The organism is Mycobacterium sp. IDUB_39 (assembly GCF_055419205.1).
This window is the reverse complement of the sequence record NZ_JBVAXF010000004.1, coordinates 1-57,464: the sequence shown is the minus strand read 5'-3', so window position 1 is coordinate 57,464 and position 57,464 is coordinate 1. Positions and strand designations below refer to the sequence as shown.

49 protein-coding genes (1 of these 49 running past the window's edge) are annotated in these 57,464 nt (G+C 67.5%); 19 read left to right on the top strand and 30 right to left on the bottom strand.

All coding sequences use genetic code 11. The features are described 5' to 3' along the window. Positions 1-205 carry the 5' end (the start) of an L-lysine 6-transaminase gene (lat, locus tag ACZY0X_RS15610; RefSeq protein ID WP_463771692.1) on the bottom strand. Its footprint begins 1,142 nt before the window's first position, so only the first 205 of its 1,347 coding nucleotides appear in the window; its start codon is at positions 203-205; its stop codon lies beyond the left edge, outside the window. Between the two features lie 52 nt (positions 206-257). Continuing rightward, positions 258-719: an Lrp/AsnC family transcriptional regulator gene (locus ACZY0X_RS15605; protein WP_463771690.1), complete on the bottom strand. Its 462-nt coding sequence runs from the start codon at positions 717-719 to the stop codon at positions 258-260. 42 nt (positions 720-761) lie between these two features. Between ACZY0X_RS15605 and amaB the strand changes: the two genes are divergently transcribed. After that, positions 762-2,315, top strand: coding sequence for an L-piperidine-6-carboxylate dehydrogenase (gene amaB / locus ACZY0X_RS15600; protein ID WP_463771688.1), 1,554 nt, complete (start codon positions 762-764; stop codon positions 2,313-2,315). On the opposite strand, the gene ACZY0X_RS15595 is transcribed toward amaB, so the two are convergent. The 8 genes from ACZY0X_RS15595 to ACZY0X_RS15560 are packed head-to-tail and all read right to left on the bottom strand — an operon-like array spanning position 2,217 to position 12,541. After that, on the bottom strand, positions 2,217-3,437 hold the full coding sequence (locus ACZY0X_RS15595; protein WP_463771687.1) for a CaiB/BaiF CoA transferase family protein: 1,221 nt from the start codon (positions 3,435-3,437) through the stop codon (positions 2,217-2,219). The genes amaB and ACZY0X_RS15595 overlap by 99 nt on opposite strands. Then, positions 3,430-4,401 (bottom strand): SDR family NAD(P)-dependent oxidoreductase, encoded by a 972-nt coding sequence (locus ACZY0X_RS15590; RefSeq protein WP_463771685.1) that lies wholly within the window; start codon positions 4,399-4,401, stop codon positions 3,430-3,432. Before ACZY0X_RS15590 ends, ACZY0X_RS15595 begins: the two co-directional genes overlap by 8 nt. A gap of 1 nt (position 4,402) precedes the next feature. Then, positions 4,403-5,233, bottom strand: coding sequence for a TauD/TfdA dioxygenase family protein (locus ACZY0X_RS15585; RefSeq protein WP_463771683.1), 831 nt, complete (start codon positions 5,231-5,233; stop codon positions 4,403-4,405). Next, positions 5,230-7,119, bottom strand: a complete 1,890-nt coding sequence (locus ACZY0X_RS15580) for a flavin-containing monooxygenase (RefSeq protein ID WP_463771681.1) — start codon at positions 7,117-7,119, stop codon at positions 5,230-5,232. Before ACZY0X_RS15580 ends, ACZY0X_RS15585 begins: the two co-directional genes overlap by 4 nt. Further along, entirely contained in the window at positions 7,116-8,504 is a 1,389-nt protein-coding gene (locus ACZY0X_RS15575) for an aromatic ring-hydroxylating oxygenase subunit alpha (RefSeq protein WP_463771680.1), read from the bottom strand. Before ACZY0X_RS15575 ends, ACZY0X_RS15580 begins: the two co-directional genes overlap by 4 nt. Positions 8,505-8,517: 13 nt before the next feature. Beyond that, a complete protein-coding gene (locus tag ACZY0X_RS15570) occupies positions 8,518-9,375 on the bottom strand; it encodes an SDR family NAD(P)-dependent oxidoreductase (protein ID WP_463771678.1) in 858 nt (285 codons plus the stop codon). Beyond that, on the bottom strand, positions 9,375-10,829 hold the full coding sequence (locus ACZY0X_RS15565) for an aldehyde dehydrogenase family protein (RefSeq protein WP_463771677.1): 1,455 nt from the start codon (positions 10,827-10,829) through the stop codon (positions 9,375-9,377). The genes ACZY0X_RS15570 and ACZY0X_RS15565 overlap by 1 nt, the downstream gene beginning before the upstream one ends. Then, positions 10,829-12,541 carry a thiamine pyrophosphate-binding protein gene (locus tag ACZY0X_RS15560; protein WP_463771675.1) on the bottom strand — a complete coding sequence of 571 codons (1,713 nt, stop codon included), beginning with the start codon at positions 12,539-12,541 and terminating at the stop codon, positions 10,829-10,831. The genes ACZY0X_RS15565 and ACZY0X_RS15560 overlap by 1 nt, the downstream gene beginning before the upstream one ends. Before the next feature lie 149 nt (positions 12,542-12,690). Here ACZY0X_RS15560 and ACZY0X_RS15555 point away from each other — a divergent pair, with 149 nt between their 5' ends. The 5 genes from ACZY0X_RS15555 (at position 12,691) to ACZY0X_RS15535 (ending at position 19,034) form a co-directional block, all read left to right on the top strand. Beyond that, positions 12,691-14,343 carry an SMP-30/gluconolactonase/LRE family protein gene (locus tag ACZY0X_RS15555; RefSeq protein WP_463771674.1) on the top strand — a complete coding sequence of 551 codons (1,653 nt, stop codon included), beginning with the start codon at positions 12,691-12,693 and terminating at the stop codon, positions 14,341-14,343. A gap of 66 nt (positions 14,344-14,409) precedes the next feature. Then, positions 14,410-15,156, top strand: coding sequence for a GntR family transcriptional regulator (locus ACZY0X_RS15550; protein ID WP_463771672.1), 747 nt, complete (start codon positions 14,410-14,412; stop codon positions 15,154-15,156). 44 nt (positions 15,157-15,200) lie between these two features. After that, positions 15,201-16,775 (top strand): AMP-binding protein, encoded by a 1,575-nt coding sequence (locus tag ACZY0X_RS15545; RefSeq protein ID WP_463772446.1) that lies wholly within the window; start codon positions 15,201-15,203, stop codon positions 16,773-16,775. A 4-nt stretch (positions 16,776-16,779) separates the two neighbouring features. Next, complete coding sequence (locus ACZY0X_RS15540) at positions 16,780-17,553, top strand: SDR family NAD(P)-dependent oxidoreductase (RefSeq protein ID WP_463771671.1); 774 nt, start codon at positions 16,780-16,782, stop codon at positions 17,551-17,553. Continuing rightward, a complete protein-coding gene (locus tag ACZY0X_RS15535; RefSeq protein ID WP_463771669.1) occupies positions 17,550-19,034 on the top strand; it encodes an acyl-CoA synthetase in 1,485 nt (494 codons plus the stop codon). The genes ACZY0X_RS15540 and ACZY0X_RS15535 overlap by 4 nt, the downstream gene beginning before the upstream one ends. Here the strand turns inward: ACZY0X_RS15535 and ACZY0X_RS15530 are convergent, their stop codons facing one another. The 8 genes from ACZY0X_RS15530 to ACZY0X_RS15495 form a co-directional block, all read right to left on the bottom strand. Continuing rightward, positions 19,035-22,052, bottom strand: a complete 3,018-nt coding sequence (locus ACZY0X_RS15530) for an FAD-dependent oxidoreductase (protein WP_463771667.1) — start codon at positions 22,050-22,052, stop codon at positions 19,035-19,037. A 31-nt stretch (positions 22,053-22,083) separates the two neighbouring features. Continuing rightward, positions 22,084-22,488 carry an SCP-2 sterol transfer family protein gene (locus tag ACZY0X_RS15525; RefSeq protein WP_463771665.1) on the bottom strand — a complete coding sequence of 135 codons (405 nt, stop codon included), beginning with the start codon at positions 22,486-22,488 and terminating at the stop codon, positions 22,084-22,086. Further along, positions 22,481-23,503 (bottom strand): hypothetical protein, encoded by a 1,023-nt coding sequence (locus ACZY0X_RS15520; protein ID WP_463771664.1) that lies wholly within the window; start codon positions 23,501-23,503, stop codon positions 22,481-22,483. Before ACZY0X_RS15520 ends, ACZY0X_RS15525 begins: the two co-directional genes overlap by 8 nt. Then, a complete protein-coding gene (locus ACZY0X_RS15515; protein ID WP_463771663.1) occupies positions 23,500-23,793 on the bottom strand; it encodes a hypothetical protein in 294 nt (97 codons plus the stop codon). Before ACZY0X_RS15515 ends, ACZY0X_RS15520 begins: the two co-directional genes overlap by 4 nt. Next, positions 23,790-24,248, bottom strand: coding sequence for a hypothetical protein (locus ACZY0X_RS15510; protein ID WP_463771661.1), 459 nt, complete (start codon positions 24,246-24,248; stop codon positions 23,790-23,792). Before ACZY0X_RS15510 ends, ACZY0X_RS15515 begins: the two co-directional genes overlap by 4 nt. Beyond that, the gene (locus ACZY0X_RS15505) at positions 24,245-25,429 is read right to left on the bottom strand and encodes a polyprenyl synthetase family protein (RefSeq protein WP_463771660.1); all 1,185 of its coding nucleotides are present in this window, start codon (positions 25,427-25,429) and stop codon (positions 24,245-24,247) included. The genes ACZY0X_RS15510 and ACZY0X_RS15505 overlap by 4 nt, the downstream gene beginning before the upstream one ends. Then, positions 25,429-26,214 carry a hypothetical protein gene (locus ACZY0X_RS15500; RefSeq protein ID WP_463771658.1) on the bottom strand — a complete coding sequence of 262 codons (786 nt, stop codon included), beginning with the start codon at positions 26,212-26,214 and terminating at the stop codon, positions 25,429-25,431. Before ACZY0X_RS15500 ends, ACZY0X_RS15505 begins: the two co-directional genes overlap by 1 nt. 108 nt (positions 26,215-26,322) lie before the next feature. Continuing rightward, positions 26,323-30,627 carry an AAA family ATPase gene (locus ACZY0X_RS15495; RefSeq protein ID WP_463771657.1) on the bottom strand — a complete coding sequence of 1,435 codons (4,305 nt, stop codon included), beginning with the start codon at positions 30,625-30,627 and terminating at the stop codon, positions 26,323-26,325. Between the two features lie 119 nt (positions 30,628-30,746). Between ACZY0X_RS15495 and ACZY0X_RS15490 the strand changes: the two genes are divergently transcribed. Continuing rightward, positions 30,747-31,550: an SDR family oxidoreductase gene (locus ACZY0X_RS15490; protein WP_463771656.1), complete on the top strand. Its 804-nt coding sequence runs from the start codon at positions 30,747-30,749 to the stop codon at positions 31,548-31,550. 34 nt (positions 31,551-31,584) lie between these two features. On the opposite strand, the gene ACZY0X_RS15485 is transcribed toward ACZY0X_RS15490, so the two are convergent. Further along, positions 31,585-31,944, bottom strand: a complete 360-nt coding sequence (locus tag ACZY0X_RS15485; protein ID WP_463771655.1) for a VOC family protein — start codon at positions 31,942-31,944, stop codon at positions 31,585-31,587. A 107-nt stretch (positions 31,945-32,051) separates the two neighbouring features. Here ACZY0X_RS15485 and ACZY0X_RS15480 point away from each other — a divergent pair, with 107 nt between their 5' ends. The 5 genes from ACZY0X_RS15480 to nei2 all read left to right on the top strand — a co-directional run bounded on the left by ACZY0X_RS15480 (position 32,052) and on the right by nei2 (position 39,681). Next, complete coding sequence (locus tag ACZY0X_RS15480; protein WP_463771654.1) at positions 32,052-32,717, top strand: TetR/AcrR family transcriptional regulator; 666 nt, start codon at positions 32,052-32,054, stop codon at positions 32,715-32,717. Between the two features lie 113 nt (positions 32,718-32,830). Next, positions 32,831-37,336, top strand: coding sequence for an ATP-dependent helicase (locus tag ACZY0X_RS15475; RefSeq protein WP_463772445.1), 4,506 nt, complete (start codon positions 32,831-32,833; stop codon positions 37,334-37,336). 56 nt (positions 37,337-37,392) lie between these two features. Beyond that, a complete protein-coding gene (locus ACZY0X_RS15470; RefSeq protein ID WP_463771653.1) occupies positions 37,393-37,884 on the top strand; it encodes a DUF2834 domain-containing protein in 492 nt (163 codons plus the stop codon). A 42-nt stretch (positions 37,885-37,926) separates the two neighbouring features. Then, positions 37,927-38,895 (top strand): NAD(P)H-dependent flavin oxidoreductase, encoded by a 969-nt coding sequence (locus ACZY0X_RS15465; RefSeq protein ID WP_463771651.1) that lies wholly within the window; start codon positions 37,927-37,929, stop codon positions 38,893-38,895. Between the two features lie 18 nt (positions 38,896-38,913). After that, positions 38,914-39,681, top strand: coding sequence for an endonuclease VIII Nei2 (nei2, locus tag ACZY0X_RS15460; protein ID WP_463771650.1), 768 nt, complete (start codon positions 38,914-38,916; stop codon positions 39,679-39,681). Positions 39,682-39,751: 70 nt separating this feature from the next. Here the strand turns inward: nei2 and ACZY0X_RS15455 are convergent, their stop codons facing one another. Continuing rightward, positions 39,752-40,789: a fatty acid desaturase family protein gene (locus tag ACZY0X_RS15455; RefSeq protein ID WP_463772443.1), complete on the bottom strand. Its 1,038-nt coding sequence runs from the start codon at positions 40,787-40,789 to the stop codon at positions 39,752-39,754. A gap of 158 nt (positions 40,790-40,947) precedes the next feature. Beyond that, positions 40,948-42,033, bottom strand: a complete 1,086-nt coding sequence (locus tag ACZY0X_RS15450) for a ferredoxin reductase (protein ID WP_463771648.1) — start codon at positions 42,031-42,033, stop codon at positions 40,948-40,950. 71 nt (positions 42,034-42,104) lie between these two features. Between ACZY0X_RS15450 and ACZY0X_RS15445 the strand changes: the two genes are divergently transcribed. From ACZY0X_RS15445 to ACZY0X_RS15435, 3 genes are read left to right on the top strand one after another with little or no spacing between them, the layout of a single operon-like run. Beyond that, positions 42,105-42,770, top strand: a complete 666-nt coding sequence (locus tag ACZY0X_RS15445) for a TetR family transcriptional regulator (protein ID WP_463771647.1) — start codon at positions 42,105-42,107, stop codon at positions 42,768-42,770. 36 nt (positions 42,771-42,806) lie between these two features. Beyond that, positions 42,807-43,589 carry an enoyl-CoA hydratase/isomerase family protein gene (locus tag ACZY0X_RS15440; RefSeq protein ID WP_463771645.1) on the top strand — a complete coding sequence of 261 codons (783 nt, stop codon included), beginning with the start codon at positions 42,807-42,809 and terminating at the stop codon, positions 43,587-43,589. A 6-nt stretch (positions 43,590-43,595) separates the two neighbouring features. Further along, on the top strand, positions 43,596-44,681 hold the full coding sequence (locus ACZY0X_RS15435; RefSeq protein WP_463771643.1) for a threonine aldolase family protein: 1,086 nt from the start codon (positions 43,596-43,598) through the stop codon (positions 44,679-44,681). Here the strand turns inward: ACZY0X_RS15435 and ACZY0X_RS15430 are convergent. The 5 genes from ACZY0X_RS15430 to ACZY0X_RS15410 form a co-directional block, all read right to left on the bottom strand. After that, positions 44,678-45,448, bottom strand: coding sequence for an SDR family NAD(P)-dependent oxidoreductase (locus tag ACZY0X_RS15430; protein ID WP_463771641.1), 771 nt, complete (start codon positions 45,446-45,448; stop codon positions 44,678-44,680). The genes ACZY0X_RS15435 and ACZY0X_RS15430 overlap by 4 nt on opposite strands. A gap of 52 nt (positions 45,449-45,500) precedes the next feature. Further along, a complete protein-coding gene (locus ACZY0X_RS15425; RefSeq protein WP_463771640.1) occupies positions 45,501-45,884 on the bottom strand; it encodes a DUF1330 domain-containing protein in 384 nt (127 codons plus the stop codon). 164 nt (positions 45,885-46,048) lie between these two features. After that, positions 46,049-46,927: a pseudouridine synthase gene (locus ACZY0X_RS15420; protein WP_463771639.1), complete on the bottom strand. Its 879-nt coding sequence runs from the start codon at positions 46,925-46,927 to the stop codon at positions 46,049-46,051. Beyond that, the gene (locus tag ACZY0X_RS15415) at positions 46,924-48,669 is read right to left on the bottom strand and encodes a glycerol-3-phosphate dehydrogenase/oxidase (RefSeq protein ID WP_463772442.1); all 1,746 of its coding nucleotides are present in this window, start codon (positions 48,667-48,669) and stop codon (positions 46,924-46,926) included. Before ACZY0X_RS15415 ends, ACZY0X_RS15420 begins: the two co-directional genes overlap by 4 nt. Positions 48,670-48,747: 78 nt before the next feature. Beyond that, a complete protein-coding gene (locus ACZY0X_RS15410; protein ID WP_463771638.1) occupies positions 48,748-50,163 on the bottom strand; it encodes an NAD(P)H-quinone dehydrogenase in 1,416 nt (471 codons plus the stop codon). Between the two features lie 92 nt (positions 50,164-50,255). Between ACZY0X_RS15410 and ACZY0X_RS15405 the strand changes: the two genes are divergently transcribed. Beyond that, on the top strand, positions 50,256-50,729 hold the full coding sequence (locus ACZY0X_RS15405; RefSeq protein WP_241400534.1) for a gamma-glutamylcyclotransferase: 474 nt from the start codon (positions 50,256-50,258) through the stop codon (positions 50,727-50,729). On the opposite strand, the gene ACZY0X_RS15400 is transcribed toward ACZY0X_RS15405, so the two are convergent. After that, a complete protein-coding gene (locus ACZY0X_RS15400) occupies positions 50,726-51,901 on the bottom strand; it encodes an amidohydrolase (RefSeq protein WP_463771636.1) in 1,176 nt (391 codons plus the stop codon). The two genes, ACZY0X_RS15405 and ACZY0X_RS15400, sit on opposite strands and share 4 nt — an antisense overlap. After that, positions 51,898-53,082, bottom strand: coding sequence for a M20 family metallopeptidase (locus tag ACZY0X_RS15395; RefSeq protein ID WP_463771634.1), 1,185 nt, complete (start codon positions 53,080-53,082; stop codon positions 51,898-51,900). Before ACZY0X_RS15395 ends, ACZY0X_RS15400 begins: the two co-directional genes overlap by 4 nt. Here ACZY0X_RS15395 and ACZY0X_RS15390 point away from each other — a divergent pair. Further along, positions 53,081-53,926 carry a purine-nucleoside phosphorylase gene (locus ACZY0X_RS15390; protein WP_463771633.1) on the top strand — a complete coding sequence of 282 codons (846 nt, stop codon included), beginning with the start codon at positions 53,081-53,083 and terminating at the stop codon, positions 53,924-53,926. The two genes, ACZY0X_RS15395 and ACZY0X_RS15390, sit on opposite strands and share 2 nt — an antisense overlap. Here ACZY0X_RS15390 and ACZY0X_RS15385 read toward each other — a convergent pair. After that, positions 53,872-54,981, bottom strand: a complete 1,110-nt coding sequence (locus ACZY0X_RS15385) for an AbrB family transcriptional regulator (protein WP_463771631.1) — start codon at positions 54,979-54,981, stop codon at positions 53,872-53,874. The two genes, ACZY0X_RS15390 and ACZY0X_RS15385, sit on opposite strands and share 55 nt — an antisense overlap. 77 nt (positions 54,982-55,058) lie before the next feature. Here ACZY0X_RS15385 and ACZY0X_RS15380 point away from each other — a divergent pair, with 77 nt between their 5' ends. Next, positions 55,059-55,520, top strand: coding sequence for a MarR family winged helix-turn-helix transcriptional regulator (locus tag ACZY0X_RS15380; RefSeq protein WP_463771630.1), 462 nt, complete (start codon positions 55,059-55,061; stop codon positions 55,518-55,520). A gap of 5 nt (positions 55,521-55,525) precedes the next feature. Next, positions 55,526-57,046 (top strand): phospho-sugar mutase, encoded by a 1,521-nt coding sequence (locus ACZY0X_RS15375; protein ID WP_463771629.1) that lies wholly within the window; start codon positions 55,526-55,528, stop codon positions 57,044-57,046. 93 nt (positions 57,047-57,139) lie between these two features. Here the strand turns inward: ACZY0X_RS15375 and ACZY0X_RS15370 are convergent. After that, a partial coding sequence (locus tag ACZY0X_RS15370; RefSeq protein WP_463771627.1) for an ISL3 family transposase occupies positions 57,140-57,464 on the bottom strand: 325 nt, incomplete at its 5' end.

Here is a 57,464-nt window from a genome sequence, read left to right as displayed (position 1 = left end):
CCGACGACGCGAAGAACGTGAACATGTCGAGGAAACGCGCACCCGTGCGCGCGTCGACCAACTGCGATCCCGACGAACGTTCGACGTCGAGCACGAAGTCGAGGCCGTCGGTCAGGATGCTGCGGCGAAGCACCTCGTGCACATCGTCGGGGCCGATGGCCGAGCCGGATGTGTGATCGGAACGGAACGGGAGGACGGCGGTCATGGCCAGATCTTAGCGCATTCTTTACGGCTACTCCGTGCAATGACAGGACTATTTACGGTACATAGTCGCGACCATCGTAAAATGTTTGTAGGATGATGGTGCTTCGGGTGCGAACGTTGGCCGCGGTTCGAATCTGCTGCAGTAGGTCTTCCAGCGCTCGCGCGGTGGCGACGCGGACCAGGAGGACATAGCTCTCCTCCCCCGCCACCGAGTGACACGACTCGATCTCACGAATGTGTTCGAGCCGTGACGGCGCATCATCGGGTTGAGACGGATCGAGAGGTGAGATGGCCACGAACGCCGACAGCATGTTGCCGATGGCCTCCGGGTTGATCCTCGCCCGATACCCCGTGACCACGCCACGCGATTCCAGGCGCCGCACCCGCGACTGCACCGCGGACACCGACAGGCCGGCTACCGATGCCAACTGCGCCAGCGTGGCCCGCCCGTCGGCCACGAGTGCACGCGCCAGGATCCGGTCGATCTCATCGAGTTCCTCACCCGTGTCCGTCATGGCCGGAGACTATCGCGACACCCCCTACGAGAAAGCGGCATCATGACCACCATGGCTACCTCCACGCCCGCTGCGGCCCTGCCCACCGCCGACGAGTTGCGCGACAGGGTTCGCACAGCGCTGGGCGCGATCGGCGCACGGTGCGACCTCCGCGAACCGGGCACCTCTGGCCTACCCGCCCGTACGCCCATCACCGACGACATGCTGTTCTCCATTGACGAGACCACCGCGGCGCAGGCGCAGGAGGCCATCACCGCCGCAGCCTTGGCATTCGCCGACTGGCGCGTCACCCCCGCACCCGTGCGGGGAGCACTGGTGGCCCGGCTCGGTGAACTCCTGATCGAGCACAAGAGCGATCTCGCCACGCTCGTCACCGTCGAGGCGGGCAAGATCACCTCCGAGGCACTGGGCGAGGTGCAGGAGATGATCGACGTCTGCCAGTTCGCCGTTGGCCTCTCGCGTCAGCTCTACGGCAAGACCATCGCATCCGAGCGGCCCGGCCACCGGCTGATGGAGACGTGGCATCCGCTCGGCATCGTCGGCGTCATCACCGCGTTCAACTTCCCGGTCGCGGTCTGGGCGTGGAACACCGCCGTCGCGCTGGTGTGTGGAAACACCGTGGTGTGGAAGCCTTCTGAACTCACCCCGCTCACCGCGATCGCGTGCCAGGCCCTGATCGAGCGTGCCGCAGACGACGTGGGTGCACCCAGTGACGTCAGCCGACTTGTCCTGGGCGCCCGCGAGATCGGCGAACTACTGGTCGACGACGCCCGGGTGGCGCTGCTGAGCGCGACGGGCTCGGTGCGGATGGGCCGGGAGGTCGGGCCGCGGGTGGCGCAGCGCTTCGGCAAGGCACTTCTGGAACTGGGCGGCAACAACGCGGCGATCGTCGCCCCCTCGGCCGACCTCGATCTGGCGGTGCGTGGCATCGTGTTCGCCGCGGCGGGCACCGCGGGCCAACGCTGCACCAGCATGCGCCGCGTGATCGCCCACACGTCGGTGGTGGACACCCTGGTCGAGCGTATCGAGCAGGCATACCGCAGCCTGCCGGTCGGAGATCCGGCCGCTGAGGGCACCTTGGTCGGACCGCTGATCCACGAGCGTGCCTACCGCGATATGGTCGGCGCGCTCGAGCAGGCCAGGGCCGATGGCGGCGACGTCATCGGCGGTGAGCATGTCGAGGTGGGCGACGGCGGCTTCTACGTGCGGCCCGCCCTGGTCCGGATGCCTGCGCAGACCGCGGTCGTGCACGACGAGACGTTCGCGCCGATCCTGTACGTGCTGACCTACGACGATCTCGACGAGGCAATCGCACTGAACAACGCGGTACCGCAGGGGCTTTCGTCGGCGATCTTCACCACCGACATTCGTGAGGCCGAACGTTTCATGGCCGCCGACGGATCGGACTGCGGGATCGCCAACGTCAACATCGGCACCTCGGGCGCGGAGATCGGCGGGGCGTTCGGCGGCGAGAAGCAGACCGGCGGTGGCCGCGAGTCAGGGTCCGACTCGTGGAAGGCCTACATGCGACGCGCCACCAACACCGTCAACTACAGCTCCGAGTTGCCGCTGGCTCAGGGCGTCCAGTTCGGCTAGCACCTCCCGCGTGTCAGCGCCCAGCTCGGGTGCATAGCCGGCCACCCGCCCCGGTGTGCGCGAGAACCACGTCGGCACACCGGGAATGCGCACCGGGCCGTGTTGCGTCTGCACCGTCTCGAACAGACCGACGGCATTAAGGTGCGGATCGTCGAACAGCGCGTCGGGGGTCTGAATCGGCGCGGCCGGGATCTCCAACTCCCTGAACAGCGCCAGCCACTCGGCGGTGGTGCGCTCCAACAACGTCTCGGCGATCAGGCCGTAGACCACGTCGATCTGCTTGGCGCGCCGTTCCAGCGTGGCGTAGAGCTCACTGGTCCAAGCGGGCTGGACCGCGGCGATGAACGCGTTCCAGTGCTTGTCGTTGTAGATCAGCGCCGCGATCTGACCGTCCTTGGTCTGATACGGCCGCCGGTTCGGTGCGACCGTGCGCGGATACACCGCCGGCCCCAGTGGAGGGTCGAACATGGCGCCGTTGGCATGTTCGACCAACATGAAGGATGCCATGGTCTCGAACATGGCGACCTCGACCTCCTGTCCCTCCCCGGTGCGCTCACGGTGAAACAGCGCCATCATCGTGGCGTACAGCGCGGTCAGCCCGGCGACCTTGTCCGCCATGATGGTTCCGACGTAGTTCGCCTCGCCGGTGAGTTGTTCCTGCACGGCGGGCAGGCCGCACTCGGCCTGAATGGTGTCGTCGTAGGCCGGCCGGTCCGCCTCGGGACCTCGGCGGCCGTAGCCGTAGCAGTTCGTGTACACGATGTCGGGGTTGATGGCGGCGACGTCGTCATAGCCGAAGCCGAGTTTGACGATCGCCTTCGACCGCATCGAGTGGATGAACACATCAGCACTCGCGATCAGCGAGCGAAGGGCCGCCGCGCCCTCCTCAGTGCGCAGATCCAGGACCACGCTGCGCTTTCCGCGGTTGACGTTGACGAACACGCCGCTCATTCCTGGCGCGGGACCAACCGAGATGAAGCGGGTGTTGTCACCGGCCGGCGGCTCGACCTTGACGACGTCAGCACCCATGTCGGCCATGATCTGTGTGCAGTAGGGGCCCATCACCATCGCGGTCAGATCGACCACACGGATACCGTGCAGCGGGCCCTTCGGTTCAGTCATGCTCGGCTTCTCTCGCGTGCGCAGAACCCTCATCGCTCCTCGCGTGCGCAGCGCCGAAGCTGTACCGGATGTGGTCGGTGTGCCCGTCTGGAACCGCCGGGAACACCAGCGGTGAGGTGTCGTCGCGGATCGCGGTGATGTTCTCGGCGACGTCCTCGACGGTCCACGACGGCCGGTACACGCCCGGGGTTTCGGCGATGAAGGCCCGAGCCACGCGGCCCGCGATCGCCACGAAGTACTCGCCCGTGACGGTGCAGTCCTCGTGCGCCAGCCAGCCGACGGTCGGTGCCACCAGAGCCGGGTCCATCGGCGGGTAAGCCGACGTGTCCAACCCCTCGGCCATTCTGGTGACAGCACCCGGGATGATCGCGTTGCAGCGCACGCCATCAGCGGCACCCTCGAGTGCCACGACGTTGGTCAGCCCGAGGACGCCAGCCTTGGCCGCGGCGTAGTTGGCGACGCCGTGGTTGCCGTACAGCCCACCGATCGACGATGTCAGCACGATCCGGCCGTAGCCTGCCGCGCACATCACCGGGAACGCGGGCCGCACCACGTGGAACGCACCGCGCAGGTGCACGTCGAGGACGGCGTCGAAATCCTTGTAGGACATCTGAGTGAGTGGCGCGCGGCGCACGTTACCCGCGTTGTGGATCAGGGCGTCGATGCGACCGTAGTGGTCGAGCGCGGTGGCGATGATCGACTCGCCGCCCGCGGCGGTGGCCACCGAATCGGTGCTGGCGACGGCATCGCCTCCGGCAGCGCGGATCTCGGCGGCGACCTGATGCGCCGGGCCCTCATCGCCACCCTCACCGGTCAGGCTGCCGCCGATGTCGTTGACGACGACCCGCGCGCCGCGGGAGGCGAGCAGCAGGGCGTATTCGCGGCCAAGGCCCCGCCCGCCACCGGTGACGACGGCGACGCGTCCGTCGAATCGCAGGTCGGATCGCTCAGTGAATTCACTCATGTCAGGCGAACGGCTCCTCACCTGCGAGCTTCGTGCGTTGGAGCAGCCGGCCCGACGTCGGGTCGTACGGCGTGGCACGGTGCATGGTGCCGGTGTTGTCCCAGATCACCAGATCGCCCACCGACCACTTGTGGCGGTAGACGAAGCGCGGCGCGGTGGCCCAGTCCCGAAGGCGTACCAGCAGTTCCGCGCTCCTGCGGTAGTCCATGTCCACGACGTGATGGGCGGTGGCGCCGAGCACCAGGGACTTGCGGCCCGAGCTGTGTGTCCACACCAGTGGCAGCTCGCGGTCGCCGATCGCCTGCATCTGCCTCAGCGTCCGGATGTCGGGTTCCGGTTCGTAGTAGAACAGCGTGTTCCACGCCGAGTGCATCACGGTGAGACCCTCGAGATCGGCCTTGTCCTCATCCGAGAGTGCGTCATAGGCCGCGTAGGTGTTGCAGAACTCGGTGTCACCCTCGTCCGGGTTGCCCAGTGCGACGCTCTGCAGAAGCGACGCCAGGATCGGGACCTCGTTCATCGTGCCGTCGAGATGCCAGTACAGCGAGCCCTTGAGGTAGTCGGCCTGCTTGTTGACGTCGGTGTCCAGCGACACCTTGTACAGCTTCCCGCCGGTGTGCTCCGCGGCGAAGGTGCCGAGCGTCTCGGTGAACGCGATCTGCTCCTCGTCGCTGAAGCCGAGCTTCGGAAAGACGAGCACACCACGACTCTGCAGCAGATCGCGGATCGTGCCAGCGTGCTCGCCGGACAGCAGTGCTGTCTTCTCCGCGATGATCTCGGTGCCTATCTGCTCGTGGATGTCCCTGGTGGACAACGCGACCGAGGCCGTCACTTGGTCGAACCCCCGTCGCTGCGCTCGCCGTGGCCCAGTTCCAGTCCGTCGAGGTCACCCTTGGCGCGCCACGCGGCCAGCAGATCGTCGAACTCGTAGAAGCCCGGCGAGTAGAAGTCGCCAAGGAACGCACCGTTGGCCTCGCCACCACCGCGACCCTCGTTGTTGTAATAGCCAGGAGTGCAGGACAGTTCGAAGGCCGAGTTGTCGATCGAGAGATCCCGAACGGTCTTCACCCAGGTGTCCTGGCCCTCCTGACTCGGTTCGACGGTCGTGGCCCCACGATTGATGGCCTCGGAGATGATGTAGGCGATGTGCTTGGCCTGCTGCTCGAACATCGCGGTGGTGTTGGCCGAGACGCCGCCCTGTATGAAGCCGGTGAAGAACTGGTTGGGGAAGCCGCGAGCGGTGATGCCGTGCAGCGTCTGGTAGCTGTCCTGCCAGTAGTCGAACAGTGACAGTCCGTCGCGACCCTCGACGACATCCATCGCATAACGCCGGCTGATCTCGGTGGAGATCTCGAAACCGCTCGCGAAGATCACGCAATCGACCTCGTACTCAACGCCATTGGCGACGATTCCGCGCTCCGTCAGCCGGTCCACGCCCTTGGACTCCGCGACGTCGACCAGTGTCACGTTGGGCCGGTTGAACGTCGCGAGGTACTCCTCGCTCGAGCACGGTCGCTTGCACATGAACCGGTAGTACGGTTTGAGCGCCTCGGCGGTGTCGGAGTCGGCGACGACGCCACCGATCCGGCGCCGCAGCCGCTCCATGATCTTGTAATCCTCCTCCTCTCGGATCGCCATGATCTGCTCGATGCCCAGAGCTGCGGGGTCCTCGCTCGCCGCGATGCGTGCGGACATGTTGCGCCCCAGCTCGGTCCAGAAGTCGCAGACCAGGTCCGGCGCTCCGAACACCACACCCACGAACGGTGACCAGTTGTGGAAGTTGCGCTTGCGCTCCTCCTGCCAGCCCGGCTGAAGCGATTTCACCCACTCCGGATCGGTCGGGGTGTTGTCACGATCGTCGACTGATGACGGCGTGCGCTGGAACACATAGACGTGCTTGGCATCTCGGCCGAGGTGGGGCACCAGCTGAACGCCCGTCGCGCCGGTGCCGACGAGCGCGACGCGCTTGTCGCGCAGCTTGTCCAGGCCGCCATTGGCGTCGCCCCCGGTGTAGTCGTAGTCCCAGCGGGCGGAGTGGAAGGTGTGGCCTCCGGCATTCACGTAGTCCAGGATCCCGGGGATACCGGGCAGCTTCGGACGGTTGTAGGAACCCTGCGCCATGACCACGAAGCGCGCGCGGATGTCGTCACCGCGGTTGGTGGTCAACTGCCATCGGTCGATCGTCTCGTCCCAGCGCACCGTACGGACCTGCGTGGAGAACAGCGCGCCGTCGTACAGCCCGAAGTGCTTGGCGATACGCCTGCAGTGCTCGAAGATCTCGGCCCCGTCGGCGAACTTCTTGGACGGCACGAAGTCGAGTTCCTCGAGCAGCGGGACATAGCAGTACGCGTCGTTATCGCATTGGATTCCGGGAAAGCGGTTCCAGTACCAGACCCCGCCGACGTCACCGCCCATCTCGATGATGCGAACGTCCTCCACGCCGGCCTTCTTCAGGTACGAGCCGGCCAGCAGCCCCGCGATACCGCCACCGAGCACCACCACCTCGACGTCCTCGGCGATCGGCGCGCGTGGTGTCACCGGGGTGTGCGGATCGACCTCGGCGAACTCCGCGAACTCACCCTTCAGCTCCTGGTACTGCTTCGCCCCCTCGGGACGTATCCGCTTCTCCCGCTCGACGCGGTACTTCTCACGCAGTGCGGGGATGTCGACGTCGACGGGCGTATCGGTGGGCCCGCACGAGTTTTCGACGGTGGTCATCGATCTCCTTCTGCAAGTTCCTGCGGGGCACCGGTGCCCATGTACTTCGACAGTTGGTAGTGCAGGTTGACGGTGCTGCGTTCCCGATACGGGTTGGGTTGAGTGCCGGGGAAGCCGAGTGACTTCATGCCCTGCTGGACGGCCGCCATGTTCGAGAAGTCCTGCGGCAGGACGGAAAGCCAGTTGGGATCACCGACCGGCGTGTACGCCCACTCCGTCGCGGGCTCCGCGCCCCTGGGGTACAGCTCGAACACCGACACCTCGAAGATGCACTTGTTCGGGTCATAGCTCGGGTCGGGTCGGGCGCTGTAGCACAGTGCGCTGGTAAGCCCTTGGCCCACTTGGAAGTTCGGGAAGATCTGCCAGGCCGTCCCGCTCTGCCCGAGGATGTCGGCGGGAATGGTCGGCCACACCACACCGCGCGCCTCGTCGTCGCGGCGCGCCGAGGCCAGCCAGTGCTGCAGTACCTCGTCGGCTGGCGTGCCCTCCGGCAGCTCGTCGACGAGGCGCTTCGCCGCGTTGACCAGCGTGTTGGTCGTGGTGGCGTTGGTCTCCTCCATGGTGTAGATCTGCATCTCCGCGGTCGAGATGCGCGGATCCCCAGTGCCGAGCCGGATCTTGGACTTCGTCTCGTCCATACCCTTGGGCGCGTCATAGCCGATGTTGGAGTGCTTGCCCTGCGCCTTGGCCCAGCCCTTGAACTCGCCGAACTTGTTGAACTCCGGGTGGGTGGTGAAGACGTGGTAGGTCTCGTTGAACGCCTCCAGCGCGACCTTCCAGTTGCAGTCGAAGTTCAACCATTTGCGCCACTTGTAGCGCATGTTCTCCAACCCGAACGGGTCGAGGATCTTCGCGGCAGGAAACAGGTAGTCCGCCAGTGGTTCACAGTCGGGGTCCATGTTGATGAAGACCCAGCCGCCCCACGTGTCGACCCGGACAGAACGCAGGTGGGTGCGTTCAGGTGTCAGCGCACCCTTCCAGTCGTCCTGTTCGCGGATGTGCGTGCAGGTGCCATCCAGCCCGTAGGTCCAGCCGTGGAAACCGCAGACGAACGACTTGCGCGCCTTGCCCACCGCGTTCTTGCCACCTGGCGGGGTGTCCACCAGTTTGCGCCCGCGGTGCATGCAGACGTTGTGGTGCGCCGCGAAGGCGTCGCCCGAGTTTCCGTCGCCGGTGCGGACCACGATGATGGAGTCATCGAGGATGTCGTAGGTCAGGTAGCTGCCGACCTCGGGAATGTCCTCGATGCGCCCGGCCTGCTGCCAGACCTTGCGCCACAACCGGTCCCGCTCGTTGCGCGCGTACTCCGGCGAGATGTAGGCCTCCACGCCGATGGTCACCGGCTCCGCGAGTTCCTCGGTCGGCGCGGACTGCGTATCGGTCACTTACATCATCTCCTCATGGCCGCTTGATGGAGTTGCGGAAGGACTCGTCCTTCAGAAACAGCGAGGTGTTGTCCGCACCGAGGTGCGTCCACTTCAGGTTCAGACCGCCGTCGACCAGCAGAGTCTGACCGGTCACGTAGCCCGACAGATCCGAGAGCAGGAACAGGATGGCTCCGGCCTGCTCCTCGGGAGTGCCGCGCCTGCCCATCGCGATCGCCGTGCGGTCGCGCTCTGGATCGTCGTCGACGTAGGTCGCCGACGCCGCGGTCTGCGTGACACCGGGTGCGACGGCGTTCACCCGTATCCCGTCGAGCGCGAGTTCGACGGCCATGGTGCGTGTCATGGCGACGATCGCGGCCTTGGCAGTGCCGTAGGCAATGTGGAACGGTGCCGTGTTGATGCCGCTGATCGACGATATCGACACGATGGATCCGGGCGATGAGTTCGCCCGAAGTTCGGCTGCCACAGCCTGACTCATGAAGAACGCGGTCTCGAGGTTGGCGGCGAACAGGGCCCGCCAGTCGTCACGGGTCACCCGCGTCGCGGGCATCCACGTCGCGGGGGCGGCGCCGCCCGCCACGTTGACCAGCCCGTACAGCCGCGCCTCGGTGGTCTCGGCAATGTGGCGCACGGCGTCGAGCACCGTCTCGATGCCCTCGTCGGTCGCCGCGTCGGCCGACACCGGGATGACCGACAGACCCTGCTGCGCGAGCGGAGCCACGTGGGTGTCGAGGTTGCTCTTGGACCTGCTGGCGGCGACCACGGTGGCCCCGGCCTCGGCAGCCATGCGCGTCACCGTGGTGCCGATGCCTCCACCGCCGGCGCCCGACACCACCACGATGCGGTCGCTGAGGTCGAGCAGATCGCCCACTAGTTCGCCCCTTGCACTTTCCCCGTCGCTTCGCTCGCCCCGAAGCCCAGAATCGACTTGGTCTCCAGGTACTCGTGGAATCCGATGTCACCCCACTCGCGCCCGTTGCCGCTGCGCTTGTAACCGCCGAACGCGGAGTTGAAGTCGAAGGCGCTGTTGATGGCCACCCAGCCCGCACGGATACGACTCGCGACGCCACGCGCCGTGGCCAGGTCCTCCCCCGACACGTAGCCGGCCAGCCCGTACTCGGTGTCGTTGGCGATCGCGACAGCGTCATCGAGATCGTCATAGCCGATCACCACGAGCACCGGACCGAAGATCTCCTCGCGGGCGATGGTCATGTCATTGGTGACGTCGGCGAACACCGTCGGCTTGACGTAGTACCCGGTCGGCAGACCGTCGGGCCTGCCGGTACCGCCGGCGACCAGGGTGGCACCCTCATCGATGCCCTTGGCGATCAATGCCTGGATCTTCTCGTACTGCGTGCCCGACACGACGGGGCCGACAGTGGCGCCGCTGTTCGGGTCGCCGACCTTCACGGAAGCCGCAGCGGCGGCGGCGATCTCCTTCGCCTCCGCCATTCGGGCGGCCGGCACCAGCATGCGCGAGGGGGCGCTGCAGGTCTGGCCCGAGTTGCCCATCATCGTGACGACTCCGGATGACACGCTGTCGGCGAACGCGGCGTCGTCGAGCACGATGTTCGGGCTCTTGCCGCCGAGTTCCTGAGCCACCCGCTTGACGGTCGGGGCGGCATTGCGCGCCACCTCGACGCCGGCCCGGGTGGACCCGGTGAAGGACACCATGTCGATGTCGGGGTGGCTGGCCAGCGCCACGCCCACCCCCGGACCGTCACCCTGAATCAGGTTGAACACACCGGCGGGAACACCTGCCGTGTGCAGGATCTCGGCGAAGATCTGCGCCGAGAACGGGGCCACCTCGGACGGTTTGAGCACAGATGTGCAGCCGGTCGCGAGCGCCGGGAAGACCTTGACCGAGATCTGGTTGAGCGGCCAGTTCCAGGGTGTGATGAGCCCGCACACGCCGATCGGCTCCTTGACGATGGTCGTGTCACCACGTTGCTCGGTGAAACTGAAGTTCTTCAGTGACTCGATGGCCGTGGTGAGATGACCGAGACCGAGACCGACCTGCGGGCCGGACGCGAGCCCCGCGGGCGCGCCCATCTCCTCGGTCACCGCTTCGGCAAGATCGCCTGCGCGGCGCTGGTATTCGGCCAGGATGGCACCAAGCACCTCGAGCCGCTCCTCAACCGTGGTCGCCGACCAGGTCGCGAAGGCCCGTCGCGCGGCCTTCACCGCTTTGTCCACGTCGGCGGCCGACCCGATCGAGATGCGTCCCGCGACCTGTTCGGTCGCGGGATTCTCGATATCGGCCGTCCTCGGCTCGACCGGATCGACCCACTGGCCGTCGATGTAGAACTTCAGGTACTCACGCATCACTGTGTCCCCTCCGCGTACCAGGTCCGGAACTCGTCATAGCTCGGCATCTCCTCCGAGTTCACCTTCGGGTCGATCGGCACGTGAATCACGGTGACCTTGCCACTGGCGTAAGCCCGCTCGATCGCGGGGCCGAGATCCTCGGCCTTGTCGACGTACTCGCCGCGACAGCCGAAACCCTCGGCGATCTTGTCGAATCGCACGTCCTTGCTCCAGTGCACGCCGGTCTCCAGCGAGCCCTGGCCGAATGTCCGCTTGTAGACCCCGACCTCCAGGCCCCACTGGTTGTCGACACCGACGACACAGACCAGCGGAAGGTTCAGCCGTGCAGCGGTTTCCAGCTCGGCGATCGCGAACATGAACGACGAGTCGCTGGTGAGCAGCATGACCGGCTTCTTGCGGCCATCGGCGACGGATGCGCCGACCGCGTAGGGCAGGCCGGTGCCGATGTGGCCGAAGTTCTGATTCCACACCACGTCATGCGGCTTGGCCTGTGAGTACGTCCACTGGAAGATCACGGTGGCGCCGCCGTCGCGGACCATGATGCCGTCTTGAGGCAATGCTGCAAAAGCGCGAGTCGCCTCAACCACGAAACGCGCGGTGTGCAGCGGTGTTCCGCCGGGCGCACTCTCGGCGAGCCCGGCGATCCGGGTCGCGTCGTCGGCGATCCAGCCCGCGAGTTCGGGCGTGGCCTGACGCGGCGAGTCCTTCAGCGCGTCGACGAGCTGCGGCACGATCGCGCGCAGGTCACCGACGAGCGGAACGTCGATGCGCCGGTTGACGCCGATGGCCGTGGGATCGAGTTCAACGCTGATCCACTTGCGGTTGGCCTCATTCTCCAGCCAGTGCCTGCCCTTGCCGTAGTGCACGGGCTCACCGAGTTCGGTGCCGATGGCGAGCACCAGGTCCGAGCGCACCACGGCGTCGACGGCCGAAGGCGAGAAGCCATATGGGAAGGTGCGATCCTCCAGACCCTTGATGAACGACGTGCCGCCGGAGGTCTGAATCACCGGACAGTTCATCAGCTTCGCCAGCGCCTCAACGGATTCGCCGGCGCGGTTGGTGTGCACGGCGTGACCGACGAGCAGGATGGGCTGCTCCGCCTTGCGGATGAGTTCGGTCGCCCGCTCGATCATCTGCGCGCTGGCACCCTGGTTCACCAGGCGGTAGGCCTCGGGTGGCAGCGGCTCGGGAACATCGAGTTCTTCGAGGATGACGTGGCTGGGGTACTCGATGTAGGCCGGCCCCGGGGTGCCGGTCTGCGCGATGCGCAGCGCGTTGCGCACGATCTCGTCGGTCTGATCGGCGTACTCGATGCTCGCCGAGTACTTCACCGACGGCGCCAGCAGCGGCGCCTGGGAGACGAACTGGATGCGGCCGCGGCGGACTCGCTGCTCGGTGATGCGGGCGCGCTGCCCGCCCAGGAAGATGACCGGCGAGTTCTCGACCTTGGCGCACATGATGGCGCCCGCGAGGTTGGCCAGGCCAGGTCCGAGTGTGCCGATAGCCAGCCCGGGCTTGCCCGTCATGCGGGAGACGGCCTCGGCCATGAAGCCGGCGTTCTCCTCGTGGTGTGGCGCCACAACCGTCCAGCCACGTTCCTCGGCGGCGTGGAACATGTGCACGAAGTTGGGGTCGGGGATGCCGAAGAGCGTGTTGATGCCCTCAGCCTCGAACAGCTGCAGAATTCGCTCGTAAACCTTCACGGCCACAGTCGTTGTTCTCCTAATTGTCCGGACAAGATAGTGGTGTGCACCATTTGGAGAGCATGATTCTCTCTAAGCTAGCTGCACGTCAAGGCCCATACGACAATCTGCGAAACTTATTGTCTGGACTAAGCAGGCTTGCTATCGTCCGAGCGATGACGACCGGAACTCCTGTCTCGCAGACCCCGAGCCGCTACCTCGGCGCCTGCCAGCCGGACGTCGCGGTGGGCTGGCGGCTGGAACGTCTCACCGCGCCGAGCAGGCTGTTCGGCGCCAACGGTCTGCGCACCGGACCCGACGGCCGCATCTACATCGCCCAGGTCACGGGTAGCCAGATCAGCGCCCTGGACATCACCACCGGTGACGTCGAGACCATCAGCGCCAAGGGCGGTGACATCGTCGCGCCCGATGACGTCGCGTTCGATGCGCACGGCAACCTCGTCGCCACCGAGGTGATGAACGGTCGCGTCAGCCTGCGCGACACCTCCGGTCGGACGCGCGTGCTGCGCGATGACGTGCCGTCGGCCAACGGCATCACGTTCCACAACGGGCGACTGTTCATCGGCGAGTGCCGCGAGGGTGGCCGGCTCATGGAGTTCGACGCGGGCGGTGGTCCACCACGGATCCTGCTCGAGAACGTCCCGTCCCCCAACGCCATGGAGGTCGGGCCCGACGGGTTGCTGTACTTCCCCGTCATGGGCGCCAACGAGATCTGGCGCATTGACCCCGACGGTGGCGCGGACGCGAGGAGCAATCGGGCTCTCTGCAGCCAGCCCGAGATCGTGGCGACCGGCCTCGGCGTACCCGACTCGGTCAAGTTCGACGCCGACGGCTTCATCGTCTCGACGCAGGTCGCCAGCGGGCAGGTACTGCGGATCGACCCTCGTACGGGTGACCAGACCATACTGGCCCAACTCAGCCCCGGCCTGGACAACTGCACCCTGGTCGACGGGCGACTGTTCGTCTCGAACTTCACCGGCGAGATCACCGAGATCCTCGCCGGCGGTCAGACCCGAACCACCCTGCCGGGGGCGCTGAACTGGCCGATGGATCTCGCGGTCGGCGGCGACGGCCGGGTCTATGTCGCCGACGGCACGTACTTCTATGCGCTCGGCGCGGACGGTTCCCTGGACACCGTCGGCATGCTGTTCTCACCGGGCTACCCGGGCTTCCTGCGCGGCCTCGTCCCGTCGGGGCCCGGTGAGTTCGTCGTCACCACATCCGGCGGCCAGATCGGCCGCTACCGCCCCGCCCTTGATGAAACTGACTTCCTCGCTGACGGTTTCGATCAACTGTACGGTGTCGCGCTCGCCCCGGGCGGTATCGTCGCCGCCGAACTCGGCACCGGCAACATCGTGTCGGTCGACGGCTCGGGCAATGTCGGCGTGCTCGCATCTGGACTCGCCGATCCTGTCGGCGTCACGGTGACATCGGGCGGCGACGTCCTGGTCTCCGAGTCGGGTGCGGGACGAGTCGTGCGAGTCACCCCGTCGGGCACCGATATCGTGGTCGACGGACTGGTCCGGCCGCAGGGCATCCTGGCCATGACCGGCTCAGTGTTCATCGTCGACGCCGGCCAGAAGGCCGTCATCGAGGTCGACCTCGGCACCGGTGCGCGCACGACGATCGCCGCCGGGCTTCCCGTTGGGCCCCCGCCCGGCGTTGTACCGAAGCCGCTGCTCGGCATGCCGCCGTTCTCGGGGCCGCAGGGCCCGTTCGCGGGTATCGCGGCCGGACCTGATGGCACGCTGTACGTCTCGGCCGATGGCGAGGGCAGTGTGATGGCGCTGCGGCGGGATCGCGTATGAGCACCGAGCGAGAAGCGAAGCGGGATCGCGTATGAGCACCGAGCGAGAAGCGAAGCGGGATCGCGTATGAGCACCGAGATCGGGGTCCCGGCAGACCACCGCTACATGCAGGTGGCGCGGACCCTGCGCAAGGAGATCGTCGACGGGATCTACCCGGTGGGGACGCAGTTGCCCACCGAGCACGAACTGTGCGAGCGGTTCGGCGTGAGTCGATACACCGTCCGCGAGGCACTGCGCAGGCTTCGGGACGACAATCTGGTCGCTTCGCGGCCACGGGCCGGAACCATGGTGGTCGCCCGCGCCGCGTCGAATTCCTATGCCCAGGAAGTGATGTCGATCAACGATCTGCTCGCGTTCGCGGCAGGCGCACGGTTCGCCATCGAGTCCAACGCCATGGTGACCCTCGACGAGGACCTCGCCGCGCACACCGGTCTGCCAGTCGACTCGGAGTGGCTGGTGGTACGCGGCACCAGGCAGTCCGACGACAACCCGGTCCCCATCTGCCGCACCGAGTACTACATCAACCGGTCGTTCGCCGCGGTCGGACGGCTACTCCAACGGCACACCGGGCCGATCTTTCCGCTCGTCGAGGACCTCTTCGGGGTCAGCGTGGTGGAGGTGGCCCAGGAGATCGCCGCCGTGCTGGCATCACCGGGCCTTGCCGAGGAACTGCAGGTCGACGAGGGCACCGCCGCACTCGAGATGCGCCGCACGTACACGACTTCCGACGGCGAGATCGCCCAGGTCACGGTGAACACGCATCCCTCATCACGGTTCCGGTACTCGATGACGATGCGGCGAGTGAAGGGTTAGGCGCGTCGGTGAGCAACGGCCGCAAAGAGGTTGGCGGACGGTCGATCCGGTGGAATGACGAACGAGCCGCGCAGGCCTACGATGCCGGTCTCTGGATTCGGGGCACACTCGCGGACGCGGTACAGCTGGCCGCCCGCGACACCCCCGAGCGCGTGGTGCTGGTCGACGGCGATGTGGAACTCGACTGCCGCGAGCTCTACCGACGCTCTGCCGCGCTGGCGGCGGCGCTCGCCGACCGGATGCCTACCGGCAGTGTGCTGTCCTTCATGCTGCCCAACTGGCATGAGGCCGCCGTGGTGTACCTGGGCGCCACGCTGGCCGGCATGGTGGTGAATCCGATCCTTCCGTCGCTGCGCGATCACGAACTGCGCTTCATCCTCGATGACGCCGACAGCCGGATGATCTTCGTCCCATCGCGGTTTCGCGGTTTCGACTACGCGGCAATGCTGACTCGCGTGACGGGCACATTGCAGTGCCCACCCGAAGTGGTCGTGGTGCGCGGCGATTCGGACGAGCACACCAGGTTCGACAACTTGCTCTCCGACTCCCGGCCAGCGCCGGTCGTCGAACTCGATCCCGACGCCGTCCGGATGATCATGTACACCTCGGGTACCACGGGTCGTCCCAAGGGTGTTCTGCACAGCCATAACTCGATCCATGCGCTGATCACCCAGATTCGACGGCACTGGTCGATCGAACCGGGCGACAAGTTCCTGGTCCCCTCCCCCGTCGCGCACATCGGCGGCTCCATCTACGCCTTCGAGTGCCCCCTGCTGGCCGGTTCCACGGCAGTGCTGATGGAGCGCTGGGACGCCGATGACGCGGTCGGGCTTCTGGTGGCGCAGCGCTGCACACACATGGCCGGAGCCACACCGTTCCTGGAGCAGATTCTCGCCGCGGCCGAGCGCGCGGGCACCGACCTGCCCGATCTGAAGGTCTTCATCTGCGGCGGCGCGTCAGTACCGCCATCGCTGATCCGCAGGGCCACAGAGTATTTCGCGCGGGCGTTGGTGACCAGGGTGTACGGCTCCACCGAGGTGCCGGTGACGACTGTGGGCTCACCGCACGACGCCGACCGGGCGGCGGACACCGACGGCGCTCCGGGTATCGCGCAGGTCGTGCTGACAGCTGACGACTCGGCCACCACAGGTGAGATCGTGGCCCGCGGTGCGCAGATGCTGGTCGGCTACCTGCATGCCGAGGACGAGATCGGCGCCTTCGACGTCGACGGCTACTACCGCACCGGTGATCTCGGACGCTGGGACGGTGACTGCCTGGTGGTGACGGGCCGGGCGAAGGACATCATCATCCGCAACGGCGAGAACATCTCCCCCAAGGAGGTCGAGGACATTCTCGTCGGACACCTCGACATCGCCGAGATAGCCGTGGTCGGGCTTCCCGATACGCGCACCGGTGAGCGCGCGTGCGCGGTGGTCGTTCCCGCGAATGGCACCCCTGGGCCCGCGGTGGCCGACCTGCGACAGTTCCTCGGAGCACGGGGTGTCGCGACGTTCAAAGTGCCCGAGCAGGTGGCGATCTGGGAGGCCCTGCCCAGGAACGATGCGGGCAAGGTGTTGAAGCATCAGATCCGAGCGACGCTGACTAACGAAGGTGGATGAGCACATGCAGGTAGCGATCGTCACGGGTGCCAGCAGCGGGATCGGCTTCGGCACAGCCGTCAAACTGGCCGAGTCCGGTATCGCGGTGCTTGGCACCGGGCGCGACGAGGCCCGCCTGGCCGATCTCGCCTCGGCAATCGGCGATCCCGAGCGCGTCGCCACACTCGCCGTCGACCTGACCGCCGATGACGGTCCCGCCCGGGTCGTGGACGCTGCGGTGACGCGGTGGGGCCGCATCGACTTCCTGGTGAACAACGCAGGAGTCGGCAGCCCCAAGCCGCTGCACGAGACCGACGACGAGTCCCTGGACTACTTCCTCGGTCTGATGCTGCGGGCACCGTTCCGGTTGGCACGCGACGTGATACCGCACATGGCGTCGGGTTCGGCGATCATCAACGTGACGTCCACCTTCGCCGTCGTCGGCGGCCTACGTGGGGGTGCGTACTCGGCAGCCAAGGGCGGCCTGACGGCGCTGACCACACACATCGCGTGCCAGTACGGGCCGCAGGGCATCCGCTGCAACGCGGTGGCACCCGGCGTCACGGTCACCCCCATGGTGGAACACCGACTGGAGGACGAGCGCTTCCGCAAGATCAACACCGAGATGACCCCGTACCCACGGCTGGGCCGGGTGGAGGATCTGGCGAGCACCATCGCGTTCCTGTGCTCTCCCGGAGGGAGTTTCATCAACGGGCAGACGATCGTCGTCGACGGCGGCTGGTCATCGACGAAGTATCTGTCGGACTTCGCGTTGTCCTCGGAGTGGGTGGCCAGGTGAATCTGTTCAGCATTCTGGACCTGACCGCCACGCGCCACGGTGACCGCGGCGCGATATTCCTCGGGACGAGGCAACTACACACCTGGCGGGAGCTGCGTGACCGCGCGCTGCGGCTCGCCGCATCGCTTCGCCAAGTGTTCCCGGCGGGCACGCGCATCGCCGTCGCGACCGAGAACCGTCCGGAGATCGTGGAACTGATGTTCGCGGTCTGGGCGGCGGAGTGCGTCGTCGTTCCCGTCAACTACAAGCTGCACGCGCTCGAGATGGTGCAGATCCTCGAGGACGCCGACGCGGCAATGGTGTTCGCGTCACCCAAGATCGCGCAGGGCCTGACACCGGCCACCGCGATAGCGGTCGAGTCGCTCGACGGCGCGGCGTACACCGCCCGATTCACCGTCGAACCGGCGGCGGCACCGCGCGATACCGATCCCGCTGCCCTGGCGTGGCTGTTCTACACCAGCGGAACCACCGGCCGATCGAAGGGCGCCATGCTCTCGCATCGCAACCTGATGGCAATGGCGGTCTCGCACCTGGCCGACTTCGACAATCCCGACGAGAACTGCAGCCTGCTGCACGGGGCCCCGATGTCGCACGGATCCGGGATGTACATCCTCCCCTACGTGCTGCGCGGCGCGCGGCAGGTGGTGCCGGAGTCCGCCGCCTTCGAGCCCGACGAGTTCCTCGACCTGTGCGGGCATCACCCCAGCACCAGCAGCTTTCTGGCCCCCACCATGGTGGCGCGCCTTGTCGCGACGGGACGCCCGCGCCCCGCCAACCTGAACACGGTGATCTACGGCGGCGGCCCGATGTACGTGGAGAGCCTGAAGAGGGCGATGGCGGCGTTCGGTCCGATATTCGAGCAGCTCTACGGTCAGGGTGAGGCACCCATGACGATCACCGGGCTGCGCCAGCGCGATCACATCACCAGCAATGGATTGGCCGACGACGCGACGCTGGGGTCGGTCGGCTACCCGCGCTCCGGCGTCGATGTCGCCGTGCTGACTGAGGAGGGCACACTCGCGGGCGTTGGCGAGATCGGCGAAATCGTCTGCCGCGGTGACGTCGTCATGTCGGGCTACTGGAACAACCCCGACGCCACCGCCGCCACACTGCAGAACGGTTGGCTGCGCACCGGCGATATGGGCTCGTTCGACGAACGTGGCTACCTGACGCTGCGCGATCGCAGCAAGGACGTGGTGATCAGCGGGGGAAGCAACATCTACCCTCGCGAGGTGGAGGAGGTGCTCGTCACCCACCCCGATGTCGTCGAGGCGTGCGTGGTCGGCGCGCCCGATGAGGACTGGGGCGAAGTGGTGGTGGCGTTCATCGTCGGCACCGCCGAGCCGGCCGCGCTGGACACGCACCTGTTGGAGCGCATCGCCCGGTTCAAGCGGCCCAAGCGCTACGTGTTCGTCGACGAACTGCCCAAGAACAGCTACGGCAAGGTCCTCAAGCGCGAACTGCGGGAGCGCCTCGGCTGACTACTGGATGCCCCGGAAGTCCAGGGGGCGCACCTCCACGTGCACGCCCTCACCTCGGGGCGGCGCGATGATCTCGTTCCTGGCCATCAACGACGCCCCTGGTAACTGCCCCTCTGCCCGCACCTCGGGCGTATCACTCGATGGCAGTCGCAGGGCGGCCGGGCGCTCGTAGCCGGGTCCGCGCACCTGCGGCGAGTGCGCGGTCTCGGATGCCAACCGGAAGAGGCTGGTGGGCACCTGGCTTCCACCCTCGGTGGCCGGCGCGACGATCTGCACATCCGGCGGAAACTTGGTCCCGGACTGACTACCCGCGGTCCGCGCCAACGACTCTCCGCGGGGAGGCGGCACGGCCTGCTCGCCCGAACCACCCACGGGTGTGGTCGGTCCACCGCCGCCATCGGGCCGGGCATATCCTTGCGGGCCACCGAAAGATGGAGCCGATGGCGGGGATGTCGTCGGATACGTGGCCGCTGGTTGTGGGGGCATTAACGTCGCGCCCGGCACCCGCTCGAGATACTGCCGCCAGGCTTGAAGGTAGCCGAACAGCTGCTGCGCGTAGTCGGTCGGCGACGGCGGCACGGTCGGCATGGGAGCGCCTGGGACCATCGGTGGTGCGACCGGCGCGAACGGCATCCCGGCCGGCATGCCCGGTATCGCACCGGACATGACGGATGGTCCACCCAGCATGGCCATCGTCTTCTCCAGAAGCTGTTGCCAGACCGCAAGATAGGCGAGCAACTGCTCGTTGTGATCGGCCGGGGGCGGTGTAACTCCGGTCATGGGTATACCTCCGGTGGAAGAGGGGACAGGACTGTCCAGTGGATGGGGCAGCGACCGCTGGCAGTACTGCGAGTCCAGCGCCCGCAGAGCGCGTGTGTCGGCCGGCTCCCGGTTCTCGATGTCGAAGACATAGCAGTAGTCACCGGCCGGCGTCGGCATCCGAATCGGGCTCGAGAACCCCTGATCGATGAAGCCGAAGGGAAACTGCCAATTCAGAATGGTCTTCTCCCGGCGGTCAAGGCCCCCCGACCCGACCCAGATGTAGTGGTCGAGAATGGCGTTCACGGCATGGCGCGCCGACTCACCCGCCGCCTCCATCGATGTCATCCGGGTGAAGGTCTTGGCCCACGTGCCGGCAAACACCACCGAGTTGTTGTGCACCTGATAGCCGCCGTGCCGAGCCTGCCAGACATTGCGCTGTTCGAGATCCTCGAGCCAGGCGTCCTCGAACGGTCGTGTCCCCCAGGAACTACCGTGCGGGTTCCACGGGTCACCGCCCGGCCGATTCGTCCAGTCCCCGACGATGGGAACCAGGTACGGCGTCTCGTTGCGAATCACCCGACCCGATCCCTGACCGGATCCACCGGCCAGGACCAGGCCGCGGTCCAGCGCGTACCACGCTGGCCACGGCAACAGCGCCTCCGGCACGTTGTCGACCTGGCTCGTCAGGGCGAAGACGATCTGACGCCACACCTCTGCGGCGAGCTCGTCAGCGGTGCAATCGCGCGCGGCCTTGCCGCGCCCGAGCCCGTCGACCAGGTGCCTGGACGGGTTGTTGAAGTCGCCGATGTCGACCGACAGCACCGAGACGTGGCCGTCACGACTCAGGATGGGCCGCCTCTCCCACATACCGTGCTGGTTGATCGACGACAGCCCCCATTCGGTCCCCGAGTAGTACACATGTCCTCGGAGCAGCTGGAATTCGGTGTCGAAGTAGAACTGAATGCCGCCGAGCGTCTGAAACCGATCCCAGGGCACGCGCCCCATCTCGTCCATCGCGTAGGGGTCGCGCCGGCCCTGCGGCCGATCGGCGTCCGGCTCCAGCGGGCCGCTGGACGGTGGAATCGATGTGGTGAAGCCGTTCAACTCAGCGACGGTCCCCCCGGTGCCTGCAGCCCGCAGCGTCTCGGTGATCCGTTCTGCCGCTGGGGCATCGACGGCGACGACCGTGTAGTCCGGTGTCAGCCGCGTACCGTCCTCCAGCGTGATCTGTGCCCGGGGGCGCAGATGAGGTGGCTGACTCGGATCGTCGTCGGGAGCATCGAGGCACTTGGCGGCGCCCCGGACGAAGGTCACCCCGAGGGCGAGGAGGTGGCGGTACCAGTGGTCGAACCACGATTCGGTGGTGGGACCGTTGAGGACCCCGTCAGCCTTATTGTCACGACGATCCATCTGCAGCTGAAGCTGAAGGTAGGTGGTGAGATTCGTCCGAGCGTCGCCCCACCGCGAGTCGAACGCCGCCAGAACCCTCGGCATTTCGAGCAGGTACTCATCGAACCGCGGTGTGTACGAGTACCGCGGGGGCCCCGATGCACTCTCGCGCCCGGTGAAGAAGTCGTAGGCCGACAGGTTCTGCAGTTCACTGGCGCGGCGCAGTGGGCTGGTGACGAGGTATCGCAGCACCCTACTCATGAAGGTCCCCACATCGCCCAGCGTGAACCCGAGACTCTTGAGCTGGCTGAGGATCCCAATGAACTCGGCGGGGCTGCGCGGGGCCTCACGCGGGAAGACCAGCGACGGCTTGCCGTTCACGGTGGTGCCCTGGGTGATTATCCGCCTGACGTTGTCCATGACGGTGCGGGACGTCGGTGTCCAGTCGGCACCGCCGCTCGATGTCTCCACGCGCTGATAGACGGGGATGCGTTGGAACAGGTCCCAGGTGTGCAGGTAATACGCCGGGAAGAAGCGGAAACCGTGCTCACCCGCGACCGCCCGCCCCGGTGTACGTGGCTGGCCCCGCCGCCCGGGGAATGGGCGCAGCTCGGCGCGGCTCCCGTCGTGTGTGCCCACCGTCGAGTACTGGGACGCGGCGAGGCCACCGAGCTTGACGGGCGGATAGGTGCCGGGCAGCGCGCCATCCAAACCGTTGCGCTCGTCCTCGCGCCACTCGTACACGGTGACCTCAAAACCGCGCTCCGCCAGTTCGTGTGCGGCGGTCAGGCCCGCGATACCGGCCCCGAGAACCGCCACAGTGGGGCGCCGCGCGCACGACGCCGGGGTCGTGATCGTCTCACTCATGCGCGATCCGCCTTCGGCTCCTCGCTCGGCCTCACGGGCACCCCTCCCTCAGCTCGGCCAGCAGTCCGGGCTGCGACGGCGCCCGCACTGCGGCGTGGACATAGGCCAGCAGGGTGTCGTGTGCACGCAGGATGTCATCCAGTGAGCCGATGACGCGTACCGAGTCCGCATCGACGGCGTCCTTGAGCCCGACCCGCGCATCCAGGACATCCCGGATCGCAGATCGGGATGTCGTGATCCGGGCGCCTGCCGCACCGGCCTCCCCATCGGACACCTCGAGCCGGCTGCCCCCGCGCAGCGTGAAACGTTCGCCGTCGACGTCGAGGTCGACCTCCAGCGGCCCGAGTTTGTCGAGGATGAGACGGTAGCTGTCGGGAACCTCCGCCTCGAGGTGCCCGACCGAACGCCGCAGCAGCGACGAAACCCGCTCAGCCATGGAGGAACTCGAACACGCCAGCACCGAGGAAGTCGATGCTTCTGCCGTTGATCGACCCACTCACCCGCGCGGTGCCGCTGGTCTCGCACAGCACTGTGGAGCGATCCAGACAGACCTCGCTCGGCTGGGCCAGGCGCGCATACGAAGTCGGGCGAAACTCGGCGAAGACCGTGTCACCCGCCCGGTTCGCCGTGACCTCGACGCGCTCCGGCACCCCTGATGCCTCGCCGTCCAGGAGCAGCCCCATGGGGGCGGGTAGCGTGCAGTCCGCGGCGCGGCGGAGCATTCCGTCGGTGCGGGTCCGCACCGCGGCGTGCCGAAAGATCGCGGCGGGCTTGTCGTGATGCCAGACGTAGAGCGCCTGGGACAACGTGCGCAACCGGCGCCGATCGGTCATCTGCAGGAACACCAGCGACCACGGGTCATCCGGCCCCTGCGGCAGGACCGTGCCCCATGTCCACGCGAAATCGTCGCCCCACCAGAATCGACCCCAGTTGTGGTCGTGGTAGGCGAGGTCGTTGTCGATGTGATGCTCCTGCCCGCCAATGCGCAGCCACCCCTGCGCGCGCAACCGCGGGACGAACAGCCAGCACATCCGGCCCTCTCCCACCGGCTGGTTGTTGACCACGAACGGCCGGCTCACCGACGTGAGGTGAAGCTCGCCCCGAATGTCGTGCCCGGGAAGGTCGATCACCACCCGGTAGCCGTCGGGTTGCACGGTCAGCCGGTTGCCGCCGATCCTCACGTCGCCTAGATCGGCCGACACCTCAAGCTCGGAGTCGTCGAACCGCTCGATGGCTCCGCTCCAACGCTCGTCTCCGACGATCACGATCACTCGAGGCCCGAGCCCGGACTCGCCGGCACGCGACGTCTCGCTGGTGAGGCTGAAATTGATCAGGAGCCGCCGGCCCCGGCCATGAACCACGAAGTGATGCCACTCCTTGAATCCCTCGGCACGTGCCGTCGCCAGGAGCGGAGCGCGCAGGAAGTCACTGGCGCAGAGCACCGCGCTCATCGCAGCCACCTCCTGTTCGCTGAGGCGGGTGCCGGTGTGACGGCTGAGCAGCGCTGCTGTGCTGCGGCGGATTCCGCGAGACGTTCGATCTGCTGCCCGAGGCTCGCGATGCCCAGCAGCGCGTGGACGAAGTCGTCGGCATTCTGGGTGTCGGGGCAAGGTTCGGGGCTGGACCCGCCGTCGCGGGCCGCCAGTGCGCGAACCAGCTGGGCCAGGCCCGCCAGGCCCATCAGGTAGCCGATGAAGCTGCTCTGGTCCGCCAACTCCTCGCGTGGATCGGTGAGTGTCATCCGAACCCCTCGGGTCGCAGACCGGCCAGGATGGAGTCGTCCAGCCCCGTGCCGACGACAGCGTCGGCCAGCAGCTCTGCCCACGCCATTGGAGCCGATGTCGGCGACAAGGGACCGTCGAGGACGTTGAGGCTCACCGTCTCCCATACGCGACGGAGGTTCTCCACCGCCTCGGAGGCGATCAGTGCGTCGCGCAGTTGCGCACCGCTTGGCGTGGTGGCATACCGGTGGCCCTGGGCCACCAGCAGATCGTGGATTCTGCGGGCCGCGGCGGGGTTTCCAAGCACGCCGCGACGGACTCCGAGAAGCAGTTCGAACGCCGTCCGCTCGGCGCCGGTGGACTCACCCGGAGGCTCGGGAAGTAGTCGTGGAGCCGACCTCTCGACAAGGTCGAGGGTGAGTTCCCGGATCCGCTCGAGCTCGGCCAGCATGCCGACCAGGACTTCGGGAGTCATCGGGTCCGCCCGTGCACGTAGTCGACCAGCCCGACCAATGCGTCGCGGTGTTGGCTGGGTGGCAGCCAGTCGAGACCGGACAGCACCTCGGCCGCCCCGCGCGCGTGGTGGGCGGCGATCCGCCTGGCGTGTTCGAGCGAGCCGACCTGGTGCATCAGCTCGTAGAGCCAGCGGATGTCATTGAGGCTCTTGGGCTCCGCGTGGACGCCGTTCAGCTGAGCCGCGAGTTCGACCCGTCCGGTCGACGACAGATCTCCGCGGGTGACGAGTCGGTCCAGCAGATCGGTGAGGCCGAGCTCGCCGGCCGCCCGTGGGCGCCGCCGGCCCATGATGGTCACAGCGCGTTCCCGTTCCCTCGGCTGCGCAGATCGCAAGGCGTGCAGGAGCATCAGGGTCCGTTTGCCCTCCCAGAGGTCACCGCCGATCTCCTTGCCGTAGTCCTCCGGATCCGCGCGCAGGTTCAGCAGGTCGTCGGTGATCTGGAAGGCCGCACCGAGGTGCCGCCCGAGAGATTCCAGCTCTGCCAACTGATCTGGGTCGGCACCCGCGGCGACCGCGCCGGCCTGCAGCGGTGTGATGAACGAGTACCAGCTGGTCTTGAGTTCGACCATCTCGAGGTAGTCCGCATCGTCGATCTGCCAGGCGTTGGAACGGACCCATTCGAGCTCGATGGCCTGGCCCTCGACGGTCCGCCGGGTCATGGTCGCGACGGCTCGCAGAATCCGCAGGGCCGGCCCGAGCCCCACCCGTTCGACGTTGTCGAGCAGGGGTTGCAGCGACAGCGAGAGCATGGCGTCGCCCACGTTCACCGCGATGGGAATGCCGTGGTCGATGTGAAGCGTGGGTTTGCCGCGCCGCCACCATGATTCATCCTCGATGTCATCGTGTATGAGGAAGGCGTTGTGATAGAGCTCCAGTGTCGCGGCCGTCGGCAGGATCGCCTCGAGATTGCCTCCGAGCCCGAGGCATGTGGCGATGCCGAGCGCGGGCCGCAGTGCCTTCCCGCCGCGCAGCGGGTAGTCGAGAATCAGGTCGTAGAGGCCTCCGCTTGACCCGGGCTGACGGGGACCGTAGAGCCGATTGATCTCGGCGTCACAGGCCTCCTTGCACAGCGCGAGATAGTCCTCGAGCGGGCTCGCGACGTGCGGAACAGCTTGTGCCTGAGGCAGAGTCGACGTCATTACTTGTTGACGATCACGACGATGCCGTCGACGTCCTTGACTCTCGTCGCATAACTGATGCGGATTCTGAGTTCGACATTGTTGTCGACGGTGTCGCCGACGACTTCCAGGCTGGGTGCAACACTGACGGCGATGTCCACCGGCTCCTCGCCCGGCGACGCGCCCGAGGCGCCCCCGTTCCCGATCAACTGGCGGCGGCCGAGAAGGATTGCTTCGACCTTGTCCGTCTTGACCGTGGGGTCCTTGATGGTCTGCACCCGATGCAGCGAGTACACGTTGGCCGCATCCAGCAGCGCCTGTTTCACGGGATAGCCGCTGGCGAGTTGACTGAGGTCCTTGACTCCCTGCGTCTCGGTGATGAGACACGACGGGGACCGGTAACCGGCTGCCTCGGCCTTCGCGCGGGCCTCGATGAGCGTGTTCAGGATCGTCGGCACCAGTTTGTCATCCATCTGGACGGCGTCCGCGGCGGCCGGGGCCATCCGAAGCTGGGGGAACACGGCGTCGTCAACCACTGCAGCGAGTTTGACGGTACTGGCCATCACGTTCGCGAGCAGCGCGTCCGGGGTCGGCGCGATCGCCTCGGCGAGCGTCACCTTCAGGTCCGCTTGTTTGGGTAGCAGGTCGACGAAACCCGGGTTGGTCGGATTGTCGTTGCGCACCCTGGTCTGGGCGGGGTCGCCGGTGTCCCAGTGCGGGATGACCTGCCAGGCAACGCAGGTCTGCTCGAATGTCTCTCGAATGGCCTGGTTCGCGAGGGCGATTCGCTCGGCGCTCAGGTACATGACAAAGACCCCCCTTTAGATCTACGACTCCCCTCGTAGATCTTGATTCGGAATTGTCGCAGACGAACATGCCCGTGGGTAGTGGATGTTTCGGTGTTCAAATTCGTTCTACTTCTGCTGCAGCGCCACATCCTGTCCGCCGGACAGCTCACCGCGGGCGATCGCGTCGCAGTGCGCCACATGCAGCGGCGCGACCGCATCCCCGGGCAGCAACCTCCTGCATCGCTGGAATTCCGTGCGTGCCTGGTCAACTTCACCAGCGTCGAACAGCGCGAAGGCCTCGTCGAACGCGGGTTGAGCAGAACGCTTCGCGGCGCGGAGCGAATCCGGGTCGTCGTCGTAGACCTCGTGGATAGTCACCGGTCGACGCCGGTTGACCACCATGACCCGCTCCATTCGGCGGACGTCGAACTCACCTGTCTTCAGGCGGCCACACGTCGTGTCCGAGATGAGTAGCGAAGACCCATAACGTTTGTTGGCGCTCTCGATGCGGGCGGCCAGGTTGACCGCGTCGCCGATGATGGTCAGCACCATGCGGTTCACCCCACCGACGAGTCCAACCCCCACTGCGCCGGTGTTGATGCCGATTCCGACGCGCAACTCCTCGGAGCCCAGCTCAGTCCGTTCCAGGTTGTGCTCGCGCAATGACCGCAGCATGGCCAGCCCCGCCCGGACGGCGTCGGGCTCCGATTCGAAGACGGCGACGATCTCGTCGCCGCGTACGTCCTGGATCACACCGTTGCAGCTGATGATCGGAAGTTCGACGGCCCGCAGAAATCCCATCGCCAGGTTGCTCGCCTCGGACACGTCCATTTCCTCGAGCAGGGTGGTGTAACCCCGGATATCACTGATCAGCACGGTCATCTCACGTTCGACCCGGTAGCCGCTGCGGACCCGGCGAAGGTCGTCGATGTCGAGGATGCGCAGGAGTTCATTGGGCACGAATCTCGACTGCACGTCCATGAGGGACTGTCGGTGCTCGTCGGCGGCTCGTAGCCGGGACTGCAGCTGGAAGTTCCACAGCGGGGCGGCGGCCTGCGCGCACAGGAAGTCAACGGCTTCCTCGTGGTCGGCATTGAAGTGCCTACCCGGATCATCGTGTTCGGCGTATACCACGCCAATTATGTTGTCCTGCAATCGGATGGGAACCACCAGTGCGGAGGGGTGGAAGGCGTCGGCCACCACGACGAGTGGCGATCCGCTGTCCACCACCCGACGGACGACGTTGCGGTCATAGGAGACCTCGGTCCACGGCCCATCGACAGTCGCAACGTCGCCGTGATCCCGGACGGCATGGACAGACAGATCGTCGGAGTCGCCGGTGAGCAACAGAACGCGGGCAGCGCCCGTGGTGTCAGCAACCGAGCCGAGAATGATGTTGGCCAGGCCGTCCGGGGAGAGCGCCCCCGACAGTGCGCGTGAGAGTTCATGCGCGCCGACGGGATCGATCCCCGCCGAACCCGTCTGAACGAGATCACGACTCAGCAGCCAGGGATGCTCGCGCGCCAGCCAGTCCGTGCGCGCCACCACGCCCAGGCTCAGCCAGCGCTGGTACGCCGAACGCAGCATGTGATCGCGAAGCGTCATCCTTCCGGTCTGGGCGTAGACGATGGCGGCCTCCTCCTGCGCACGCGCACCGATCATCGGGAGCTGATACTCCTCGGCCAGCGCGATCGCCTGATGCAGGTGGCGTTCCGCCTTGACGTGTTGACCGCGGGATCGAGCCCACGCCCCCTCGATCAGGGCATAGGACGCCGCATAGTTCTCCGGTGCGTCGGCCGCACAATTTCGGTGCATGGCCAGCGTCCTGCGCACGAAGCGGGCGGTCGAGCGGTCCCCCGGCGCCTCCTGGATCATGCTCAGGGCACCGATCATGTGGACCAGTAGCGAGACCGCGGTGCCGGCCATACCGTCGATGTGCGCAACCGCCTCATCGGTGGCCAGCACCGCGCCGGCATGGTCACCGGACCAGAAGTGCAGCCCCTGTTTCACGTTCGCGGCGACGCTCATCGCCACCTCGTCACCCTCGCGGCGGGCCGCGGGCAGAATCTCCCGCTCGTCGTAGCCGCTCTCGCCGGCGAGCAGGTACAGATCCTCGGTGCGGCCCATCAGGTTGAGGCAGAGCTGCTGCATCGCCTGGCAGAGCGCGGTGGGCACCGGTTGGGATCGGACCTGGGGAATGAGGGCCTCGGCGAGGGCGTCGATCTCGGCCAGCGGGCGACCCACCCAGAACGACTGCGCAAGCAGCACTGCGGCGAGGAATCCGGCATATTCCTGGTCACCCTGGTCGAGTGCTTCGGTGACGGCGCTGCGGAGCTGACCCAGACCATCACGTAGCGGATGGCCCCAGTGATGGATGAAGTTCAGGTGCAGGAACAGCGTCTGCGGCCGCGCCTCCCGGAACTCCTCTCGTTCGCTGAGCAGCAGGCTGACCTCACCGAAGCGCTGGCTGCCCGCGCGGTCACCGGTAATCGCCAGCAGCAGACCGTAACTGGCGAGCACCAGTGGCGAGGACGGGGTGTGGCCATAGGCCAGGGTGAGGTCGAGTTGCTTCCGCACGACCAGGGGAAAGATGTTGGGCCGCACGATGTAGGCCATGCTGCGCAGCTCGGCGAGGATGCGCTGCATCTCGATGACACGCTGGTCCTCGCAGCGCGGCAGCGCCAGCAGTTGTTCGTTGCTCCAGCGCCGCATCGCGACCTTCATCCGCATCAGCGCGATGGCCATCCGCGGTTTGCCCGGATCCGGCGGCAGCGGCTCGCCGAGTTCGTCGAGTGCGGCCAGCCCGGTCTCCAGCGCCTCCTGGAGACGGTTCTGCGCGACCCGCCCCTTGAGCCGCAGGTATGCGATTCGAGCGCGGTCGACTGGCTCCGGTAAGACGTTCTCGGCCTCGTCGAGCAGCGCGTGCAATGCGTCCCAGTCACCCACCAGCAGCGCCGCGTCCGCAGCGTCGAGGTGCAGCTCCCGGGTCAGTTGGTAATGCGCGGTCCACCGCTGTTCCCCCAGCAGTTCCAGTGCGTCTCGGCAATATGTGAGGGCCAGCGGGAATGACGCCTGGGCCCTGGCTCTTCGCGCCGCGCGCCGGAGCACCATGACGAACCGGACGCGTTCGTCGTCGTCAGTCAACCCCTGACCGCCGATGCCGACGTGTCGGGCGGCCTCGAAAAGCCGGTCATCGCCCAGTCCGACCAGTCGTCGACCGATGCGCAGATGCGTCTCGCGCTGGACGTCGCGGGGCATGTCCGCACCCGCCGCCTCGGCCACTCGGTCGTGGCTGAACCGGTACCGCCCGTCCCTGCTGATCGCGTTGGCGATCCGTTGGCCATGGCTGTCGAGCGCCTCGATCAGTCGCAGCTCCAGCCCCGACCAGAGTGCGTGCGCCACCACATCGGGCGGATGCGCAGCCGCGGTCGTGGCGTCGTCGAGGTCGAACTCGCCGCCGATACATGTCAACGACGTCAATACTTCTCGGTCAATCGGGCTCAGCTGGGCGAGGTAGCGACCGAGGAACTCTGCGGAGGTTGCGGTGACCTCGAGCGAGGTCAGTACGCGCAGATCCCAGCTCGAGTGCCGGTTCACACCGACGCAGGTGAGAGCGCCCTCCCGTTGCGCGCGGTACAGCAGCTGGCGGATCTGCAGGGGGTTGCCATTGGTCCGGTGGTGGAACTCGGCGGCCACGTCGGCCATCTCCACACTGCGACCGCTCACCGCCACGAGGAGTTCCTCGACGTCCGCACCGGACAGCGGACGCACTTCGATGCCGAAGAGGGCGTCCGACGCGAGACCCGTTGCCTCCGGGTCGAACTCACCCACCCGATACGCCCCCACGACCAATACGTTGCGCAGCGACACCGCCAGCAGTTCGGACAACAGCAGTAGCGAGTCTCGATCGGCCCACTGCAGGTCATCGATCGCCAGCACCACCGGTCGATGGGCCGCGGTGGCAGACACCAACCGGATGGCGGCGCGGTGCAGACGGCGCCGGGCGTCCGCCGCATCGAGTTCCGCCGGCCGCGAACCGTCGCCGATGACACGTGCCAAATCGGGCACCAGTTCCCGAAGTACGCCGGCGATCGACGACGTCCCAGTCTCCAAGCTTGCCCGCCACCGGTCACGCTCGGCGGGGGCGGTGGCCTCCATGGTGTGGACGATCGAGCTGAGCGCATCCCCCAGCGCTGCGTACGGTGCTGGCGCGCCGTCGCGATACCGCCCGTAGGCGAAAACGCCATTGCGCGCAGTGACCTCGGCGCCGAACGCCTGCACGAGCGTCGATTTTCCCACCCCGGGAACACCGCTGACCAGTGCACACGCACCGCCCACCCGGTCGGCCGCAGCCACCGCCGCCCGCAGTTGGCTCAGTTCCTCCCGCCGGCCGACCACTCGGCCGTCAATATCGAGAAGCGGAGTCGTCATGGCGCCGCGCCCCCCTCCAGCGGGAACTGTCCGCCTTCCATATTGACGGTTCCGCTGGTCATGTGCGAGATGAACGCACATCTGGGCAGTTGACCGACCGGCTGACAGGATGGCGAGCTATGGAACTCGAGGGCAGCGTCGTAGTCGTCACCGGCGCCGGGTCGGGCATCGGCCGGGCCTTGGCACAGCAGTTCGCGGCAGCCGGCGCATCGGTGGTGGCAGGCGATATCTCCCCTGCTGGTATCGAGGCGACCGTCGACGCCATCCGGTCGGCCGGCGGCGCCGCGGCCGCGGTCGTGGCCGACGCCGCCACGACAGACGGCATCACCACACTTGTCGACGCGGCCCGCCGGTTCGGTCCCGTCGACGTGTTCGTGGCCAACGCGGGCATCATCGGGGCTCCGGGCCTGGGCGATGACGAGCGCGACTGGGACCGCATCATCGACGTCAACCTTCGGGCACACATCAGGGCGGCGAAGGTGCTGGTGCCCGAATGGGTTTCGCGGGGCCGTGGCTACTTCGTCGGCGTCGCGTCGGCGGCAGGCCTGTTGACTCAGGTGGGTGCGGCCGGGTACTCGGTGACCAAGCACGCGGCCGTCGGATTCGCCGAGTGGCTCTCGATCACCTACGGCGACAAGGGTATCGGCGTGTCATGCGTGTGCCCAATGGGCGTCGACACACCCCTGCTGACGGGTATCACCGAGTCATCGGACCCGGCCTCACGGATGGCTGCCGCCGCGGTCCGCAACGCCGGTGAGGTTCTCGGCCCGGACCGGGTGGCGGAGTTGACCGTCGAGGCCGTGCGCGCCGGGACGTTCCTGGTGCTGCCGCATCCCGTCGTCCTCGACATGTACCGCGGCAAGGGCGCGGACTACGACCGCTGGTTGGCCGGAATGCGGCGCTACCAGAGCAGTCTGGGCTGAGCTGCCCAGACCAGCTGCATCGACCGCCCTGCGCCTACGCCGAGGGAAAAGGCCGCGAGGGCGGCGATGCCAGCGTGATCAGGTTGCCGTCAGGATCGCGCACCTGCGCCAGTGTTGAGTAGTCACCCTCAATGTCGTCCCCGAGCACGATTCCCAGGCCCTGCAGCCTGCGACGCTCGGCCGCCACATCGTCGACGTAAAGGAAAATCACACCCCTGGCGGCGATCTCGGCACTGCTCGAGAGCATCAACCCACCGTGGTCGAAGAACTCCCAGTGCACCAGCGTGGCCATCGGCCGGTGATCCGGTCCACGGCCAATCAACTTCGTGTACCAGCCTTCGGCCGCCGCAAGGTCTGCGGTGAACAATGAGGTGTATATCTTCTGCAGATTCATATTCATCTCCGCACCAGTCTGACCATCCTCGAGTCTCGTCGTCCATTCCAGCCCGACATCGGACAACAACCCGCTGTTCCATGTGTGTCGAGCAATAGGATGCGTCCATGGCTGACCCCGGGGGTGCGCGCACATCCGCCCGCAGGCGGCTCTCCCCCGAGGACCGCCGAAACGAACTGCTGGTACTCGGCGCCCAGGTCTTCGGCCAACGCCCGTATGACGAGGTGCGCATCGATGAGATCGCCGAGTTCGCCGGGGTATCGCGGGCACTCATGTACCACTACTTCCCCGACAAACGTGCGTTCTTCACCGCGGTCGTGCGGGCCGAGGCCGAGCGTCTATTCGAGGCCACCAGTACACCGCCCGAACCCGGGCTGAGCCTGCTCGACCAACTGCGGGCGGGCGTGCTCGCCTATCTGAGGTACGACGAGGAACACCCGCACGGTGCATGGGCCGCCTACATGGGACTGGGGCGCTCGGACCCGGTGCTACGTGGCGTCGACGATCTCGACACCGACCGCCAGGCCAACCGCATCATGGCCAGGATCACCGAGGCGGCCGGTGCGCCCATGGACGCCACGCTGGAGCGTGACCTGCGGGCGGTGATCTACGGCTGGGTCGCGTTCACATTCGAGATGTGCCGCCAGCGGATCCTCGACCCGACGATCGACCGTGACTACGTGGCCGACGCGTGCTCGCACGCGCTGCTGGACGCCGTGGTGCGCGTGCCGGGCATACCCGATGCCCTGGCCACCGCCTGCCGAGCCCGCTAGCAGCGATTTCGGCGCGATTTCGTTCGCTCAGCGACGGTTAGCGCGCCGAAGTCGCGGGGGTTGTCGGTGGGGGCGGGCACCATGGGTGGGTGGCCCGTAAGTCCGCCGACCCCATGTCGCGCTTCAGTGAGCTGACGCGCGACTGGTTCGCGGGCACTTTCGCCGCTCCCACCCCGGCTCAGGCACAGGCGTGGGAGGCCATCGCCGACGGACACAACACCCTGGTCATCGCACCCACCGGGTCGGGCAAGACGCTGGCGGCATTCCTGTGGGCCATCGACCGCCTGGCATCGCAGGAGCGTCCCGACAAGCCCGCCACCCGAGTCCTCTACGTCTCGCCACTCAAGGCCCTGGCCGTCGACGTGGAACGCAACCTGTCCACACCGCTGACCGGCATCACCCGGGTCGCCGAACGCCTCGGCCAGCCGGCGCCCAACATCAGCGTCGGGGTGCGCTCCGGCGACACCACGCCCAAACGCCGTCGCGAGATGCTGACCAAACCGCCGGATGTGCTGATCACCACGCCCGAGTCGCTGTTCCTCATGCTCACCTCGGCGGCCCGCGAGACGCTGGCCCGCGTCGAGACCGTCATCGTGGACGAGGTGCACGCCGTCGCGGCCACCAAACGCGGCGCGCATCTGGCCCTGTCGCTGGAACGGCTCGACCAGATCCTCACAACACCCGCGCAGCGGATCGGCCTGTCCGCGACGGTCCGCCCGCCAGAGGAGGTGGCCCGCTTCCTGGCCGGCACCGCACCGACCACCATCGTGGCGCCCAAGGCCGCCAAGACCTTCGATCTGTCGGTTCGGGTGCCGGTGCCCGATATGGCCAACCTGGCGAACAACACCATCTGGCCCGATGTCGAGGAACAGATCGTCGACCTGATCGAGTCGCATAAGAGCACCATCGTGTTCGCCAACTCACGCCGCCTGGCCGAGCGACTGACATCACGGCTCAACGAGATTCACGCCGAGCGCACGGGCGTCGAGGTGTCGAATGATCCCAACCCCGCGGTCGGGGGCGGTTCGCCCGCGCAAATCATGGCCAGCGGGCAGTCGTTCGGCGCGCCCGCACTGCTGGCGAAGGCCCATCACGGCTCGGTCAGCAAGGAGCAGCGCGCCCAGGTCGAGGACGACCTGAAGACCGGGCGGCTGAAGGCTGTGGTCGCCACCTCGAGCCTCGAACTCGGCATCGACATGGGTGCGGTGGACCTCGTCATCCAGGTTGAGGCGCCGCCGTCGGTGGCCAGCGGCCTGCAGCGCGTCGGCCGGGCAGGACACCAGGTCGGTGAGATATCGGAGGGCGTGCTGTTCCCCAAGCACCGCACCGACCTCATCGATTGCGCGGTGACGGTGCAGCGCATGCTGTCCGGCGATATCGAGACCATGAGGGTGCCCGCCAATCCGCTCGACGTGCTGGCTCAGCACACCGTCGCCGCCGCCGCGCTCGAACCGCTGGACGCCGACCTGTGGTTCGACGCGGTACGGCGGAGCGCACCGTTTGCGACGCTGCCGCGCAGTGCATTCGAGGCGACTCTGGATCTGTTGAGCGGCAAGTACCCGTCCACCGAGTTCGCCGAGCTGCGGCCCAGACTGGTCTACGACCGGGACGCCGGCACCCTGACCGCACGGCCCGGCGCGCAGCGGCTCGCCGTCACCTCGGGTGGCGCCATCCCCGACCGCGGGATGTTCACCGTCTTCCTGGCGACCAACGCTGACACCGAGAAGCCCTCCCGCGTGGGCGAACTCGATGAGGAGATGGTGTACGAGTCGCGGCCCGGGGACGTCATCTCACTCGGCGCGACGAGTTGGCGGATCACCGAGATCACCCACGACCGGGTGCTCGTCGTGCCCGCACCGGGCCAGGCGGCCCGGTTGCCGTTCTGGCGCGGTGACGGTGTCGGGCGGCCCGCCGAACTCGGCGAGGCCATCGGTGCCTTCACCGGCAAGCTCGCGGCGATGCCGCGCGCAGACTTCGACGCGCGTTGTCGCACCATGGGTTTCAATGACTATGCCGTCGACAACCTCTGGGCGCTCCTCGACGAGCAGCGCCAGGCCACTGGCACCGTGCCCACCGACGCCACGTTCATCGTCGAGCGTTTCCGTGACGAACTGGGCGACTGGCGGGTGATCCTGCACTCCCCCTACGGCCTTCGCGTGCACGGTCCGCTGGCGCTGGCGGTCGGTCGCAGGCTGCGTGAGCGGTACGGCATCGACGAGAAGCCAACAGCGTCCGATGACGGCATCATCGTGCGACTGCCCGACACCGAGGACACCGCCCCTGGCGCGGACCTGTTCGTCTTCGACGCCGACGAGATCGAGCCGATCGTCACCGATGAGGTCGGCGGCTCGGCACTGTTCGCGTCGCGTTTCCGGGAGTGCTCGGCGCGGGCGCTGCTGCTGCCCAGGCGCCACCCCGGCAAGCGCTCCCCGCTGTGGCATCAGCGCCAGCGCGCGGCTCAGTTGCTCGACATCGCGCGCAAGTACCCCGACTTCCCGATTGTGCTCGAGACGGTGCGCGAGTGCCTGCAGGACGTCTACGACGTGCCGACGTTGATCGAGTTGATGAAACGTGTTGCGCAGCGCCGTATCCGGGTCCTGGAGGTCGAGACCGCGACTCCCTCGCCGTTCGCCGCCTCCCTGCTGTTCGGCTACGTCGGCGCGTTCATGTACGAGGGTGACAGCCCGCTGGCGGAGCGGCGCGCGGCCGCCCTGTCACTGGACAGCGTTCTGCTGGCCGAGCTGCTCGGCCGCGTCGAGCTTCGCGAGCTGCTCGAACCCGCGGTCATCGAGTCGACCGTCGCGCAGTTACAGCACCTCGCGCCCGACCGGGCCGCTCGCGACGCCGAGGCGGTCGCGGATCTGTTGCGGTTGTTGGGTCCGCTCACCGAGGCCGAGGTGGCGGCGCGGTCCACGACCGATGACGTCGGCGGCTGGCTCGAGGGGCTGCGCGCGGAACGCCGGGCGTTGACGGTGTCGTTCGCCGGGCAGACGTGGTGGGTGGCCATCGAGGACATCGGCCTGCTGCGCGACGGGGTGGGCGTGCCGGTGCCGGTCGGCGTCCCGGCCAGCTTCACCGGCACCGTCGCGGATCCACTCGGCGAGCTGCTCGGTCGCTACGCCCGTACCCGCGGGCCGTTCACCACCGCGCAGGCCGCCGAAAGGTTCGGCCTCGGGCTGCGCGTGGCCGGCGATGTCCTAGGCAGGATGGCGGTCGACGGGAAACTGGTGCGCGGCGAGTTCGCGGACCACGCAGACTCCGAACAGTGGTGTGACGGTGAGGTTCTCAGGATACTTCGGCGCCGCTCCCTGGCCGCATTGCGGGCCCAGGTCGAACCCGTCAGCACCGACGCCTACGCACGTTTCCTGCCCGAGTGGCAGCACGTCGGGTCGGCCATGACATCGGGGATCGACGGCCTGCTGGCGGTTATCGAGCAACTCGCTGGTGTGCCCATACCCGCCTCGGCCGTCGAGCCGCTGGTGTTCGGGCAACGTATCCGCGACTACCAGCCCGCGATGCTCGACGAGCTGCTGGCCGCGGGAGACGTCACGTGGTCGGGTGCCGGGCAGATCGGCACCGGTGACGGCTGGATCGCCTTCCACACCACCGACGCCGCACCGCTGACCCTGACCCCGGCCGCTGAGATCGAGTTCACCGACACCCACCGCGAGATCATGGCGACGCTCGGCAACGACGGTCGGGCGGGCGGTGGGTACTTCTTCCGCCAGCTGACCGACGGATCGATATCCGAGGCCGACGCGAAACAGGCACTGTGGGAGCTGATCTGGGCTGGCTGGGTCACCGGTGACACCTTCGGTCCGGTGCGCGCCCAACTGGCGGGGGCGGGGCGGCGCGGTGGCACCCACCGGCAGCGATCGCGTCCGCCGCGGCTGAGCCGGTACAGCGTGAGCCATGCCCAGACCCGCTCCACCGATCCGACCGTCGCGGGCCGCTGGTCGGCACTTCCGCCCGCCGAGCCGGCCTCCACCGTTCGCGCGCACTTCTACGCCGAGCTTCTGATGAACCGGTACGGGGTGCTGACGAAGGGCGCGGCACAGGGCGTGCCGGGCGGCTTCGCGATGCTCTACAAGGTGCTGACCGCCTTTGAGGACGCCGGCCGCTGCCAGCGCGGCTACTTCGTGGAGTCATTGGGCGGGGCGCAGTTCGCGCTCGCGTCGACGGTCGACCGCCTGCGCACCCACATCGACGGGGTCGACGCCGGGCGGCGGGCGTACCGCGCCGTCGCGCTGGCCGCAGCGGATCCGGCCAATCCGTATGGCGCGGCACTGCCGTGGCCGTCGGACACCGACGACTCCGGGCACCGTCCCGGCCGCAAGGCGGGCGCCCTGGTGGTGCTGGTGGACGGCGAGTTGGTCTGGTTCCTGGAGCGCGGTGGCCGGTCGCTGCTGTCGTTCACGAACGACGCCGAGGCGCATGCGGCGGCCGCGGCCGCGCTGGCGGGCCTGGTGTCGGGTAGGCACCTGCAGTCCATGCTTGTCGAGCGGGTCAACGGCGTCCCTGTCCTCGAACCGGGTGTCGACCCCCAGCGTGGCCCGGTGCACGACGCGCTGATCGGCAGCGGTTTCTCCCGCACTCCGCGGGGTCTACGCCTCCGCTGATCCGAAAGTTTGTCAAAAGTGACAAAACTTTCGTCGGGCCGGGCAATACTGTCGGCATGGTCTCGCTCATCGTTCACCTGGTTCTCGGCATCGCCGTCATCGCCTGGATCGTCCGGGCCAACCCGCAGGTCTTCTCGCGGCCCGCCGGCGGTCCGATGTTCTCTCCGCTGGAGATCGTCTTCTACGTCATCGGCGTGGCGTCGATCGGACTCGGCTACTACTTCAACCATCAGTTCGTCGCGACGTACGCGGTCGAGGGCGGCAACCCGATCTGGGGCCCGGGCAGCTGGCAGCAGTTCATCGTGCTCGGCTATGACAATCCCGCGGCCGCCTCGGCGAGCCAGGACTACACCATCATCAACGTGATCCTGTTGCCGCTGTTCACGATCATCGACGGGTACCGGCGCGGTATCCGACGCCCGTGGCTGTTCTTCGTGGCGAGCCTGTTCACCAGCTGCGCCTTCGCCTACGCGTTCTACTTCGCCGTCGTTGACCGCCAGTACCGTCACGACAAGGCGGCCAAGGGCCTGGACTCCGTTCCCGCCTGACCGCCGCGCCGGGCGCCCGCCATCCCTGCCTACAGTGCAGGGATGGCGTTGCGCACCGCACTCACCGACATGTTCGGCATCGAGCATCCGATCGTGCTGGCACCCATGGGCGGTGTCGCAGGAGGACTTCTCACGGCCGCCGTGTCCGAGGGTGGCGGACTGGGCATGATCGGCAGCGGTGGCGGTGCACGCGACTGGATGCGGCGCGAGTGCGCCATCGCGAGTGATCGCACCGAGAAGCCCTGGGGCATAGGGCTGTTGTCGTGGGCGGTGGATCACGGCGCCATCGACTGCGCGATCGAGCAGCAACCGGCGGCGATCATGCTGTCCTTCGGTGACCCGACGCCGTTCGTCGACGCCGTGCGATCGTCGGGCATTCCGCTGATGATCCAGGTGACCACCCTGGCCGACGCCCAGCGTGCGCTTGACCTGGGCGCCGATGTCGTTGTGGCCCAGGGTGCCGAGGCCGGCGGACACGGCGAGGGCCGCGGCACACTGCCGTTCGTGCCCGCGGTGGTCGACGTGGCGGGTACGACGCCCGTGCTGGCCGCGGGCGGTATCGCCGATGGCCGCGGACTGGCCGCCGCGCTGGTGCTCGGCGCCGCGGGCGCACTGATCGGCACCCGCTTCGAGGTGACGACCGAGGCGCTGCTGTCCGCCGAGGAACTCAAGGCGATCACCGCGGCGACGGCGGCCGACACCGTTCGCGACCGCGTGCTCGACATCGTCAGGGAGTCCCCCTGGCCGGCCCGGTTCACCGCCAGGACGCTGCGCAACCGGTTCACCGACACCTGGCATGACGACGAAGACGGGTTACAGACCGATGCCGACGCCAGGGTCGAGTTCCGCGAGGGTGTGGCGCGCGGCGATCTCGACTACATGCCGATCTGGGCCGGCGAGGCCGTCGACCTGATCACCGAACTGGACACCGCCCCTGCCCTGGTCACACGCATCGCCGACGAGGCCGCCCGCGCGATTTCCGGTGCGCACGACCGTATCCGCGGGGCGTGAGGACGGTAACGTGGCGGCATGCCTGAGGGCGACACCGTCTACCGCACTGCCGCCAAGCTGCGGGAGGCGCTGGCCGGCCGGGAGCTGACGCGCTGTGACGTTCGGGTGCCGAAGTTCGCCACGGTGGACCTGACGGGTGGCGTCGTCGATGAGGTCCTCAGTCGCGGCAAGCACCTGTTCATCCGAGTCGGCGGGGAGTCCGGGGCCAGCATCCACTCGCATCTGTTGATGGACGGCGCCTGGCTCATCGGCGGCCAGGCTCGCCGGACACCCGAGTTCAAGGTGCGGATCATCCTGGAGACGGCTGACACTCGCGCCGTCGGCGTCGATCTCGGTGTGCTCGAGGTCCTGGAACGCGCGCACGATATGGAGGCCGTCGCGCACCTCGGGCCCGATCTGCTCGACGATGCCTGGGAGCCGCGTGTGGCCGCGGCGAACCTGGCGGCCGATCCGCAGAGGCCGCTGGCCGAGACGCTGCTGGATCAACGGGTGGTGGCCGGGATCGGCAACGTCTACGCCAACGAGCTGTGTTTCGTCATGGGACACCTGCCCACCTCGCCGGTCGGTCGCGTCAAGGACCCGCTGCGGGTGGTTCAACGCGCCCGGGACATGCTGTGGCTCAATCGGTCCCGTGTGAATCGAGTCACCACCGGAGACACTCGACCCGGACGTGACCTGTGGGTCTACGGCCGGGCGGGACGTCCGTGTCGACGGTGCGGCACCTCCATCAGCTCGGACAACGCCGGCGATCGCATCGCGTTCTGGTGCCCGTCCTGCCAGACCTGACCGCCGGACGTGAAGTTGTTGGCGAGAATCCTGAGTGGATTCGTCATCGAGTTCACATTCGGCAAGGGTCCTAGCCGGGCAGGGCCAGCTTGAAGATCTTGCGGATGACGGTGCCGAACTGCCTGGGCAGCGGGCCCTTGTTGTAGGGCACGCCGTACCGCTCGCAGATGGCCTGCACCTGGGGAGCGATCTCGGCGTGCCGGTGCGCCGGGATGTCGGGGAACAGGTGGTGCTCGATCTGGAATGACAGGTTGCCACTCATGATGTGGAACAGCTTTCCACCGGTCAGGTTCGCCGATCCGAGGATCTGACGGAAGTACCACATGCCGCGACTCTCGTTCGCGGTCTCCTCCTTGGTGAATTCCTGTGTGCCGTCCGGGAAGTGGCCGCAGAAGATGATCGAGTACGACCAGATGTTGCGGATCAGGTTGGCTGTCATGTTGCCGGTGAAGACCCACGGCGCGAACGGGCCAGCGAGCAGCGGGAACGCCAGGTAGTCCTTGACGGTCTGGCGGCTGACCTTGTGCCAGATGCCCGTGAGGGTCTCGCGCTTGTCGGCGATCGAGATCTCACCCGAGCGGATGCGCTCGGTCTCCAGTTCGTGCAGGGCGACGCCGTACTGGAAGAACACCATCAACAGGAATGCATAGACGGGGTTACCGAGGAAGTACGGCTTCCAGCGCTGATCCTCGCTCATCCGGAGGATGCCGTAGCCGATGTCGCGGTCCATGTCGACGATGTTGGTGTAGGTGTGGTGCATGTAGTTGTGCGAGTGACGCCACTGATCGCTCGGGCAGGCCGAGTCCCATTCGAAGTTGCGGCCCGTGAGCGCGGGGTCACCCATCCAGTCGTACTGGCCGTGCATGACGTTGTGGCCGATCTCCATGTTGTCCAGGATCTTCGACGCGGCCAACATGGCGGTGCCTGCCAACCAGGCTGGCGGCAGAACGCCTGCGAACAGCAGACCTCGCCCGCCGACGTCCAGCGCCCGCTGCGCCTTGATGACGCGCCGGATGTAGGTGGCGTCGCGCTCGCCGAGGTCGGCGACGACACGCTCCCGGATGGCGTCGAGTTCGCGGCCGAAGGCCTCCGCGGTCTCGGGCGTCATGGTGACGGTCTTACCGGCGACGGTCTTGGTGATGGTCTTGGGTTCGGGGCGTTCGAGCGTGGGGCGTTCGGGCGTGGGGCGTTCGGGCGTGGTGCGCACGCGAGGAGCAATTAGAGATGCAGTCATGGTGAACTCCTTCTCGGTTGAAATCGGTTGGGTTAGAGCGCCAGTGCGACGTCGCCGACCGGGGCGGTGACGCAGATCTGCACGTCCTCCCCGTCGGAGGTCGATACGGCACCGGTGATGAGGTTCTTGACCGCACCGCTGGTCTTACGGCGGGTGCAGGTGTGGCAGATGCCCATCCGGCATCCGCTCTCGGGGTTGAGCCCGGCGGTCTCGGCCTGCTCGAGCAGCGAGCGGCCGTCGTCGGTGATCTCGACACCGCTCTGGGCGAAGGTCACGGTGCCACCGGATGCTCCGGTCGGAGCCGCCAACACGGGCGGGACGAAGCTCTCTGACCTCGCGTCCGGGCAGTGCTTCCGGACGGCCTCGACCAGTGCGGGCGGACCACAGACGAACACTGCGTCGGGCTGCTCCATGGCCGCCGCCAGGTGATCGGCGTCGAAGCGACCGACCAGGTCTCCCGTGCCGCCCCGGGTGAACCCGTGTAGGACCCGGACTCCGGTCATGGCCGCGAGCTGATCGGCGTAGCAGGCGTCCGCCGCGGTGCGCGCGTAGTGAATGAACGCGATCTCGGCGCCGTCCTGATCGGTGTGCCGTTCGGCGACGAGTGTCCGCAGCATCGCCAGCACCGGCGTGATGCCGCTTCCGCCGGAGACGAACAGGATGCGCTTGGGCCGCTCGGCGGGCAGGACGAAATCGCCGCCGACGCCCTCGAGCCCGACGACCATGCCGGGCCGCGCATTGCGGTAGAGGTGCCCCGAGACCAGTCCCCCGTCGTGTACACCGACGGTCAGCTCGATCAGTCGGTCGTTCTCGGCGTTGGCCGGTGAGTAGCAACGGGTCCGTCGGCGGCCGTCGACCTCGACGGTGAGGTTGACGTGTTGGCCCGCCGCCAGGCTGCTGCGTTGAGTGAACACGGCGTTCGGTTCCAGCGTCAGAGTGACGCTGCGCGGGGTGTCTCGCCGGACCGCGACGATCTTGGCGCGGGCATCGCCCAGGGTCCATGTGGGCTCGACCAACTCGGTGTAGCGGTCGACACCGTGGGGCCCGGTCAGGACGCTGACCAGGGATGAGCGCAGCACTCGATCACGGAGGCGCAGCTTCGAAGTTTCGGTGAACATGTGTATACCGTCCGCCTCGCCAGCCCAGATCGTCAAGGGATTTCGGCACGTTGTGGTACGGTTCACAACCAGTGAACAGTCGTACTCCTAAGTCACAGTCGTCTCGCTCTCGGCGGGACGGCTTGTCACGTGAGGAACGAAAAGAGGTCACCCGACGAGCGATCGTCGACGCCGCTCTCGCGCTCCTGGAGAACCGCAGTTTCAGCGCGTTGAGCTTGCGCGAGGTGACCCGTGAGGCCGGCATCGTTCCTGCCGCGTTCTACCGGCACTTCGAGTCGATGGACGCGCTGGGCCTGGTCCTGATCGACGAGTCGTTCCGCGCGCTGCGCGACATGCTGCGCGGCGCCCGCGCGGGCAAACTCGATCCGAACCGGGTCATCGAGTCGTCGGTCGACATCGTGATCGCGAGCGTCAACGAGCGCCGCGAGCACTGGCGACTCATTGGCCGCGAACGCAACAGCGGAGTGACGGTGCTGCGATACGCCATCCGCACCGAGATCCGTCTGATCACGTCTGAACTGGCGATCGACCTGGCGCGCTTCCCCGGCCTGCACACGTGGAGCAGCGAGGACCTCAACATCCTGGCCACACTGATCGTCAACGCGATGATCTCAATCGCCGAGGCCATCGAGGACGCCAAGGACGCGGCCGCCATCGAGGACGTTCGACGCACCGCGGTCAAGCAGCTGCGCCTCATCGTCGTCGGCATCACGGGGTGGCGCAGCAGCACGCCCTGAGCCGCGCATAGGGTCGGGTTTGACCGAGGAGAAACCATGGCGAACCTGGAACTGTCCCGTCCGCGTCCGGACATCGCGGTGCTCACCCTGAACCGGCCCGACAAGCTCAACGCGTTGAACCACGGCCTGGTCGAGGATCTGCACGCCGCACTCGATGACATCCGGGCTGACGACCAGTGCCGCGTCGTCGTCCTGACGGGTGCTGGCCGCGGATTCTGCTCCGGGCTGGACCTCACTGAACCGTCGCCGGACGCGACCTCCGGCGGCCTGGAGTTTCCCCGATCCGGTATGCGGTGGCAGGAGCGCATCGCCGAGCTGACCACGAAGTTGTCCCGCCTGCGGCAGCCGGTGATCGCGGCGGTCAACGGGCCGGCCTACGGCGGTGGCTTCGCGCTGGCGCTGGCGTCGGACATTCGCATCGCCTCGGAGTCGGCCAGGTTCTGCACGCAGTTCATCAAGTTGGGCCTGGGTGGCTGCGATATCGGGGTGAGCTACACACTGCCGCGCATCGTCGGCGCGGGCCAGGCGTTCGACCTGATCCTCACGGCCCGCACGGTCGATGCCGCCGAAGCGCTGGCGCTCGGGCTCGTCTCACGACTCTCGGCGGGTTCAGTGGTCGAGGACGCGCTGGCGCTGGCCGAAACACTGTGTGGATACGGAAAGTTCGGGGTGGAGTCGACCAAGCAGGTGCTGTGGGCCAACCTGGAGGCACCCAGCCTGGATGCGGCGTTGCAGGTGGAGAACCGCAGCCAGATCCTTGCGTCGACCAGCGGTGAGCTGCTGGCGGCGGCCGCGGCGTTCACGAAGCGAAAGGGCTAGCGGGACATGGCCTTCGCCTCGCTCCACGACCCCGACTGGCGCGGGTTCGCCAGCGACAACTACGCCGGCGTCCACCAGGAGGTGCTCGAAGCAATCGCCGTAGCGAACGGCGGCCATCAGGTCGCCTACGGTGAGGACGCCTACACCACCCAACTGCAGGACGTCGTCCGGCAGCACTTCGGCACCCGAGCGGAGACGTTCCCGGTGTTCAACGGCACGGGAGCCAACGTCGTGGCGCTCACGAGCCTGCTGCCCCGCTGGGGAGCGGTGATCGCGGCGAACTCGGCACACATCAACACCGACGAAGCGGGCGCTCCCGAACGGATGACGGGCATCAAACTGCTCACCGTCCCGACGCCAGACGGCAAGCTCACCCCGGAGTTGATCGCCACCGAGGCCTGGGGGTGGGGCGACGAGCATCGCGCGCAGCCACTCGCGGTGAGCATCACGCAGACAACGGAACTCGGCACGGTGTACACACCCGACGAGGTGCGCGCGATCGCCGACTTCGCCCACGAACAGGGTATGGCGCTGCACATGGACGGCGCCCGGCTGTGGAACGCGGCAGCGGCGATCGGGGCCCCATTGCGTGCGTTCACGACCGACGCGGGGGTCGACGTTCTCAGCATCGGCGGCACCAAGATTGGAGCGCTCGGCGCGGAGTCCGTCGTGGTCCTCGACCCAGCCAGAACCACAGGCCTGATCTATCTACGCAAGTTGACGATGCAGCTCGCGAGCAAGATGCGGTTCGTCTCCGCCCAGCTGCTCGCCCTGTTCGAGGACGACCTCGGTCTGCGCAGCGCCACACACGCCAACGCGATGGCGCGGCGGCTCCGGCAGGCCCTCGAGGCAGGCATCGCCGATGGTGCGATTCGTGGGCTCGAGTTCAGTCAACCGACGCAGGCGAACGCGATCTTCGCCACGTTGCCGACGGAGGCAGCCGATCGGATCCGCGAAAACGTGCGCTTCTACGACTGGAACCGTGCCCGCGGCGAGGTGCGCTGGATGTGCGCGTGGGACACCACCGAGGCCGACGTCGACCACTTCGTGTCGGTGATTCGCGCCGAACTCGATCGGCACTGGCGCGGCTAGCGCGGGGTGCCGCCGCCGTCGACGATGATGACGGTCCCCGTGATGTAACTGCCTGCGTCCGAACACAACAGCAGTGCAGAGCCGACCATCTCGTCCGGTGTCGCCAGCCGCTTCATCAACGTTGAGCCGGCCATGTGGTCGATGGCCACCTGCGGGTTGCCGCGCATCATGTCGGTGTCGACGGGGCCGGGGGCGATCGCGTTGACGCGGATCCCGTGGCCCACGAACTCGGCCGCCATCGCCCGGGTGAACGACATCATCGCGGCCTTGCCCGCGGCGTACATCGACATCGTCGCCGCGAAGTTGAACGCCCCGACCGAGACCATGTTGAGCACCGCAGCGTGCTCGCTCTTCTTGAGGTGCGGCAGGGCCTTCTGGACGAGGAATACCGGACCCCGGACGTTGACCTCGTTGGACTTGGTCCACGCGTCGACCGTCATCTCGCCCAACGGTTGCGCCAGCGCGTTGGCGGCGTTGTTGACCAGGACGTCCAGTGCCCCGAACTCGGCGACGGTGCGGTCGACCAGGGTGTCCAGGTCCTCGATGCTGCCCGCGTGGGTGGGCACGCCGATGGCCTGGCCACCAAGTCCGCGTAGGTGTTTGGCCGCTTCCTCACAGGCGTCGGCCTTGCGACTTGCCACCACCACGTTGGCGCCCGCGAGCACGAAGCCCTCTGCGAGCGCGAGGCCTATGCCTCTGGTGCCACCCGTGACGATCACGGTGCGGCCGGTCATGTCGAAGAGGCGGTCGAAGGCGTCACGATCCATGCCCGTCAGTAGAACACGGTGGGAAACCACGGCGACCGTCAGTCCGTGATCGTCAGTCCTTCATGGTCCAGACCGACGTCGCGATCAGGTCACCGTGCTCGAGCGCCGCGGTCCGGTGTTCGTGCACCTTGAGGTATTCCGGATCGGCGATCATGTCCAGGAACGCCTGCGGTGACGGGTACTCGACGATCAGAATCGCGTCCCAACCCGGTCGCTCACCGGCGCCGATCACCGTCTCAGGTGACACTCCGGCGTAGCGCACCGTCGCTCCTGCCCGCGCAATGTGGGGCATCACCTCGCTGGCGTAGCGCAGATAGCGCTCCCTGCCGCCGTCCACGCGGAACGTGAGCAGATTGACCATCACGACCGGCTGATCCGGCGGCCGCGCCGCGAGCTGCTCGAGCTGTCCGGGAGTGGGCTCCAACCGATTACTCATGTCGATCAGATACAGCCGCTGACACTAGCCAAACCTTACGCATGCTCACTCCTTGGGCCACTGCTGTGAATGATGCACCGCGAGGTCCATCGCGTGCGTCAATTTCACCATCTCGCCGAACGTGAACAACATTGCGCGTTCTCGCCAGAATCTCGCACACTTGTTCACGTTCGAAGCGAGGCCACGCTCTCGAACACTCGCCGGCCACCGGTGATCGGGTCGACGAACTCCAGCCGATGAGCCAGCAGCTGCAATGGTGTCGAGAAGTCATCGGAGGCCACGTCGATGACTCTCGGGTACAGCGAGTCCCCGTGGATGGGCAATCCGAGCGAGGCCATGTGCACACGCAGTTGATGCGTGCGTCCGGTGCGTGGGGTCAGCCGGTAGGTGCCTTCATCGTCCGACTCGTCCAACAACTCGATCAGCGTCTCCGCATTCGACTCGCCGGACTCTTCGAAGGCCTGTAACCGGCTTCTTTCCTTGATGATTCGACTGCGCAGGGTCATCGGGAACTCCAGCGCCGGGTCGACGTCGGCCCGCGCGAGGTAGGTCTTGCTGACCTCACCGCGGGCGAACAGGGTCTGGTAGGCGCCACGCACCTGCGGCCGTGTGGTGAACAGCAGCACCCCTGCGGTCAACCGGTCCAACCGGTGCGCGGGCGAGAGATCCGGCAGATCCAACGATCGCCGCAGCTTCACCAGGGCCGTCTGCGCGACGTGCCCGCCGCGTGGCATCGTCGCCAGGAAGTGCGGCTTGTCGACCACCACGATGTCGTCATCGCGATACAGGATGGGAATGTCGAACGGGACTTCAACCTCGTCGGGCAGGTCGCGGTAGAGGTAGACGTGCGAGTTCGGCGGCAGCACGGTGGCGGCGGTGACGACGCTCCCGTCTGCGCAGACCACCTCTCCCGCAAAGACTTTCGCGGCGGCCTGCGCGCCGAAGCGGTCGGCCAACTCCACCAGCACGGCACCGCCCCGCAGTCGGACCCGGGCCGGCCCGAGCCCGTCGCGCGCGGGAAGTGGTGCGGGTCGCCGGCTCACTTCAGCGGCACGGGTTCCAGGATCTCCGCGCGGGCCTCGGGTGCGGCGGCACGCAGCGCATCCGCGGACTCGTCATCGGGCTGCGCCTGGGAGAGCACCTCGGCCTCGACCCTCGCCAGATATGTGGCGACCTCGCGGTCGACGTCCTCGGCACTCCAACCCAGCACGGGCGCAACCACTTCTGCGACCTCGCGAGCGCAGTCCACGCCGCGGTGCGGGTACTCGATCGAGATCCGCATGCGCCGGGCAAGGATGTCCTCGAGGTGCAGTGCGCCCTCCGCCGCGGCAGCGTAGGCGGCCTCGACCTTCAGGTAGACGGGCGCCTCGGTGATCGGTGTCAGCAGTTCGGGCTTGCCGTCGGCCAGCGCCAGCACCTCCCCGATCAGGGAGCCGTAGCGGTCCAGGAGATGCCGCACCCGGTAGGGGTGCAGGCCGTAGTGCGCGCCGACGTGCTCGGTCTGGTTCACCAGCGCGAAGTAGCCGTCGGCACCCATCAGCGGCACCTTCTCGGTGATCGACGGTGCCACGCGGGTGGGGACGAACTCGCTGGCCGCGTCGATCGCATCGGCACCCATCACGCGGTAGGTGGTGTACTTTCCGCCCGCGATCGCGACCAGGCCGGGCGCGGGCACCGCCACCGCGTGCTCGCGTGACAGCTTGGAGGTCTCCTCGCTCTCCCCCGCCAACAGCGGCCGCAGGCCCGCGTAGACACCGTCGATGTCGTCATGGGTCAGCGGCGTCGCCAGCACGGTGTTGACGTGATGCAGGATGTAGTCGATATCCGCCTTGGTCGCCGCAGGATGCGCCAGATCGAGGTTCCAGTCGGTGTCGGTGGTGCCGATGATCCAGTGCGTGCCCCACGGGATCACGAAGAGCACCGACTTCTCGGTGCGCAGAATGATCGCGACCTCGCTGACGACGCGATCACGCGGCACCACGATGTGCACACCCTTGGAGGCCCGCACCCGAAACCGGCCGCGCTGCTTGGACAGCGCCTGGATCTCGTCGGTCCACACGCCGGTCGCGTTGACCACGACGTGCCCATGAACGTCGGTGACCCGGCCGTCCTCGGAGTCGCGGACCTTCACCCCGGTCACCCGGTCGCCCTCACGCAGCAGCGACACGACCTGGGTCGAGGTCCGCACCACCGCGCCATAGTGCGCCGCGGTGCGGGCAACCGTCATGGTGTGCCGCGCGTCGTCGACCACGGTGTCGTAGTAGCGGATACCACCGATCAGCGAGCTGCGCTTGAGGCCAGGGGCCAGTCTCAGCGCGCCCGCCTTGAACAGATGCTTCTGCGCGGGAACCGATTTCGCCCCACCCAGCTGGTCGTAGAGGAAGATTCCCGCGGCCATGTAGGGCCGTTCCCACAACCGCTTGGTCAGCGGGAACAGGAATGGCAGCGGTTTGACCAGATGCGGCGCCAGCGTCTTGAGCGAGAGCTCGCGCTCGTGCAGCGCCTCGCGAACCAGCCCGAACTCGAGCTGCTCCAGATAGCGCAGTCCGCCGTGGAACATCTTCGAAGATCGGCTCGACGTGCCGGAGGCGAAGTCACGCGCCTCGACGAGCGCCACCTTGAGCCCGCGGGTCGCGGCGTCCAGCGCGGCACCCGCCCCCACCACTCCGCCGCCGATGACGACGACGTCGAACTGTTCGCGGCTGAGCCGCCCCCAGGCGGCCTCGCGCTGGTCAGGGCCAAGGAGGGTCTGCCCACTACCCGGGCCCGAAATCGGGTCGACGATGCCGATCGGTCGTTCGGAAGCTTCGCTCACTGCCAGCAGCTCCTAGTTACTCGTCAGTACGCGTCCAGGCTAGCCGTATCAGTTCAAATCGTCGTGCGCCATCAACCGGCGGGCCGCCTCGACGGTAGATCCAGACAGCGACGGATACACCGACAATGTCTGCGCGAGGTCGGTCACGGAGATGTTGTTCTGCACCGCGAGCGCGATCGGCAGGATCAGTTCCGAGGCGATCGGAGCGACCACCACACCGCCGATGACGACGCCGGTGGCCGGTCGGCAGAAGATCTTGACGAAACCGCGCCGCAGCAGTGACATCTTCGCGCGGGCGTTGGTGGTCAACGGCAGCATCAGCGTGCGCGCGGGCACGGTGCCGTCGTCGATCGCGGTCTGGGGCACCCCGACGGCGGCGATCTCGGGCCGGGTGAACACCGCGGCGGCCACGGTGCGCAGCCGGATCGGCGACACCCCCTCGCCCAGCGCGTGATACATCGCGATACGCCCCTGCATCGCCGCGACGGACGCCAGCGGCAGCAGACCGGTGCAGTCGCCGGCCGCATAGATTCCAGACGCCGTCGTACGCGAAACCCGGTCCACGGAAAGGTAGTTGCCCTGTCCCAGCTCGATGCCAACCCGCTCCAGGCCAAGTCCGCTGGTGTTGGGCACCGAGCCCACCGTCATCAGCGCGTGGCTGCCCTCGACGGTCCGTCCGTCGGCCAGCGACACCCGAACCCCGTCGGCGGTACGGGTCACCGAGTCCGCGCGGGCGTTCTTCACCAACTTCACGCCACGTTCGGCGAACGTCTCCTCCAGGACAGCAGCGGCGTCGCGGTCCTCGTGCGGCAGGATCTGGTCCCGGCTGGCCACCACCGTGACCTGGACCCCGAGTTCGGTGTAGGCGTTGCAGAACTCCGCGCCCGTCACACCGGAGCCGACGATCACCAGGTGCTCGGGAAGCTCGGTGAGGTCGTAGAGCTGGCGCCAGTTCAGGATGCGCTCGCCGTCGGGCTCGGCGTTGGGCAGCACACGCGGCCGGGCGCCCGTGGCGATCAGCACCACGTCGGCCTTCAACACGCCCACCTTGCCGTCGGATGTGGTGACTCTCACCCGGTGATGCGCCATGCCGGGTACGTCGTCGACGAGTTCGCCGCGGCCCTGCACGACCGTGACGCCCTCCTTCAGGAGATTGGACCCGATGTCGGCGGACTGTGACCTCGCCAGCGTCTTGACCCGGTTGTGGATCTGCTCAAGGGAGATCTTGGCGTCCTCGATGGCGATGTCGAAGCCCAGGCCATTGGCGCGCCGCAACTCAGTGCGCACGCCTGTCGACGCGATGAACGTCTTGGACGGGACGCAGTCGAAGAGCACACAGGCGCCGCCGATCCCGTCGGAGTCGACCACGGTGACCTGCGCAACCTCTGGGCCGCGGGCCGCAGCGACGAGCGCTGCCTCGTAGCCGGCAGGGCCGCCTCCGATGATCACGATGCGGGTAACCACGGGCTCTATCTAACCCCGTGTGCCCGAAGTCTCGCCCACCGATAGGTGACTCCTACCCCCTAGACGCGCTGTGTACCCCTTAGGCTTGCCCCGTGCCGCTCTACGCCGCTTACGGATCGAACATGCATCCGGAGCAGATGCTTCAGCGAGCCCCGCACTCTCCGATGGCCGGGACTGGGTGGCTGCATGGCTGGCGGCTGACCTTCGGCGGTGCTGACATCGGCTGGGAGGGCGCGCTGGCGACCCTGGTCGAGGACCCGCAGGAGAAGGTTTTCGTCGTCCTGTACGACATGACCAAGGAGGACGAGGAGAACCTCGACCGGTGGGAGGGGTCCGAACTGGGCTTCCACAAGAAGATCCGCTGCCGGGTGCATCGCGAGTCCTCCGATACCAGCACCGACCCTGTGCTCGCGTGGCTGTACGTCGTCGACGCGTGGGAGGGCGGCATTCCCTCGGCGCGCTATCTGGGCGTGATGGCCGACGCTGCCGAGATCGCAGGCGCCCCCGAGGAGTACGTGCACCATCTGCGCACCCGCCCAGCCGGAAACGTCGGCCCGGGTACCTAACCCGCGATCGCGGCGGCCTGTTCGACGATGTTGACCAGCACCCGCACCCCGACCGCGAGCGCACGCTCGTCGAGATCGAATGTGGGCTGGTGCAGGTCCAGCTGCGGCCCTCGACCCGACCACACGCCCAGCCGCGCCATCGCGCCGGGCACCTCCTCGAGATACCAGGAGAAGTCCTCGCCGCCGCCGGACTGACGGGTGTCGGCCAGCACGTCGACGCCAACCGACTCGACGGCGTGGGTGAGGATTCGCGTCGACACCTCTTCGTTCACCACCGGCGGGACGCCGCGCCGGTACTCCACGCTGAACTCGATGTTCAGCGGCGCCAACAGCGACGAAACGATATCGCGGACAAGGTCTTCCATGGCGACCCAGGCCTCACGACTGGCCGTCCGGATGGTGCCGGCCAGCGTGCCGGACTGGGGAATCGCGTTGGCCGCCACCCCGGCGTTGACCGCACCCCACACCATGACGGTGCTCTGGCGCGGGTCGACGCGGCGCGACAGCACACCCGGTACGCCAGTGATCAACGTGCCCAGCGCGTAGACCAGGTCACCGGTCAGGTGCGGCCGTGACGTGTGCCCGCCGGGCGACGCCAGGGTGATCTCCATCTGATCGGCCGCCGAGGTGATCGGCCCGACCATCGTGGCGACCTTGCCCACCTCGAGCCGGGGGTCGCAGTGCAGCGCGAAGATCCGCGAGACCCCCGCCAGCGCACCGGCCGCGATCGCGTCGATGGCACCGCCGGGCATCAGCTCCTCGGCGGGCTGGAAGACCAGCCGCACCCCCACGGGCAGCTCCGGCACGGATGCCAGCGCCAGCCCAGTCGCGAGCAGCACCGACGTGTGGCCGTCGTGACCACAGGCATGCGCCACACCGGGTACCAGCGACGTGTAGGGCGCACCGGTGAGCTCGGCCATCGGCAGCGCGTCCATATCGGCGCGCAACGCCACCCGTGGTCCGTGGTCGGGGCCGATGTCACAGGTCAGGCCGGTGCCGCCGGGCAGCACCTTCGGGTTGAGACCCGCATTGGCCAGATGCGACGCGACGAACTGTGTGGTGGCGAATTCCTGGCGCCCGAGTTCGGGGTTCGCATGGATGTGCCTGCGCCACGCGACCAGGTCGTCGAAGTGCGCCGCCAACCATGCCGTGGCGTACTGGTCGAGGCTCACGATGCGGCCCGCCGTTCGTGGGCGGCCATTACTCGGTCGCGTTCGGCGGGGTTCTCCGCCAGCCGGACCACCGTGCGCGCCAACATCACTGCTCCCTCGACGACGGCATCGTCGGCACTGGATCCGGCCGCTGCCGCGGCGAACGCCGGCTGGTGCACCGACGCTCCCCCAGCGTCGATTCCCACGATCGGGTGGATACCCGGCAGCAGCTGCGTCACGTTGCCCATATCGGTGCTGCCGAGCGGCAGTGCCGCCTCGACCTCGACACCGACGGGTGTCCGGCCCAGCCGCACCATCTCCTCACGGAACACATCGGCGAGCCAGGTGTCGGGAGTCAGTTCGTGATAGGCGGGTTCAGCCGCCTCGACCCGGTGATCGCAGCCGGTGGCTATCGCGCCCGCGAGGAAGCAGTCCGACATGCGGCCCTCGAGTTCGCGCAGCGACGCGGCGTCGTTGGCGCGCATCGTGTAGTGCATCTGGGTGTGGCCGGGGATGACATTTGTCGCCTGGCCGCCGTTGGTGACGATGCCGTGCGCCATCTGCCCGGGTGCCATCTGCTGCCGGAGCAGACCGATCGCGACCTGCGCCACGGTGATGGCGTCGGCCGCGTTCAGGCCCAGGTAGGGCGCAACCGCCGCGTGCGCCTCACGACCCGTGTAGCCGACGGCCACCTGGGACAACGCCAGTGACCGCGCGCGGGCGATATCGAGCGGGCCGGGGTGCAGCATGACCGCGGCGCTGATGTCGTCGAAGGCACCTGCCTCGAGCATCAGCACCTTGCCGCCGCCTGCCTCCTCGGCGGGTGTGCCGAGCAGCACGACGGTCAGGCCGAGTTCACCGGCGACGTCGGCCAGTGCGAGCGCGGTACCGACCGCCGACGCCGCAATGATGTTGTGGCCGCACGCGTGACCGATCTCGGGCAGCGCGTCGTACTCGGCGCAGACGCCGATGACCAGTGAGCCATTGCCGTAGACGGCGCGAAACGCGGTGTCCAACCCGGCGGGCGCCGCGGTGATCTCGAAACCACGTTCGGCGACAAGTTTCTGTGTCTTGGCGCAGCTCTTGTGCTCCTCGAACGCGAGTTCCGGTTCGGCGTGAATGGAGTGCGAGAGCTCGACCAGGTCGCCGCGATAACGTCGGACGGTTTCCTCAACGGTGCTCGACGCGCTGGCACGGGACATGCTCGCAGTATCTCACCGACGGATAGGCTCCCTGTCCGTGACTGCTGTGCCATCGGATCCCCAGGCCGACGCCGACGCTGCGGCAGCCGAGATTCGTCGCCGTACGGGGGCTGACCGGTTCGACGTCGCCGTGGTGCTCGGCTCGGGCTGGGCACCCGCGGCCGCCGAGCTGGGCGAGCCCTCGGCCGTCCTCGCCATGGCCGATCTGCCCGGCTTCAGCGCGCCCACCGCGGCCGGTCACGGCGGTCAGGTGCAGGTTCTCACCGTGGGCGGCAGGCGGGTGCTGGTGCTGTTGGGCCGCAGCCACGCCTACGAGGGACACGAGTTGCGCCACGTGGTGCATCCCGTCCGGACCGCATGCGCGGCAGGGGTCACGACGGTCGTGCTGACCAACGCCGCCGGCGGCGTGCGCGAGGACTTCTCGGTCGGCCAGCCGGTGCTCATCAGCGATCACCTCAACCTCACGGCCCGCTCGCCGTTGATCGGCGCGCAGTTCGTCGACCTGGTGGACGCGTACTCGCCGAGGCTGCGTGATCTCGCGCGCACGGTCGACCCGACGCTCGCCGAGGGTGTCTATGCCGGTCTGCCCGGCCCGCACTACGAGACGCCCGCCGAGATCCGGATGCTGCGCACACTCGGCGCCGACCTGGTCGGAATGTCCACGGTGCACGAGACCATCACGGCGCGCGCGGCCGGCGCGGAGGTTCTTGGGCTCTCACTGGTGACGAACCTGGCGGCGGGTATGACCGGCCAGCCGCTCTCGCACGCCGAAGTGCTCGAGGCGGGCCGTCAGTCGGCGACCCGAATGGGTTCCCTGCTGCGCGAGGTGCTCTCCGGCGTGTAGGCCGTTTTGCCGAAGCGCTTGTTGAGCGAGACGAGGCCACGCGCCAGGAACGGCGCCGCGAAGAGCATCAGCAGCACACGCACCACCTGCGCGGCAATGATGAACGTGACATTCGAGCCTGTCTCCACGGCGGTCGCCAGCACCGCGTAGATGCCGCCCGGACTGGTGGCCAGGTACCCGTCGAGCAGGCTTATGCCGGCCACGCGGGACAACAGCACGCCCAACCCCGCGCAGGCCACGTTGAGGACCACGATGAGACTGATCGCGGCGGGCAACGCCCGGCCGATGGCCCGCACCGCGTCGCGGGTGAAGGCGACACCCGCCTGCCAGCCGATCACGGCGTAACCGACCTGCACCAGCACCAACGGCACCGCCAACCCCAGCGACGCACCCGTGAGTTCCAGGACGATGGTGACGGCCATCGGACCAAGGAGACCGGCGCCGGGCAGACGGATCAACCGGGCGGCCAGCACGCCGACCAGAACGATGACCGTGAGCATTACGATGCTGAGATACCAAGGCAGGGAATCGGTTTGGCTGGGCGCGGCGGCGTGCCCAGTCTTCTCGGCGTGGTACACCAGGGTGACGACCACGGGCATCGAGGCGGTGATGAGCGCGACCCGCAGGTACTGCACCACGGCGACCACACGGTCGTCGCCGCCGAGTTCGCGGGCGATGGCGACCAGTCCCGACGCCCCGCCCGCCACCATCGCGAGCGAGCCGGTGAGTGGCGAGATGTCGCGCTGCAGACCGAGGAGCGCACCGGCAGCCACGCTGAGAACGAGCGTGGCGACGGCTACGCCCAGCACGATCGGCCAGTGCGGACCCAGTGCGTCGATCGCGTCGCGATGAACCATCGTGCCGATGTAGACGCCCAATACGCCCTGGGCCGCGATGCCCGCCTTGCGCGGCACGCCGGCCGGCGCCAGCGACAGCAGTGCCAGCGCGATGCCCACCAAGAGCGCCGCGAACAGCGCGGCCGAAGGAACGCCGATCAACTCCAATGGCACGGTCACCGCGACCGTGACCACTACCAACAGCAGCCACCTTCCCATAAGTGCAAAGTATGCACTTGCTAAATCGCGATCACAAACTGGTGTTCTTTCAACTATTACCAAGGTATAACTTGGTAATGCGTCCCAGCACCGAGAACGCCACCGAGTTGCGGGAGTCGATCATGGCTCTGACCCGTCAACTGCGCAGGCACCGCAGCGACAACGGCCTCACACTCAGCCAGCAGCAGGTGCTCGGCGAAGTCAGTCGGTCCAGTGTGACCACCCCGGCCGAACTCGCCACCCGCCTGCACGTGCGCGTCCAGTCCCTCACCGACGCCATCAACACACTCGAGACGCGGGGCCTGGTGGCGCGTCGCACCGATGCCGACGACCGGCGCCGCCAACTCATCGAGGTGACTCCAGACGGCATGTCCCTGCTGGAGGCCGACCGCGCAGAACGCGACCAGTGGCTCAACACCGCGATGCGTGACACCCTGACCGACCTGGAGTTCGACCTGCTCATGCTGGTCGCGCCGGTGCTACGCAAGCTGGCCGACGGCGATGAGCGCTCCGACGCCGAGCACCGCTCGGCACAATGAGCCCCATGACCGACCAACCACTGACGTTCGGCACCGCCGGCCTGCGCGGCCCCATGCGCGACGGACCGGGCGGTATGAACGTCGAGACCGTGATGAGGGCGACCTGGGCACTGGCCAAGGTGCTCAAGGATGACCCCCGCGGCGGGTCGACGGTGGTGGTCGGCCGTGACGCACGACACCACTCCGATGACTTCGCCCTCGCCGCCGCCGAAGTCCTTGCCGCCGAGGGCTTCTCTGTCACACTGCTCCTTGACGCGGTTCCGACGCCGGTGGTCGCGTTCGCCGTCCGGGACCGCGACGCGGTCGCGGGCGTGCAGATCACCGCCTCGCACAACCCGGCGACGGACAACGGCTACAAGGTGTTCGCCGCGGGCGGCATGCAGATCATCAGCCCGACCGACCGCGATATCGAGGCGGCGATGTCGGCCGCGCCCGCCGACATCGCGCGCGCGGAGGTCGAACCCACTGGCGCCGACGTGATCCACGAGTACATCCGCCGGGCGGCCTCTGTGCGCCGCGGTGACGGCGACGTGCGGGTGGCCGTGACCCCGATGCACGGCGTCGGCGGCGAGATCGCGCTGCAGGCGCTGCGCCAGGCGGGCATCACCGATGTGCACGTCGTCGAGTCCCAGTACGACCCCGACCCCGACTTCCCCACCGTCGTCTTCCCCAACCCCGAGGAACCCGGCGCCACAGACCAGCTGCTCGCGCTGGCCGCCGAGGTGGACGCCGACGTCGCGATCGCACTGGATCCGGACGCCGACCGGTGCGCCGTCGGCATTCCGACCGCGCACGGGTGGCGCATGCTCTCCGGTGACGAAACCGGTTGGTTATTGGGCGATTACGTGCTCACCCAGATCGATCCCGGCGTGACCTCGAGCTGTGTGGTGGCGAGCACCGTGGTGTCATCACGGATGCTCGCCGCGATCGCGGCCCACCACGGTGCCGAGCACGTCGAGACGCTCACCGGGTTCAAGTGGCTGGCCCGCGCCGACGCCGGACGGCCCGGCAAGACGCTGGTCTACGCCTACGAGGAGGCGATCGGTCACTGCGTCGACCCCGCCGCGGTACGCGATAAGGACGGCATCAGCGCCGCGGTGCTGGTGTGCGATCTGGTCGCGGAACTGCGCCGCGACGACCGCACGGTGCCCGACGCGCTCGACGCACTGTTTCACCGGCACGGGCTGCACGTGACGGGTGCGGTGTCGGCCCGCTTCCCCGACGCCGCCGCAGCCGCCGCGGTTGTGGCACGCCTGCGCGACGCTCCCCCGGATCGGCTGGCCGGCTACCCGGTCACCGTCGAGGATCTCTCGTTGCGGCGCGGACAGTTCCAGACCGACGCGCTGATCCTGTCGGGCGGTGACGCCGACACGGCCGTGCGCGTGGTGGTCCGGCCGTCGGGCACCGAGCCGAAACTCAAGTCCTACCTCGAGGTTGGTCTAACGCGTTGCGAAGACCTGGCTTCCGCGCGCGCCAAGGCGGAACGCCTCATGTCCGAGCTGATCGGCACCGTCGAGAGCTGGTGACCGGTAGGCCGTGGGGGCCGGGGGGCCGCCTCTCCGGGTGGACCTGCCTCCGTGGGTCGTCAACATTTGAGGCTCTTGTGACTGATCTGTGGGTCATTGGCGGCCGGGCAGGGTTGGGCGGTGGCCTCCGAGGGTGAGCATTGCCAGGGCGATCAGGGGTTGGGGGTTGGCGAAGCCGAAGGCGATGCGGGTGATGAGTCGGATCTTGGTGTTGATCGATTCGATGAGTCCGTTGGAGAGGCCATGTTCGATGGCGGCCAGGATTTGGGTGCGGTGGCCCTTGATGCGGCGTTGGAGCGTGACGAACGATTCGATGCGGCAGCGCCGTGCCCAGGCGATCGACCTGTCCAGTGCCGCGGCGGCGTGGTCGGCGGGAAGTTTGAAGACCGTCCGCAGGCCTTCCTTGAGTAAGTAGGCG

What these genes read in the sequence shown, in the direction of transcription:
- ACZY0X_RS15605 (WP_463771690.1), bottom strand. Translation starts at nt 719, where the DNA reads ATGACGGACACGGGTGAGGAACTCGATGAGATCGACCGGATCCTGGCG.
- amaB (WP_463771688.1), top strand. Translation starts at nt 762, where the DNA reads ATGACCACCATGGCTACCTCCACGCCCGCTGCGGCCCTGCCCACCGCC.
- ACZY0X_RS15595 (WP_463771687.1), bottom strand. Translation starts at nt 3,437, where the DNA reads ATGACTGAACCGAAGGGCCCGCTGCACGGTATCCGTGTGGTCGATCTG.
- ACZY0X_RS15590 (WP_463771685.1), bottom strand. Translation starts at nt 4,401, where the DNA reads ATGAGTGAATTCACTGAGCGATCCGACCTGCGATTCGACGGACGCGTC.
- ACZY0X_RS15580 (WP_463771681.1), bottom strand. Translation starts at nt 7,119, where the DNA reads ATGACCACCGTCGAAAACTCGTGCGGGCCCACCGATACGCCCGTCGAC.
- ACZY0X_RS15565 (WP_463771677.1), bottom strand. Translation starts at nt 10,829, where the DNA reads ATGCGTGAGTACCTGAAGTTCTACATCGACGGCCAGTGGGTCGATCCG.
- ACZY0X_RS15555 (WP_463771674.1), top strand. Translation starts at nt 12,691, where the DNA reads ATGACGACCGGAACTCCTGTCTCGCAGACCCCGAGCCGCTACCTCGGC.
- ACZY0X_RS15550 (WP_463771672.1), top strand. Translation starts at nt 14,410, where the DNA reads ATGAGCACCGAGATCGGGGTCCCGGCAGACCACCGCTACATGCAGGTG.
- ACZY0X_RS15540 (WP_463771671.1), top strand. Translation starts at nt 16,780, where the DNA reads ATGCAGGTAGCGATCGTCACGGGTGCCAGCAGCGGGATCGGCTTCGGC.
- ACZY0X_RS15530 (WP_463771667.1), bottom strand. Translation starts at nt 22,052, where the DNA reads ATGAGTGAGACGATCACGACCCCGGCGTCGTGCGCGCGGCGCCCCACT.
- ACZY0X_RS15525 (WP_463771665.1), bottom strand. Translation starts at nt 22,488, where the DNA reads ATGGCTGAGCGGGTTTCGTCGCTGCTGCGGCGTTCGGTCGGGCACCTC.
- ACZY0X_RS15520 (WP_463771664.1), bottom strand. Translation starts at nt 23,503, where the DNA reads ATGAGCGCGGTGCTCTGCGCCAGTGACTTCCTGCGCGCTCCGCTCCTG.
- ACZY0X_RS15515 (WP_463771663.1), bottom strand. Translation starts at nt 23,793, where the DNA reads ATGACACTCACCGATCCACGCGAGGAGTTGGCGGACCAGAGCAGCTTC.
- ACZY0X_RS15510 (WP_463771661.1), bottom strand. Translation starts at nt 24,248, where the DNA reads ATGACTCCCGAAGTCCTGGTCGGCATGCTGGCCGAGCTCGAGCGGATC.
- ACZY0X_RS15505 (WP_463771660.1), bottom strand. Translation starts at nt 25,429, where the DNA reads ATGACGTCGACTCTGCCTCAGGCACAAGCTGTTCCGCACGTCGCGAGC.
- ACZY0X_RS15500 (WP_463771658.1), bottom strand. Translation starts at nt 26,214, where the DNA reads ATGTACCTGAGCGCCGAGCGAATCGCCCTCGCGAACCAGGCCATTCGA.
- ACZY0X_RS15495 (WP_463771657.1), bottom strand. Translation starts at nt 30,627, where the DNA reads ATGACGACTCCGCTTCTCGATATTGACGGCCGAGTGGTCGGCCGGCGG.
- ACZY0X_RS15490 (WP_463771656.1), top strand. Translation starts at nt 30,747, where the DNA reads ATGGAACTCGAGGGCAGCGTCGTAGTCGTCACCGGCGCCGGGTCGGGC.
- ACZY0X_RS15485 (WP_463771655.1), bottom strand. Translation starts at nt 31,944, where the DNA reads ATGAATCTGCAGAAGATATACACCTCATTGTTCACCGCAGACCTTGCG.
- ACZY0X_RS15480 (WP_463771654.1), top strand. Translation starts at nt 32,052, where the DNA reads ATGGCTGACCCCGGGGGTGCGCGCACATCCGCCCGCAGGCGGCTCTCC.
- ACZY0X_RS15475 (WP_463772445.1), top strand. Translation starts at nt 32,831, where the DNA reads ATGTCGCGCTTCAGTGAGCTGACGCGCGACTGGTTCGCGGGCACTTTC.
- ACZY0X_RS15470 (WP_463771653.1), top strand. Translation starts at nt 37,393, where the DNA reads ATGGTCTCGCTCATCGTTCACCTGGTTCTCGGCATCGCCGTCATCGCC.
- ACZY0X_RS15465 (WP_463771651.1), top strand. Translation starts at nt 37,927, where the DNA reads ATGGCGTTGCGCACCGCACTCACCGACATGTTCGGCATCGAGCATCCG.
- nei2 (WP_463771650.1), top strand. Translation starts at nt 38,914, where the DNA reads ATGCCTGAGGGCGACACCGTCTACCGCACTGCCGCCAAGCTGCGGGAG.
- ACZY0X_RS15455 (WP_463772443.1), bottom strand. Translation starts at nt 40,789, where the DNA reads ATGACGCCCGAGACCGCGGAGGCCTTCGGCCGCGAACTCGACGCCATC.
- ACZY0X_RS15450 (WP_463771648.1), bottom strand. Translation starts at nt 42,033, where the DNA reads ATGTTCACCGAAACTTCGAAGCTGCGCCTCCGTGATCGAGTGCTGCGC.
- ACZY0X_RS15440 (WP_463771645.1), top strand. Translation starts at nt 42,807, where the DNA reads ATGGCGAACCTGGAACTGTCCCGTCCGCGTCCGGACATCGCGGTGCTC.
- ACZY0X_RS15435 (WP_463771643.1), top strand. Translation starts at nt 43,596, where the DNA reads ATGGCCTTCGCCTCGCTCCACGACCCCGACTGGCGCGGGTTCGCCAGC.
- ACZY0X_RS15430 (WP_463771641.1), bottom strand. Translation starts at nt 45,448, where the DNA reads ATGGATCGTGACGCCTTCGACCGCCTCTTCGACATGACCGGCCGCACC.
- ACZY0X_RS15425 (WP_463771640.1), bottom strand. Translation starts at nt 45,884, where the DNA reads ATGAGTAATCGGTTGGAGCCCACTCCCGGACAGCTCGAGCAGCTCGCG.
- ACZY0X_RS15390 (WP_463771633.1), top strand. Translation starts at nt 53,081, where the DNA reads ATGCTCGCAGTATCTCACCGACGGATAGGCTCCCTGTCCGTGACTGCT.
- ACZY0X_RS15395 (WP_463771634.1), bottom strand. Translation starts at nt 53,082, where the DNA reads ATGTCCCGTGCCAGCGCGTCGAGCACCGTTGAGGAAACCGTCCGACGT.
- ACZY0X_RS15385 (WP_463771631.1), bottom strand. Translation starts at nt 54,981, where the DNA reads ATGGGAAGGTGGCTGCTGTTGGTAGTGGTCACGGTCGCGGTGACCGTG.
- ACZY0X_RS15380 (WP_463771630.1), top strand. Translation starts at nt 55,059, where the DNA reads ATGCGTCCCAGCACCGAGAACGCCACCGAGTTGCGGGAGTCGATCATG.
- ACZY0X_RS15375 (WP_463771629.1), top strand. Translation starts at nt 55,526, where the DNA reads ATGACCGACCAACCACTGACGTTCGGCACCGCCGGCCTGCGCGGCCCC.